At 74.8% G+C, this 57,671-nt stretch carries 51 protein-coding genes (1 of these 51 running past the window's edge); 34 read left to right on the forward strand and 17 right to left on the reverse strand.

Annotated elements, in window-relative coordinates; genetic code table 11:
- From ACI79D_RS11730 to glfT1, 4 genes are all read left to right on the forward strand, one after another.
- A partial coding sequence (locus tag ACI79D_RS11730; protein WP_456918587.1) for an LGFP repeat-containing protein occupies positions 1–823 on the forward strand: 823 nt, incomplete at its 5' end.
- A 75-nt stretch (positions 824–898) separates the two neighbouring features.
- Entirely contained in the window at positions 899–1,735 is an 837-nt protein-coding gene (gene wzm, locus ACI79D_RS11735) for a galactan export ABC transporter permease subunit Wzm/RfbD (protein ID WP_456918588.1), read from the forward strand.
- Complete coding sequence (gene wzt / locus ACI79D_RS11740; RefSeq protein ID WP_456918589.1) at positions 1,732–2,499, forward strand: galactan export ABC transporter ATP-binding subunit Wzt/RfbE; 768 nt, start codon at positions 1,732–1,734, stop codon at positions 2,497–2,499. Before wzm ends, wzt begins: the two co-directional genes overlap by 4 nt.
- A complete protein-coding gene (gene glfT1 / locus ACI79D_RS11745) occupies positions 2,496–3,404 on the forward strand; it encodes a galactofuranosyltransferase GlfT1 (protein WP_456918590.1) in 909 nt (302 codons plus the stop codon). The genes wzt and glfT1 overlap by 4 nt, the downstream gene beginning before the upstream one ends.
- 601 nt (positions 3,405–4,005) lie before the next feature.
- On the opposite strand, the gene ACI79D_RS11750 is transcribed toward glfT1, so the two are convergent.
- Positions 4,006–4,683 carry a maleylpyruvate isomerase N-terminal domain-containing protein gene (locus ACI79D_RS11750; RefSeq protein WP_456918591.1) on the reverse strand — a complete coding sequence of 226 codons (678 nt, stop codon included), beginning with the start codon at positions 4,681–4,683 and terminating at the stop codon, positions 4,006–4,008.
- Positions 4,684–4,953: 270 nt separating this feature from the next.
- A complete protein-coding gene (locus ACI79D_RS11755) occupies positions 4,954–5,619 on the reverse strand; it encodes a GAP family protein (protein WP_456918592.1) in 666 nt (221 codons plus the stop codon).
- A gap of 75 nt (positions 5,620–5,694) precedes the next feature.
- Here ACI79D_RS11755 and ACI79D_RS11760 point away from each other — a divergent pair, with 75 nt between their 5' ends.
- Positions 5,695–6,246 carry a TetR/AcrR family transcriptional regulator gene (locus tag ACI79D_RS11760; RefSeq protein WP_456918593.1) on the forward strand — a complete coding sequence of 184 codons (552 nt, stop codon included), beginning with the start codon at positions 5,695–5,697 and terminating at the stop codon, positions 6,244–6,246.
- Between the two features lie 300 nt (positions 6,247–6,546).
- The gene (locus ACI79D_RS11765) at positions 6,547–6,969 is read left to right on the forward strand and encodes a response regulator (protein WP_456918594.1); all 423 of its coding nucleotides are present in this window, start codon (positions 6,547–6,549) and stop codon (positions 6,967–6,969) included.
- A gap of 180 nt (positions 6,970–7,149) precedes the next feature.
- Here the strand turns inward: ACI79D_RS11765 and ACI79D_RS11770 are convergent, their stop codons facing one another.
- The 4 genes from ACI79D_RS11770 to ACI79D_RS11785 all read right to left on the reverse strand — a co-directional run bounded on the left by ACI79D_RS11770 (position 7,150) and on the right by ACI79D_RS11785 (position 13,093).
- Positions 7,150–7,977 carry a hypothetical protein gene (locus ACI79D_RS11770; RefSeq protein ID WP_456918595.1) on the reverse strand — a complete coding sequence of 276 codons (828 nt, stop codon included), beginning with the start codon at positions 7,975–7,977 and terminating at the stop codon, positions 7,150–7,152.
- 301 nt (positions 7,978–8,278) lie between these two features.
- Positions 8,279–10,246 carry a glycosyltransferase gene (locus tag ACI79D_RS11775; RefSeq protein ID WP_456918596.1) on the reverse strand — a complete coding sequence of 656 codons (1,968 nt, stop codon included), beginning with the start codon at positions 10,244–10,246 and terminating at the stop codon, positions 8,279–8,281.
- Positions 10,247–10,254: 8 nt separating this feature from the next.
- Positions 10,255–11,442 (reverse strand): UDP-galactopyranose mutase, encoded by a 1,188-nt coding sequence (glf, locus tag ACI79D_RS11780; RefSeq protein ID WP_456918597.1) that lies wholly within the window; start codon positions 11,440–11,442, stop codon positions 10,255–10,257.
- Positions 11,443–11,572: 130 nt separating this feature from the next.
- Positions 11,573–13,093, reverse strand: a complete 1,521-nt coding sequence (locus ACI79D_RS11785) for a hypothetical protein (protein ID WP_456918598.1) — start codon at positions 13,091–13,093, stop codon at positions 11,573–11,575.
- A 102-nt stretch (positions 13,094–13,195) separates the two neighbouring features.
- On the opposite strand from ACI79D_RS11785, the gene ACI79D_RS11790 reads away from it, so the two are divergent.
- The 5 genes from ACI79D_RS11790 to ACI79D_RS11810 all read left to right on the forward strand — a co-directional run bounded on the left by ACI79D_RS11790 (position 13,196) and on the right by ACI79D_RS11810 (position 19,591).
- Complete coding sequence (locus tag ACI79D_RS11790) at positions 13,196–14,125, forward strand: glycosyltransferase family 2 protein (protein WP_456918599.1); 930 nt, start codon at positions 13,196–13,198, stop codon at positions 14,123–14,125.
- Positions 14,122–15,219, forward strand: a complete 1,098-nt coding sequence (locus ACI79D_RS11795) for a mannose-1-phosphate guanylyltransferase (protein WP_456918600.1) — start codon at positions 14,122–14,124, stop codon at positions 15,217–15,219. The genes ACI79D_RS11790 and ACI79D_RS11795 overlap by 4 nt, the downstream gene beginning before the upstream one ends.
- Before the next feature lie 23 nt (positions 15,220–15,242).
- Positions 15,243–16,013 carry an SDR family NAD(P)-dependent oxidoreductase gene (locus ACI79D_RS11800; RefSeq protein ID WP_456918601.1) on the forward strand — a complete coding sequence of 257 codons (771 nt, stop codon included), beginning with the start codon at positions 15,243–15,245 and terminating at the stop codon, positions 16,011–16,013.
- A gap of 172 nt (positions 16,014–16,185) precedes the next feature.
- Entirely contained in the window at positions 16,186–16,974 is a 789-nt protein-coding gene (locus ACI79D_RS11805; RefSeq protein WP_456918602.1) for a DNA-3-methyladenine glycosylase family protein, read from the forward strand.
- A gap of 301 nt (positions 16,975–17,275) precedes the next feature.
- Complete coding sequence (locus ACI79D_RS11810) at positions 17,276–19,591, forward strand: hypothetical protein (RefSeq protein ID WP_456918603.1); 2,316 nt, start codon at positions 17,276–17,278, stop codon at positions 19,589–19,591.
- On the opposite strand, the gene rfbA is transcribed toward ACI79D_RS11810, so the two are convergent.
- From rfbA to cofD, 3 genes are all read right to left on the reverse strand, one after another.
- Positions 19,584–20,456, reverse strand: a complete 873-nt coding sequence (gene rfbA / locus ACI79D_RS11815) for a glucose-1-phosphate thymidylyltransferase RfbA (RefSeq protein ID WP_456918604.1) — start codon at positions 20,454–20,456, stop codon at positions 19,584–19,586. The two genes, ACI79D_RS11810 and rfbA, sit on opposite strands and share 8 nt — an antisense overlap.
- A gap of 28 nt (positions 20,457–20,484) precedes the next feature.
- A complete protein-coding gene (locus ACI79D_RS11820) occupies positions 20,485–21,519 on the reverse strand; it encodes a coenzyme F420-0:L-glutamate ligase (RefSeq protein WP_456918713.1) in 1,035 nt (344 codons plus the stop codon).
- Between the two features lie 70 nt (positions 21,520–21,589).
- On the reverse strand, positions 21,590–22,540 hold the full coding sequence (gene cofD, locus ACI79D_RS11825) for a 2-phospho-L-lactate transferase (RefSeq protein WP_456918605.1): 951 nt from the start codon (positions 22,538–22,540) through the stop codon (positions 21,590–21,592).
- A gap of 241 nt (positions 22,541–22,781) precedes the next feature.
- Between cofD and ACI79D_RS11830 the strand changes: the two genes are divergently transcribed.
- Together ACI79D_RS11830 and ACI79D_RS11835 are read left to right on the forward strand one after the other, a co-directional pair.
- Positions 22,782–23,120, forward strand: a complete 339-nt coding sequence (locus ACI79D_RS11830; protein WP_456918606.1) for a WhiB family transcriptional regulator — start codon at positions 22,782–22,784, stop codon at positions 23,118–23,120.
- 177 nt (positions 23,121–23,297) lie between these two features.
- Entirely contained in the window at positions 23,298–24,152 is an 855-nt protein-coding gene (locus ACI79D_RS11835; RefSeq protein ID WP_456918607.1) for a hypothetical protein, read from the forward strand.
- Here ACI79D_RS11835 and ACI79D_RS11840 read toward each other — a convergent pair.
- Positions 24,127–25,140, reverse strand: a complete 1,014-nt coding sequence (locus ACI79D_RS11840; RefSeq protein ID WP_456918608.1) for a hypothetical protein — start codon at positions 25,138–25,140, stop codon at positions 24,127–24,129. The two genes, ACI79D_RS11835 and ACI79D_RS11840, sit on opposite strands and share 26 nt — an antisense overlap.
- A 101-nt stretch (positions 25,141–25,241) precedes the next feature.
- On the opposite strand from ACI79D_RS11840, the gene ACI79D_RS11845 reads away from it, so the two are divergent.
- Positions 25,242–26,132, forward strand: coding sequence for a phosphotransferase (locus tag ACI79D_RS11845; RefSeq protein WP_456918609.1), 891 nt, complete (start codon positions 25,242–25,244; stop codon positions 26,130–26,132).
- Between the two features lie 31 nt (positions 26,133–26,163).
- Here ACI79D_RS11845 and ACI79D_RS11850 read toward each other — a convergent pair whose 3' ends face one another.
- The gene (locus ACI79D_RS11850) at positions 26,164–26,619 is read right to left on the reverse strand and encodes a metallopeptidase family protein (RefSeq protein WP_456918610.1); all 456 of its coding nucleotides are present in this window, start codon (positions 26,617–26,619) and stop codon (positions 26,164–26,166) included.
- 152 nt (positions 26,620–26,771) lie between these two features.
- Here ACI79D_RS11850 and ACI79D_RS11855 point away from each other — a divergent pair, with 152 nt between their 5' ends.
- The 14 genes from ACI79D_RS11855 (at position 26,772) to hpf (ending at position 42,898) form a co-directional block, all read left to right on the forward strand.
- A complete protein-coding gene (locus ACI79D_RS11855; protein WP_456918611.1) occupies positions 26,772–27,173 on the forward strand; it encodes a DUF3499 domain-containing protein in 402 nt (133 codons plus the stop codon).
- A gap of 67 nt (positions 27,174–27,240) precedes the next feature.
- Positions 27,241–28,605 (forward strand): phosphomannomutase/phosphoglucomutase, encoded by a 1,365-nt coding sequence (locus tag ACI79D_RS11860; protein ID WP_456918612.1) that lies wholly within the window; start codon positions 27,241–27,243, stop codon positions 28,603–28,605.
- A complete protein-coding gene (locus ACI79D_RS11865; RefSeq protein ID WP_456918613.1) occupies positions 28,602–28,826 on the forward strand; it encodes a Trm112 family protein in 225 nt (74 codons plus the stop codon). The genes ACI79D_RS11860 and ACI79D_RS11865 overlap by 4 nt, the downstream gene beginning before the upstream one ends.
- Positions 28,823–29,968: an SIS domain-containing protein gene (locus tag ACI79D_RS11870; RefSeq protein ID WP_456918614.1), complete on the forward strand. Its 1,146-nt coding sequence runs from the start codon at positions 28,823–28,825 to the stop codon at positions 29,966–29,968. Before ACI79D_RS11865 ends, ACI79D_RS11870 begins: the two co-directional genes overlap by 4 nt.
- Before the next feature lie 198 nt (positions 29,969–30,166).
- Positions 30,167–31,123, forward strand: coding sequence for a DUF808 domain-containing protein (locus tag ACI79D_RS11875; protein ID WP_456918615.1), 957 nt, complete (start codon positions 30,167–30,169; stop codon positions 31,121–31,123).
- Positions 31,124–31,258: 135 nt separating this feature from the next.
- Positions 31,259–32,998: a glycerol-3-phosphate dehydrogenase/oxidase gene (locus ACI79D_RS11880; RefSeq protein ID WP_456918616.1), complete on the forward strand. Its 1,740-nt coding sequence runs from the start codon at positions 31,259–31,261 to the stop codon at positions 32,996–32,998.
- Between the two features lie 105 nt (positions 32,999–33,103).
- On the forward strand, positions 33,104–34,279 hold the full coding sequence (gene manA / locus ACI79D_RS11885; RefSeq protein WP_456918617.1) for a mannose-6-phosphate isomerase, class I: 1,176 nt from the start codon (positions 33,104–33,106) through the stop codon (positions 34,277–34,279).
- A 60-nt stretch (positions 34,280–34,339) separates the two neighbouring features.
- Entirely contained in the window at positions 34,340–35,230 is an 891-nt protein-coding gene (locus ACI79D_RS11890; RefSeq protein WP_456918618.1) for a GmrSD restriction endonuclease domain-containing protein, read from the forward strand.
- A gap of 139 nt (positions 35,231–35,369) precedes the next feature.
- Complete coding sequence (ahcY, locus tag ACI79D_RS11895; RefSeq protein ID WP_456918619.1) at positions 35,370–36,854, forward strand: adenosylhomocysteinase; 1,485 nt, start codon at positions 35,370–35,372, stop codon at positions 36,852–36,854.
- Between the two features lie 201 nt (positions 36,855–37,055).
- Complete coding sequence (gene mtrA / locus ACI79D_RS11900; protein WP_456918620.1) at positions 37,056–37,772, forward strand: MtrAB system response regulator MtrA; 717 nt, start codon at positions 37,056–37,058, stop codon at positions 37,770–37,772.
- 28 nt (positions 37,773–37,800) lie between these two features.
- Positions 37,801–39,543 (forward strand): MtrAB system histidine kinase MtrB, encoded by a 1,743-nt coding sequence (mtrB, locus tag ACI79D_RS11905; protein WP_456918621.1) that lies wholly within the window; start codon positions 37,801–37,803, stop codon positions 39,541–39,543.
- Positions 39,540–41,255 carry an LpqB family beta-propeller domain-containing protein gene (locus ACI79D_RS11910; RefSeq protein WP_456918622.1) on the forward strand — a complete coding sequence of 572 codons (1,716 nt, stop codon included), beginning with the start codon at positions 39,540–39,542 and terminating at the stop codon, positions 41,253–41,255. The genes mtrB and ACI79D_RS11910 overlap by 4 nt, the downstream gene beginning before the upstream one ends.
- Positions 41,256–41,381: 126 nt before the next feature.
- Complete coding sequence (locus ACI79D_RS11915) at positions 41,382–42,149, forward strand: ComF family protein (RefSeq protein WP_456918623.1); 768 nt, start codon at positions 41,382–41,384, stop codon at positions 42,147–42,149.
- Between the two features lie 38 nt (positions 42,150–42,187).
- Complete coding sequence (gene hpf, locus ACI79D_RS11920) at positions 42,188–42,898, forward strand: ribosome hibernation-promoting factor, HPF/YfiA family (protein WP_456918624.1); 711 nt, start codon at positions 42,188–42,190, stop codon at positions 42,896–42,898.
- A 48-nt stretch (positions 42,899–42,946) separates the two neighbouring features.
- On the opposite strand, the gene ACI79D_RS11925 is transcribed toward hpf, so the two are convergent.
- Together ACI79D_RS11925 and ACI79D_RS11930 are read right to left on the reverse strand one after the other, a co-directional pair.
- On the reverse strand, positions 42,947–43,498 hold the full coding sequence (locus ACI79D_RS11925) for a GNAT family N-acetyltransferase (RefSeq protein WP_456918625.1): 552 nt from the start codon (positions 43,496–43,498) through the stop codon (positions 42,947–42,949).
- Positions 43,499–43,581: 83 nt separating this feature from the next.
- Positions 43,582–43,974: a pyridoxamine 5'-phosphate oxidase family protein gene (locus ACI79D_RS11930; RefSeq protein ID WP_456918626.1), complete on the reverse strand. Its 393-nt coding sequence runs from the start codon at positions 43,972–43,974 to the stop codon at positions 43,582–43,584.
- A 58-nt stretch (positions 43,975–44,032) separates the two neighbouring features.
- On the opposite strand from ACI79D_RS11930, the gene secA reads away from it, so the two are divergent.
- Complete coding sequence (secA, locus tag ACI79D_RS11935) at positions 44,033–47,131, forward strand: preprotein translocase subunit SecA (RefSeq protein ID WP_456918627.1); 3,099 nt, start codon at positions 44,033–44,035, stop codon at positions 47,129–47,131.
- Positions 47,132–47,262: 131 nt separating this feature from the next.
- Here secA and ACI79D_RS11940 read toward each other — a convergent pair whose 3' ends face one another.
- Together ACI79D_RS11940 and ACI79D_RS11945 are read right to left on the reverse strand one after the other, a co-directional pair.
- On the reverse strand, positions 47,263–47,817 hold the full coding sequence (locus ACI79D_RS11940; RefSeq protein WP_456918628.1) for an Rv3235 family protein: 555 nt from the start codon (positions 47,815–47,817) through the stop codon (positions 47,263–47,265).
- 31 nt (positions 47,818–47,848) lie between these two features.
- Positions 47,849–48,691 (reverse strand): hypothetical protein, encoded by an 843-nt coding sequence (locus tag ACI79D_RS11945; protein WP_456918629.1) that lies wholly within the window; start codon positions 48,689–48,691, stop codon positions 47,849–47,851.
- Between the two features lie 98 nt (positions 48,692–48,789).
- Here ACI79D_RS11945 and ACI79D_RS11950 point away from each other — a divergent pair, with 98 nt between their 5' ends.
- Positions 48,790–49,359, forward strand: coding sequence for a hypothetical protein (locus ACI79D_RS11950; RefSeq protein WP_456918630.1), 570 nt, complete (start codon positions 48,790–48,792; stop codon positions 49,357–49,359).
- Positions 49,360–49,389: 30 nt separating this feature from the next.
- Here ACI79D_RS11950 and ACI79D_RS11955 read toward each other — a convergent pair whose 3' ends face one another.
- Entirely contained in the window at positions 49,390–49,677 is a 288-nt protein-coding gene (locus ACI79D_RS11955) for a helix-turn-helix domain-containing protein (protein ID WP_456918631.1), read from the reverse strand.
- 246 nt (positions 49,678–49,923) lie between these two features.
- Here ACI79D_RS11955 and ACI79D_RS11960 point away from each other — a divergent pair, with 246 nt between their 5' ends.
- The 4 genes from ACI79D_RS11960 to ACI79D_RS11975 all read left to right on the forward strand — a co-directional run bounded on the left by ACI79D_RS11960 (position 49,924) and on the right by ACI79D_RS11975 (position 54,126).
- Positions 49,924–50,745 carry an SAF domain-containing protein gene (locus ACI79D_RS11960; RefSeq protein ID WP_456918632.1) on the forward strand — a complete coding sequence of 274 codons (822 nt, stop codon included), beginning with the start codon at positions 49,924–49,926 and terminating at the stop codon, positions 50,743–50,745.
- Positions 50,745–52,037 carry an AAA family ATPase gene (locus ACI79D_RS11965; RefSeq protein WP_456918633.1) on the forward strand — a complete coding sequence of 431 codons (1,293 nt, stop codon included), beginning with the start codon at positions 50,745–50,747 and terminating at the stop codon, positions 52,035–52,037. The genes ACI79D_RS11960 and ACI79D_RS11965 overlap by 1 nt, the downstream gene beginning before the upstream one ends.
- A 124-nt stretch (positions 52,038–52,161) precedes the next feature.
- A complete protein-coding gene (locus tag ACI79D_RS11970; protein ID WP_456918634.1) occupies positions 52,162–53,541 on the forward strand; it encodes a WS/DGAT/MGAT family O-acyltransferase in 1,380 nt (459 codons plus the stop codon).
- Between the two features lie 72 nt (positions 53,542–53,613).
- Positions 53,614–54,126 (forward strand): DUF6912 family protein, encoded by a 513-nt coding sequence (locus ACI79D_RS11975; RefSeq protein WP_456918635.1) that lies wholly within the window; start codon positions 53,614–53,616, stop codon positions 54,124–54,126.
- A 20-nt stretch (positions 54,127–54,146) separates the two neighbouring features.
- Here ACI79D_RS11975 and ACI79D_RS11980 read toward each other — a convergent pair whose 3' ends face one another.
- Positions 54,147–57,671, reverse strand: partial view of an FtsK/SpoIIIE domain-containing protein gene (locus ACI79D_RS11980; RefSeq protein WP_456918636.1) — the 3' portion only. The gene runs 708 nt beyond the window's last position; the window shows 3,525 of its 4,233 coding nt (coding positions 709–4,233); its start codon lies off the right edge, out of view; its stop codon occupies positions 54,147–54,149.

Here is a 57,671-nt window from a genome sequence, read left to right on the forward strand (position 1 = left end):
TCGCTGGCTGGGCACGGCCATCCGCGACGCCTGGGGCGCCACCGGCTGGGAGGGCGGCCGGCTGGGCTACCCGACGTCGAGTCAGCGGTCCACGCCGGACGGCAAGGGCGCCTACGTGCACTTCCAGAAGGGGTCGATCTACTGGTCGAAGGCGGCCGGGGCGCACGCGGTGTTCGGTCCCGTGCGCGACGCCTGGCAGGCCCAGCGATGGGAGAAGGGCGTGCTGGGCTACCCCACCAGTGACGTCCGGAGCACGCCGGACGGGGTGGCGCAGTACGCGCACTTCCAGGGCGGGTCGATCTACTGGACCCGGGCCACCGGGGCGCAGTGGCTGGGCACGGCCATCCGCGATGCGTGGGGCGCCTCGGGCTGGGAGAACGGGCCGCTGGGGTACCCGATCTCCAGCCAGCGGGCGACGCCGGACGGGCTCGGCGCGTACGTCCACTTCCAGGGTGGGTCGATCTACTGGTCGAAGGCGACCGGGGCGCACCTGGTGCGCGGTGCGGTGCGCGACGTGTGGAAGGCGCAGCGCTGGGAGAAGGGCGAGCTGGGCTACCCGACCACCGACGTGCGCACCACGCCGGACGGGGTGGCCGAGTACGCCCACTTCCAGGGCGGGTCGATCTACGCCACCCAGGCCTTCGGCGCGCACGCGCTGTCCCTGGCGGTCCGCCAGGCGTGGGCCGACACCGGCTGGGAGAAGGGCCCGTTGGGCTACCCGATCTCGGACGCCCGCCCGGTCACCGGCGGGTCGCGCACCGACTTCGAGCACGGGTCGATCACCGTGGACGAGGACGGACAGGCCACCGTCAGCACCAGTTGACCCGGCTGTCACGGGAGGGCGCCGGTGCCGCAGACCGCGGCATCGGCGCCCTCGCGCGCAGGTAGCGTGGAGAGCATGACTGCGACGGCTGCGCCCGGCGTCCGCAGCTGGCGCAGAGCGGCTGAGGACCTCGCCGGCGGATGGCGCCAGCGATCCCTGTGGGGACACCTCGGCTGGCAGGACATCCGCCAGCGCTACCGCCGGTCGGTCCTCGGGCCGATCTGGATCAGCATCAGCATGGCGGTCACCGCGGTGGCCCTCGGCGTCCTCTACGCCGGCCTGTTCGGCAACGAGCTGTCGGTGCAGCTGCCCTACATCCTCGTCGGCTTCATCGTCTGGGCGTTCATCAGCGGCTGCATCACCGAGGGCTCCGACGTCTTCATCGCCAACGAGGGGCTGATCAAGCACCTGCCGGCGCCGCTGTCGGTGCACGTGTACCGGCTGATCTGGCGCCAGACACTGTTCTTCGGCCACAACCTGGTCGTCTACGCGGTCATGCTGCTGGTGTTCCCGCAGTCGCTGAGCTGGATGAGCCTGACCGCCATCCCGGCGTTCGCGCTGCTCATGCTCAACGGCGCCTGGGTGGCCCTGCTGTTCGGCATCGTCACCACGCGGTTCCGCGACCTCACGCCGATCATCCAGAGCGTGGTGCAGCTGCTCTTCTTCCTCACGCCCATCGTGTGGATCTACGAGGACCTGGTGAACAGCCCGAACCAGGCGATCGCCGAGCGGGCCCGCCTCGTGGAGTTCAACCCGCTGCTCCACTACATCGAGATCATCCGCCAGCCGATGCTGGGCCACGAGCAACACGTCCGGCACTGGATCGTGGTCCTCGTCCTCACCGTCGTCGGCTGGGCGCTCACCCTGTTCGCCCTGCGCCGCTACCGGGCGCGCGTGCCCTACTGGGTGTGACCGTGTCGGAGGACAGACCCCTGGTCAACATCACCACGAAGGACGCCTGCGTCGACTTCCCGATCTTCGACGCCAAGAGCCGCTCGCTGAAGAAGACCGTCATGGGACTGGTGGGCGGCAACATCACCACCGAGACCAAGGTGCCGGTCATCGAGGCGCTGCGGGACATCACGCTCACCCTCGACCACGGCGCCCGTGTCGGCCTCGTCGGGCACAACGGCGCGGGCAAGTCGACGCTGCTGCGGCTGCTGTCGGGCATCTACGAGCCGACGCGCGGCTTCGCGGAGGTCCGCGGCCGGGTGGCCCCGGTGTTCGACCTGGGCGTCGGCATGGACCCGGAGATCTCGGGGCTGGAGAACATCATCGTCCGGGGCCTGTTCCTCGGGATGACCCGCAAGCAGATGGAGGACCGGGTCGACGACATCGCCGAGTTCACCGAGCTCGGCGACTTCCTCCGCATGCCGCTGCGGACCTACTCGACCGGCATGCGGATCCGGCTGGCCCTCGGGGTCGTCACCAGCATCGACCCGGAGATCCTGCTGCTGGACGAGGGCATCGGCGCCGTCGACGCGGCCTTCCTGGAGAAGTCCAAGAAGCGGCTGTCCGACCTCGTCGAGCGCTCCGGCATGCTCGTGTTCGCCTCGCACTCCGACGAGTTCCTCCGGGAGCTGTGCGACACCGCGATCTGGATGGAGCACGGCCGGATCCGCCAGCAGGGCGAGCTCGAGGACGTGCTGCGGGCCTACAAGGGCCTGCCCGCGTGAGCCTGCCGGCCCCCGTGGACGGCGAGCGGGTCGTCGCCGTCGTCGTCACCCGGCACCGCCGCGAGCAGCTGCAGCAGAGCCTGGCGGCGCTGGCCGCCCAGTCCCGGCCGGTCGACCACCTGGTGGTCGTCGACAACGGCCCGGACCAGCCGGTCGGGGACGTCGTCGGCCAGTGCGGCCTGCCGTCGACCTACCTGCCCAGCGCGCGCAACCTCGGCGGCGCCGGGGGCTTCGCCCTGGGCATGCTGCACGCGCTGGCCCTCGGCGCGGACTGGGTGTGGTGCGCCGACGACGACGGCCGGCCCGCCGACGACGAGGTCCTGGCCACCCTCCTGGACGCCGCCCGCCGGCACGGGCTGGCCGAGGTCTCGCCGCTGGTCACCGACCTGGCCGACCCCGACCGGCTGGCGTTCCCGCTGCGGCGGGGTCTGCGCTGGCGTCGGCACCGGAGCGACTTCGCCGGCGTGGACCTGCTGCCGCGCTACGCCTCGCTGTTCAACGGCGCGCTGTTCCGGGCCGCGGCCCTCGACGTGGTCGGCGTCCCGGACTACCGGCTGTTCTTCCGCGGCGACGAGACCGAGATCCACCGCCGGCTGCTGCGCGCCGGGCTGCCGTTCGGCACCTGCACCGCCGCGGCCTACGTGCACCCCGAGGGGACGACGGAGTTCGAGCCCATCCTCGGCGGCCGGCTGTCGGCGCAGTACCCGGCGAACGAGGTCAAGCGCTTCTTCACCTACCGCAACCGCGGCTACCTGATGGCGCAGCCGGGGATGCGCTGGCTGCTGCCGCTGGAGCTGGTCCGCTTCAGCTGGTTCTTCCTGGTCTCCCGGCGGGACCCGGCGGGCTGGCGGGAGTGGCTGCGGCTGACCCGCGCCGGCCGCCGCGAGCGGTTCACCCGCGCCTGAGCACGTCGGTGTGCCCGGACCCGCAGGGGGAGGGTGGCCTCGCTCGGGGCGGTGATCACGTGCGCCGAGCCGGCAAGAGCGCCAGGCCCTGAGGTCGCTCCCGGCACACAGCGGCCCGACCAGGGCACCTCCTCAGGGACGTTCCCGCGGGAACGTGCAAGGCGTGCGGCTTGACGACGTTCCCGCGGGAACGTCGGGGAGCGGAGGTGCGCGGGGGAGCCCCGCATCTGCCGGGCGGGCACCGAACCGTCCGAGAGCGGCCAGCACTGGGCGCGGCGCTGAGCCCACCTGCGGTCAGGGGCGTCGTCGGTCCCGAGTTGCCGAGAGGCCGATCGACGAACCCATGCGGGCAGCGTCGCGTGGATGCTGCTTGCCGCGGCGGTGGCGTCGGCTCTGTACGCCGCCACCTGCGGAGCGGATCGGCTGAGTTGGACGCTCGTCGCAGGGCAGTTCGTTCGCCCCCGCGCTGTGGATGGCCTGGCGCGACAGGGCGGCCGGAGCGACAGATCGATGCCCGTGCGCGGAACGCCAGCCCAGCGTCCCTGTCGGTCCGAAAGCTGACCCGCGGCGAAGCCGCGAGTCCTCCCCGGTGTCGACGCATTCAAACGATCAACGGAAGTCGTGGGTCGGGGTGAGCAGTTCGACCTGACGCCGCGCGGACCCACATCACGTCGTCCGTGAGATCCGGAGGCCGTCCTGCGACGGTGCGACGGGCCAGCACGTCGTCCAGGATGCCGGCTGTCGTGGCGATTCCCTCGGGTGTCGCCACGCCGGTGCGGTCCAGGGCGTCCGTGAGGTCGATCCCGTGCACCACCGCCTCGACCACGCGAGTGGGCACCCACTCGTCGAGGCGCATGAGGGCGAAGAACCCCGAGCCGATGGTGTCCGGGGGATGTTTGCGGATGCCCGCGAGGCTCGCGTGGAAGGTGGACCGCGTCCGCTCCACCAAGCTGGTGCGGTCGTTCTGAGCAGCGTGCTGCACCGCGTAGGCGTAGACGACCGGGGCGACCGTGCTTCGGTCGGCGATGAAGAAGCTGGCCCGGTCCCGGCCGGGCTGGCCCGTCTGGATGGTGTCGAGCAGTCCGAGGGTCAGGCCGATGGAGATGTCGATGTGGGCGACCAGATCGGCTATCCGCCACGGTTGAATTGCCTCCCCGCCCTCGGGAATCAGGTGGGTCGGTCGCTCCCAGTCCGCATCCGTCAGGTCGTTCAGGACGCCGCTCACCGCGTCGAGCTCTCGGTCGAGGACCTCGATGGCTTGCTCGTGTCCGTGGCTCATGACACACCTCGGCGTCAGTCGGGACGTGGGGCCGCACCGTGCGACCGTCACGCGGCGCATGTCAAGGCACCACCGTCCGGCGAATGTGACGCCTTCGTCGCGCATCCAGCCGACGGTCGCTCGGGACGGTCGTGGTGGCGCCTTTGTGTTCCAGCTCCAGGCGGCCCACTGAGGGACACATCAAGCCATGTTCCTGTGGCGCCCGGAGCTTCCAAGTCCACCATCCCCCGGCCTCTCCTGTCGGGAGGGCTGACCACGGCCAGGGAGCCTTCACACCCGTGCTGCGATGACCGCCACGGCGGCTCCGAGCAGCACCAGGCCCAGGGCGGCGGGGATGCTGCGGGGCACGGTGCGCGGCCGGCCGATGCGGTCGTAGACCCGTTGGAGTCGGCGGCGCACCCGCTCCCCGCGGAGCGTGCCGACGGCGAGCAGCACCAGGCAGGGCAGGCAGTACACGATGGCGTAGCCGGCCAGTACCCACAGGCCGGTTGTCAGGGGCACGGCAGCGGTGACCAGGCGCTCGATGCCAATCAGGTATGGGAAGGCGTTGGGCAGGTCGGCCGCCGTGACGAGCACCCCGACGGGGGCGGCGGTCCACGGGCCGAACCAGCGGGGCAGGACGACTGCAGACCGCTGCTGGGGGCGTAGTCGACGGACGGCCGCGATCAGCAGGAGTAGCGCGGCCAGTCCGAATGCGCCTCGGCGCACCCACGCCAGCCCGCCGGTGACCACGTCGGCGGCCAGGTCGGCGCCGGCGTACACGGCGACCCCGATGGCGAGGACGGTCAGGTATGCCCCGGCCACATAGGCCAGCGCAGTGGCGAGCCGGCGCTGCAGAGGCGCCAACAGGATCAGGGCGACGCCGGCGATCGTGGCCGGGTTCAACGAGTCGAGTGCCGCCAACCCGGCAATGCCGAGCAGCAGCGCTGGAGTCATCGCGTCGCCCAGAGAGCCATGAGACTACAGTATCTCATCAGCGACGGTCATGTTTCACCCCGGTAAGGTGTTGATGTGCCCGAGGATGTGCTCTTGTCTCGCGCGGCCGAAGTCCTGTCGGCGGCGCCGGCAGCGTCCATGGAGGAGATCGCCGCAGCTGCGGGCATCAGCCGGGCCACCTTGTTCCGGCGGTATCCGAACCGGCAGGCGCTGATGTCAGCGGTGGCGCGCGCGGCCGCCGAGGCCTACGTCGCGGCCACGGACGCCGCCCGGCTCGAGGACGGTCCGCCGGATGACGCCCTGCGTCGGCTCATCGCTGCACTGGCCCCCCTCGGAGTCCGCTTCGGGCTGCTGACGTCCCAGCCGCTGGACGGACTGGTGGAGAAGGAACTCCTCACCCTGGTGCGCGACAGCGACGAACAACTGCGCGCACTGGTCCGCCGCGGCCAGGAGGATGGCGTGTTCCGCGTCGACCTCAGTGCCGAGTGGGTCGTCATCATGGTGACGTGGTTGCTCGTCGGCGGTGCCGACGGCGTCCGGCTCGGACAACTCGCCGCACGAGAGGTTGAACGACTCGTGATCGAGACGGTCCTGAGCGCGTTGAGACGGCAACACGGACGGCGCTGACCGGCCGCCCTTCCTCTGTGTCGCACGACCCGACATGGAACGCCGCAGCGGCTCACCCTGGCCGGTGCCAGTTCCCAGGACCGCAGCCGACGGCACCGCCCCGGGCGCGAGCCCAGCCGGCCGGGAAGGGTCCCTGAAGCCGCCCTCTGTCTCACAGCGGCCCACCATGGGACACGCATCGCCGGGGGCGCCCTCGTCCGGCCCGCAGTGGCCGCCCCTGTCTCCCAGCGCCGATACTGATGTCTGGACCTGCCTGACGAGCAATCTCGGCCGGTCCTCGTGCCGACGAGGAGTGCGTGGGTGACCGGAGACTGCTGTGGCGGCGGGGCCTCCGCCCAGATCCGCGTGCTGATCGTCGACGACCATCCAGAGGTGCGCAGGACTTTGGCGGAAGCCCTGTCCGACGAGGACGACCTCGCCGTCGTCGGGGAGTGCGAGGACGGGTCACAGGTCGTGAAGGCCGCTGAGAGGCTACGACCCGACATCGTGTTCATGGACCTGTCCATGCCGGTGATGGGTGGGTTTGCGGCTACGGAAGCGCTGCGTGCCGCCCACTCCACAGCCCGGGTCATCATGTTGACCGGCGACGGCTGCGAGGCGCGCCTCCAGGCCGGGGTTGCCGGTGCTCGCGCCCTGGTGCCGAAGGGCACTCGTCTCGGTCCGCTGCTCCGCTGCCTGCGCACGGTCGCCGCCGACGGCACGGGCTGTCCCTACTGCCTGTGATGCCGTCGGGCACCTTGTCGACCTCTACCGTCGCGGACATCGGCGTTCGGCGACGGAGGCAGCGGCACGCGGCAGCCGGAGGTCTCGGACGCGCTGGCTCTTGCCGCTGTCGCTGAAGCCGCCCTCACGGCGGGCAAGGCCACCTTCTGTCCCACAGCGGCCCACTCAGGGCCCGTCGGCTCAGGGGTCCGTGGGTTCAGCCTCACGAGAATGGTCACGGTCCGCTGCGGCCGCCGCTCGGTCACGGTCGTCCTGCGCACGATCGGCGCGGGCGGCCTCACGGTCCCGAGCCGCCGCGATCCGATCGTGCTCCGCCGCGAGGCGGTCGGCCGCGTCGGCCGCCCGGTCGGCCTGAGCCCGCGCCCGGTCGTCCTCGGCCCATCCTCGGTAGCTCGCCTCGACCTCGACGTCGATGGCCCGCTGCTGCTCAGCCTCCTCGCTCAGCGTCCCGCCGGCCGGGGCGGCCCGGTCCCGCCCCCGCGCCTGCTCGGAACGGCGCTCGTCGGCAGCCGCCTCCCGACCTCCCGCGGCCGCGGCCCGCTCTCCGGCCCGCCGGTCTCGCTCAGCGGCCACCTCGTCGCGCTGGTGCGCCGCCTGCTCGCGTCCCAGAGCCGCCTCGTCCCGCCGAGCGGCCCGCTCGCGACGCCGGGCCGCGTCGTCCAGCGCCCGGTCGGCCGCGATCCGCCGCTGCTCGGCCCGCGCCACGTCCGTGGGATCGGGCGTGGTGTCCACCGGCCAGCGATCGGCTCGCAGGCGCTCGTGCTCGACGGCCTGCAGCGCCGCCGCGGCCTCGCTCAACAGCCCCCACGCATCCGCGAGACGGCCCTCCCGCAGAGCCCGCTCGGCCAGGGTGAGGTTCGTGGCGGCAACGCCGCTCTCGGTGGCGGCCACCGCCTCAGCGCCCTGGCTCAGTCCCTCTTGGAGTCGGCGAACGCGCTGCCGAAGGCGCTCGAAGGCCTCCTCGGCGTGACGGCGCTGCTGCTCCCGGCCTGCCCGCTCGACCGGCACGCGCTCCTCGGCGGCCCGCTCATCGGACCCGTTCATGCGCCGAGGATTCCCCTGACGAAGAACACGGACAAGAGCCTGTGCACGCGCCGTTCCGGACCTCCCGACTCACGGACACAGGCGTCCGTGAAGCCGCCTACAGGGCAGGGTCCAGCGGGGCGCCGAGCCCGTCGTCACAGCCGCGAGCGGGCAGGCGGACTGGCCGCACACCGACGCACTCGGCAGCCGTACTCATGACTACTGAGCGGCAGAACGCAGAGAGCCCCGGACGGCACCGCCGTCCGGGGCTCTCTGTGCGACAGGCTCAGACCCGGGTGGAGCCCCAGGACTCGAAGGCCTCCGACCAGCCGTCGACCGAGGTGAGCCGGCCGGCCGCCTCGCGGTAGCGGCGCTGCAGCTCGGGGAACTCCGCCGACATCTGCCGCAGCAGCCGCACCGACTGGGCGAACAGCCGGCGGAAGGCCTTCGGGTCGCGCTGGCGGAAGGTGACGCCGCGGCCGTCGGCGGTGCCCACGGTGGCGCTGTCGAGCCGGGAGAGCAGGAACCAGCGGGCGTCCTGGAAGGACAGGTTCAGCTGGGGGACCTCCCGGTTGACCGGGTCGACCGGGGTCGCGTTGTGCGCGATGGCCTTGACCAGGGTCGAGCCGATCGAGATCGGGTTGACCGGGATCTTCCGGAAGCGGATCGCCTCGGCGGCGCTCATCGACGGCAGCGGCAGGTCACCGGAGGACTTGAGCACCCGGCCGTCCGAGTGCGTGGCGCGCTTCTCCCGCGCCCGGACGACGGAGCCGGGCATGCCCTCGAAGAGCCCGTCGGCCCCGGCCAGGAAGTCGCGGTAGGCCATCTGGTGCAGCTCGACGGTCGAGTACTGCAGCGTCATGAGGAACCGCAGGTCGTGCTTGAGCATGTCGCGGAACATCGTGCCGCCGTGCTTGTGCGGCGAGTGCAGCGCGGCCGCGATCAGCCGGTTGCGGATGTGGAAGTAGGCCTGCCAGTCGCTGGCGTCGTCCTTGTCGCCCCACGACAGGTGCCAGATGGCCGCGCCCGGCAGCGAGACGGTCGGGAAGCCGGCGGCGAAGGAGCGCAGGCCGTACTCGGCGTCGTCCCACTTGATGAAGACCGGCAGCGGCATGCCGACCTTCTCGAAGACGGTCCGGGGGATGAGGCACATCCACCAGCCGTTGTAGTCGACGTCGATGCGCCGGTGCAGGTCCGGCGACTCGCGCAGCGTCCGCTCGCCGAAGTCGTGGAAGTACTCGGTGTTCGGGGCGTTGCGCCAGAAGAAGTTCGACCGGTCGACGATCTCGCCCATGGTGTGCAGCACCGATCGGTCCTGCAGGGCCAGCATCTGGCCGCCCACGAGCACGGGGTCCTTGGCGTAGGCCGCGAAGGCGCGGGCCCGGAGCAGGCTGTCGGGCTCGAGCTGGATGTCGTCGTCGAGCAGCACGTGGTGGGTGGCGTCGCTGGCGGTGAACGCCTCGTGCATCGTGCGGGCGAACCCGCCGCTGCCGCCGAGGTTGGGCTGCTCGACGATCCGCAGCCGGTCGCCGAGGGCCTCGGCCACGACCGGGTACCGGGCGGCGTCCTTCACGTGCTGGTTGCCCTGGTCGGCGACGACGGCCAGGTGCAGCAGGTCGCGCACGACCTCGTCCTCGACCAGCGCCTCCAGGGCGGCCACCGCGTCCACCGGGCGGTTGTAGGTGCAGATGCCCACCGACAGCCGCGGCTGCTCGGCCGGCGCCTGCGGGGCGTACCAGCCGGCGTCGCGGACCGTCGTCGGCTCGTCGGTGGTGACGTCGAACCAGTACCACCCGCCGTCGATGAACGGCGCGAGGTCGAGCTCGAACTCCAGCGTCCGCTCCTGGCCGCCCTCGTGGATCGCCCCGGTGACGTGCATCGACTCGCCGTCGGCCTTGGAGCGGTACACGTCGATCCGGCAGGTGCCCGACACGGTCACCCGCAGCACGATCGACTCGAGCACGCTCCAGCGGCGCCAGTAGCTGGCCGGGAAGGCGTTGAAGTAGGTGGCGAACGAGGTCTCCCAGCCGGCGCCGAGCTCCGCGGTGAAGCGGTCGCGGGCCTTGGCCCGGCCGGAGTTCGTCTCGTCGAGGTAGAGGCTGCGGACCTTGAGCTGGTCGGCCGGCCGCGGCATGAGCACCCGCTGGACCAGCTGCACCGCCTTGCCGGGCGTGAGCTCCTCCTCGCGCGGCTCGGTGACCACCTCGGGGGAGACCGGCGCGTCGGCCGCTGGGGTGGTGTCGGTCGTCGTCATGAGGTCGATCAGTCCTCCAGGCGGCCGTCGAGCGAGCCGCCCTGGTCGAAGAACGGGCGGATGCGGTTGTCGAACATGGTCAGCGCCGAGCCGATGGCCATGTGCATGTCCAGGTACTTGTACGTACCCAGCCGGCCGCCGAAGAGGACCCGCTTCTCCGCGGCCTCCTTCTTGGCCAGCTCGCGGTAGCGGTCCAGCTTCGCCCGGTCCTCGGGGGTGTTGATCGGGTAGTACGGCTCGTCCCCGGTCTGGGCGAACCGGGAGTACTCGCGGACGACGACGGTCTTGTCCGCGGGGTAGTCCCGCTCCGGGTGGAAGTGCCGGAACTCGTGGATCCGGGTGAAGGGCACGTCCTCGTCGGCGTAGTTCATCACCGACGTCCCCTGGAAGTCGCCGATGGGCAGGACCTCGGTCTCGAAGTCCAGCGTGCGCCAGCCGAGCTCACCGGCCTCGTAGCCGAAGTACTTGTCGATCGGGCCGGTGAACACCGTGGGGACGTCCGCGGGCAGGTCGTCGCGGACGTCGAAGTAGTCGGTGGACAGCCGCACCTCGATGTTCGGGTGGTCGGCCATCCGCGTCAGCCAGGCGGTGTAGCCGTCCTTCGGCAGGCCCTCGTAGGTGTCGTTGAAGTACCGGTTGTCGAACGTGTACCGGACCGGGAGGCGGGCGATGACCGCGGCCGGGAGCTCGGTCGGGTCGGTCTGCCACTGCTTCTTGGTGTACCCGCGGATGAACGCCTCGTAGAGGGGGCGGCCGATCAGCGAGATCGCCTTCTCCTCGAGGTTGGCCGCCTCGGCGGTGTCGATCTCACCGGACTGCTCGGCGACCAGCGACCGGGCCTCGTCGGGGGAGAAGCTGCGGCCGAAGTACTGGCAGATCGTGGCCAGGTTGATCGGCAGCGAGTAGGTCTTGCCGTCGTAGATGCTGAACACCCGGTGCTGGTAGTTCGTGAACTCGGTGAACTGGTTCACGTACTGCCACACGCGCTCGTTCGAGGTGTGGAACAGGTGGGCGCCGTAGACGTGCACCTCGATGCCGGTCTCGGGCTCGGGCGCCGAGTAGGCGTTCCCACCGATGTGGTCGCGCCGGTCGAGCACCAGCACCTTCTTGTCCAGCTGGCTGGCCACCCGCTCGGCGACCGTCAGGCCGAAGAATCCGGAGCCGACGACGACGAGGTCAGGTCTCGCTGAGGTCACAGGAGTCGACGGTACCTGGACACGCTCGGTGAGCCATCTCGGGAACGGCGATCCCTGTGCCCCGCGGGACGGCTGCCACGGGCGTGATCGACGGCCACCGCGGCGTCGCGCGCTGGTCACCTGCCCGTCGTCAGGGCGTGTACAGGACGAAGGCGCCCGGCCCCATCCACGCCGACGTGGACGGCCAGTCGCCGTCGGCGTCCAGGCCGGCGATCCAGCCCAGCGCGAGCTCGGGCCGGGCCGCGGGCACGGAGCGGTCCAGGTTGGTGAAGTTGAGCTCGAGCAGGGTCCGCATCAAGGAGCCAGCCTCGGCCTCGCGCTGGTCGATCTGCGGCAGCAGCGTGCCCCGGTCGGAGAACGGGTCGACGACGTCGCAGCGGCAGTAGTAGGCGATCGTGCCGATCTCGCCGGGACTGCGGATCACCTGGTCGTCCACCCGGGTGGCGAGGTCCCGCCCGATCCCCTCGTACTGCGCGGGCGTGGCCCAGTTGGTGGTAATCGGGACCGTCGTCCACGGCAGGCCCCGTTGCAGCAGGAAGGCCACCTCCGTGGCCACGAGCAACGCGGCGGCGGCGCCGGGGAGGAGCGCCGGGAGCCACCGGCGGGCTGCCGTCGCCCGCGCGGCCACCACCCCGCCGGCGACCGCGGCGACGACGGTCAGCGCGCCCACCGACGGCGCGTAGTACCAGTGGTACGGCGGGGGAGCGAGCAGCGAATAGGCCACGTAGTGGGCCACCCCGCCGGCGCCGAGGACGACGACCCGGCCGAGCCCCGGTCGGCCGGCCCACCGCCGCACCGCGGGCAACGGCCAGGCGAGCAGGGCGACCAGCCCGACCGCCACCGGGGCGGCGGAGAGCAGCACGGCGGCGGGGAAGGGGCCGAGGTAGAGCTCCGGGCCGTTGAGGAAGGTCCAGGGTCCCCACGAGTAGCTCGAGGAGGTCTTGATCACCAGCGTGTCAGGGACCAGCGCGCCCAGGGCCAGCCAGCTGAACAGGTACCAGGGCGCGGCGGCGACCACCGCGGTCAGGACGACGGGCAGCGTGCGCCGCCGCAGGTGCCGGTCGGTCAGCCAGAGCAGCAGCGGGAAGACCAGCAGGTCCATCCGGGTGAGCGTCAGCGCCGCGGTGAGCACCCCGAAGGCCACGGCACGGTGCTCGAGAGCGGCGACGACCGTCCACACCAGCAGCGTCACCCCGAGGGTCATCTCCATGCCGACGGCCGACAGCGTCAGCGGGGAGAACAGCAGCAGGGCGTGCGCCACCGGGGCGGTCGCCCAAGGCAGGTCCAGCCGGCGCGCCAACCGCAGCAGGCCCGCCGCCTGCAGCGCGTTGAGCACCACGAACACCACACCCAGCGCCCACACCGCGTCACGCACCACCACCGTGGCCAGCCCCAGCACCAGCACGTTGAGCGGCGAGGTGGCGCTGTTGGCCGTTCGGGACGGGAGCAGCCCCCAGTGCAGGTCCTCGGCCAGGTTCCGGGCGTAGGACAGGGTGATGTACGTGTCGTCGATCAGGCTGCGGTGGACGACCAGGAAGCACAGCGCTGCCAGCACCCCCGCGAGCGCGGGCACGGCGAGCCGCTCGCGGCCGGAGCCCGCCCTCCGGACGGTGGGGCGCGGCGCGTCGACCGCGGCGTCGGGCATCGGCACGGGACCTGAGCTCCTCCTGTGGGTGTGCCGACCCTAGCGGCGGTCCCGACCCCCCGTCCTGTCCCGGCGGCGCGTGGGAGGACCCCGCTAGGGTCGGCACACGTGAGCGCATCTCCGGGAGGACCGCCGTTGCGGGTCGTGGCGGTCACCTACTCACCCGGAGCGGCCCTCGAGGGCTTCATCGGCTCGCTGGCGCAGGCGACGACGCGCCCGGTCGACGTGGTGCTCGCCGACAACGGATCCACCGACGGCGCGCCGGAGCGGGCGGTGGCCGACCACCCGAGCGTGCGGCTGCTGCGCACCGGGGGGAACGTCGGCTACGGCGCGGCGGTGAACGCGGCCCTCGCCGACCTCCCCGCGGGCCACGCGATCGTGGCCAACCCCGACGTCCGCTTCGCCCCCGGGGCGATCGACGAGCTGCTGGCGGTCGCCGCCCGCTGGCCGCGGGCCGGCACGGTCGGCCCGGCGATCCTCACCCCGGCCGGCGACCTCTACCCGTCGGCCCGGGACCTGCCGCGGCTGTCGACCGGGGCCGGGCACGCGCTGCTCGGCTGGGTCTGGCCGGGCAACCCCTGGACGGCGAGCTACCGGCGCGAGCGGGAGGCGCCGACGGAGCGCCCCGCGGGCTGGCTGTCCGGGTCGTGCCTGCTCGTGGACCTCGAGGCGTTCTGGTCGGTGGGGGGCTTCGACCCCGGCTACTTCATGTACTTCGAGGACGTCGACCTCGCCGAGCGGATGGGCCGGCGAGGGTGGCTGCACGTCTACGCACCCTCCGCCGTCGTCGTCCACGAGGGTGGGCACAGCACCCGGCGTGAACCGGGCCGGATGCTGCGGGTGCACCACGAGAGCGCGCTGCGCTACCTGTCCCGGCAGTACCCGGGCGCGCGGTACGCGCCGCTGCGGCTGCTGCTGCGGACCGGCCTGTCGGCCCGGCTGCTGCTCTCCCACGTCAACGGCCGGATCGCCAGCGGCGCGACCTTCGTCCGCCGGCTCGACCCGCCGCAGCTGCCCGGCCGGGAGGACCGCCCGTGAGGCACGCGGTGGTCATGGCCGGCGGCTCGGGGACCCGGCTGTGGCCGCTGTCCCGCGGGGGCCGGCCCAAGCAGCTGCTCGACGTCGTCGCCGACGAGGGCGGGTCGGCGCACAGCCTGTTGGCCGAGGCTTTCGGCCGGCTGGAGGCGGTGCTCCCCGCCGAGCAGATCTGGGTGTGCACCGCCGCCCGCTACGGCGACCAGGTGCGCGCCGCCCTCCCGCGGCTGCGCCCGGACCGGCTGGTGCTCGAGCCGGTCGCCCGCGACACCGCCAACGCCGTCGGGCTGGCCGCGGCGCTGGTCGCCGAGGTCGACCCGGACGCCGAGCTCGCCGTGGTCAGCGCCGACCACGTCATCCGGCCGGTCGAGCGGTTCGCCGCGGCGCTGGCGACCGCCTACGACGCCCTGGCGGCCCGGCCCCGCGCGCTGGTCACCCTCGGCATCCGGCCCACCGCGCCGGCCACCGGGTTCGGGTACGTCCAGCAGGGCGCGGCCACCGAGGTCCCCGGGGTCGCCGAGGCCGCGGCGTTCCGGGAGAAGCCCGACCGGGCCACCGCCGAGGAGTACCTGGCCTCGGGGCAGTACCTGTGGAACTCGGGCATGTTCGTCTGGCGGGCGCGCACCGTGCTCGACGCCCTGACCGAGCACCTGCCCGAGACCGCCGACGGGCTCGCCCGCGTCGTCGCCGCCCCGGCCGGGCCCGCGCGCGACGCCGTCCTGGCCGAGGTGTTCCCCACGCTGCCGAAGATCAGCGTCGACTACGCCGTCCTCGAGCCCTCGGCCACCGAGCCCGGGCGGGTGCTGGTGGCCGACCTGGACGTCGACTGGCTCGACGTCGGCTCCTGGCCCGCGCTGGCCGCCACCCTGGAGACGGTGGGGGGCAACGCGGTGCGCGGCCTGGCCGTGATACTCGACGGCGCCGGCAACATCGTCTTCAGCGACGACCCCGACCACCTGGTCGCCCTCGTCGGGGTGCGCGACAGCGTCGTCGTCCACACCGCCGACGTCACGATGGTCTGCCCGGTGGCCGACGCCGAGCGGGTGAAGCAGCTGCTGGCCGCCGTGGAGGAGCGGCACGGGTCCCGGTTCAGCTGACGCCCGTGGTTAGCCTGCCGGTCATGAAGGACTTCGACGTCGCCGCTGTCGTCTCCGGTGGGGCCTCCGGCCTCGGGGAGGCCACGGTGCGGGCCCTGACCGCGCGGGGCGCGGCCGTGACCATCCTCGACCTGCAGGAGGACAGGGGCGAGAAGCTCGCCGCCGAGCTGGGCGGGCACACCACCTTCGTCCGCACCGACGTCACCGACCCCGCGTCGGTGGAGGCGGCGGTCGCCGAGGCCACCGGCAAGGACCGGCCGCTGCGGATCGCGGTCAACTGCGCCGGCATCGGCTGGGCGCAGCGCACGGTGGGCAAGGGCAACGTCCCGCACGACTTCGACCCGTTCGTCCGCACCGTGATGGTGAACCTGGTCGGGACCTTCAACGTGCTCCGGCTGGCCGCAGCCGCGATGTCCGCCACCGAGCCGGGGGAGGACGGCGAGCGCGGGGTCGTCGTCAACACCGCCTCGATCGCCGCCTACGACGGGCAGATCGGGCAGATCGCCTACTCCGCGTCCAAGGGCGGCATCGTCGGGATGACGCTGCCGGCCGCGCGCGACCTCGCCGGCGTCGGCGTCCGCGTGTGCACGATCGCCCCCGGGCTGGTCGACACCCCGCTGCTGGGCAGCCTGCCCGAGGAGGCGCGCCAGAGCCTGTCCGCGGGCATACCCTTCCCCAAGCGCCTGGGTCGCCCGTCGGACTTCGCCGAGCTGGCCCTGGACATCGTCGAGCACGGCTACCTGAACGGCGAGGTCATCCGGATGGACGGCGCGCTCCGGATGGCACCGCGCTGAGTCCCTCTTCCCCGGGGAGCACCACCTGAGCACCACCACCCTCGAGGCGCCGGTCTTCGAGGACGTCTGGCGGCCCGACTGGCCGCTGGACGTCCGCCGGACCCTCCACCCGCACCAGCGCAGCGCGAGCGACCCGACGCTGCGGCACACCGACGGCGCGACCTGGCGCACGGTGAGCACCCCCGACGGCCCGGCCACCGTGCGCATCACCGTGTGCTCCGGCGAGGTCCGGGTGACCGCGTGGGGCCAGGGGGCGGAGCGGGCCGGGGCGGCGGTCCCGGAGTGGCTGGGGGCCGCCGACCGGCCGGAGGAGTTCGACCCGGGCGGGCACCCGCTGCTGACCCGGCTGCACCGCACCACGCCGTGGCTGCGGCTGGGCAGCACCGGCCGCACCTGGGACGCGCTGGTGCCCGCCGTCCTGGAGCAGAAGGTCACCGTCGTCGAGGCGCACCGGGTGTGGCGGGCGCTGCTGCGGCTGGCCGGCGAGCCTGCGCCCGGCCCGGCGCCGGAGGGGATGCGGGTGATCCCCTCACCGCGGCGGCTGCTGGACGTCACCGACTGGGAGTGGCACCGGTGCGGCCTCGACGGGGCCCGCCGCCGTGCGCTGCGGGCGGTCGCCGGCGTCGCCTCGCGGCTGGAGCCCGACCACGCCGGCGACTCACCCACGCTGCAGCGCAGGATGCGCACCGTGCCGGGCATCGGCGTCTGGACGGCGGCCGAGGTGGTGCAGCGGGTGTTCGGCTGCCCGGACACCGTCAGCTACGGCGACTACCACCTGAAGAACCAGGTCGGCTTCGCGCTGAGCGGCGCCACCCGGACCGACGACGACGGGATGATGGCGCTGCTCGAGCCGTGGCGCGGACAGCGCCAGCGGGTGGTGCGGCTGCTGCTGGCCGGTGGCGTCGCGCGCGCACCGCGGTTCGGGCCGCGCAACGCCCCGAGCGACCACCGCCGCATCTAGGAGGACCCCCTGCCCCCATGCCTCGCGGGCTCGGCGCGGGGCCCTGCAGGGGGCCGTTCCAGAACGTCACCTGGCTCGCGGCGAGCCTGTGGGCGGGGCCGGCCCGGCGGGCTGCGTTCGGCGCACCCCGGCCGTGGCTGCCCGGGAGCGCGGCCGGCATCGCATAACGTCCTCCCAGCGTCTCGCACACCCGCCGAGACGCGCCGTCCCGCCCCTGCCTCGCCGGCCGGCCGCCGCGCGGCCGGCCGGACGCTGCGCCGGGCGGACACCGCCTTCCTTCGAGCCGAGTGGTGGATGGGCTGTGCACACCGTCCCGCGGACCCCGACGAGGTCCCGCACCGAACCCGCGCCGGCGGCGCTCCGTGCCGGTCGCCTCGCCCGCCTGGCCCTCGCCCTGCGCGCGCCGGCCGCCTACGTGGTCGCCCAGCTGGCCGTCCTGCGACTGCTGGAGACGGCCTCGCCGCGGTTCTTCGTGCACGAGCCGCACCGCCTGGTGTTCTTCTCCGACGTCCAGGCGCAGTTCCTCCCGGTGATGTGGTGGATGGGGCGCCACGCCGATCCGCTGTCGCCGCCGCTGGTCGACCCCGACGTGGGCGGCAACGGCAACTTCACGGCGGACATGCAGTACGGGGCGCTCGACCCGCTGCACTGGGTCGTCCTGCGTGCGCTGGCCGCCGCCGACGACTTCGTGCTGTTCTCGTGGGCCCTGGCTGCCGGCACGCTCACCCTCACCGGTCTCGGCGTGCTGGCGGTGCTGCGCCGGGCCGGCGTCCGCGCCACGGTCGCCGTCCCGACCGCGCTCGGCGCCGTCACGAGCGGGTTCCTGCTGTTCTTCGGCAGCGACTGGTGGCCGGTGCTGTGGACCGCCCCGGCCTTCCCGTGGCTCTGGTACGGGCTGCTGCGCCGGGACCTGATCGGTGCGCTGGTGGCGGGGACCAGCACGTGGGTGCTGCTCAACGGCGGCAACGTGTACCTGGTGCCCTTCGGGGTGGTCCTGGTCGTCACGGTGGTCGTCCTGGAGGTCCGCGCCCGCGGCTCGCTGCCCGCCGCCCTGCGCCAGCGGTGGCTGGGGGGAGCCCTGCTGGCCATGACCGGCGGCGCGGTGGCCGCCGCGCCCACGCTGTTGACCGTCGCGCAGCTGGGGCCCTTCGCCGGCCGGCCGCACGAGCAGAGCCTGCTGGGCAACACCGCCTTCGGGGTCCCCAACGCGCTCGACGTCGTCGTCGGCGGGGCCAGCCTGCACGCCATCGTCAACGACTGGCTGGGCGCCGTGCAGCAGACGCCGGCCTTCGCCACCTTCGTCGTCGCCCTGCCCGCGCTGGCCCTCGTGGACTGGCGTCGCGCCCTCCACCACCCCGTCGTGCTCACCGCCCTCGTGCTCGTCGCGAGCGCGGCGCTGGCGACCCAACTGCCCGCCGTCGTGGGCGTGCTGCGCATCCCGTTCCGCTACGTCCTGGTCGTCCACCTGGTGCTGCCGGTGCTCGCCGCCGTGGGGGTCACGGTCGCCCCGCAGCTGACCAGACGGCGGCTGACCGTGGCCGGGCTGCTCGTCGCCGGGCAGGCCGCCCTCGCGCTCTCCCGGGCGCCGGCCCTCGTGCGCTGGCACGCCATCGCCCTGGTCGTCGCCGCCGCCGCGCTGGCCGCCTTCGTGGTCGTCCTGCGGCCGGGGACACCGGCCCGCCGCCGGCTCGTGGCGGGCGCGGTGGTCTGCCTCGCGGCGGGCAGCCAGGTGTTCGTCGGCCTGGGCCAGCTCGTGGACATCCACGCGGCGGTCCAGGCCCGGTTCCCCGAGCAGATCCGCTTCCAGGGCAGCGGGTACGACCTGGGCACCACCGTGGCCGACGTCCGGGACCACGCCCTCGAGGTGGACGCCGCGGTGACCGTCCTGCAGTACGACAGCCTCGACCTGCCGCCGGCGGTCCGGCAGACGGGCGGGGTGCTCTACGGGGAGGCCAACCTGCTGGCCGGCCTGCGGACGGGCTTCGGGTACTCGGCGGTGAAGCACACCGGCACGGTCGACCTCGAGTGCGGCGGGAAGCCCACCTGCGTCCGCCTCCTGGAGCCGGCCCCGGTGCAGGGCGGCGTCCCCTGGCTGGACCTGGTCGCCGCCGACCGGGTCTACGTGTCGATGGCGGCTCCGCGGGAGGTCGTCGACCACCTCGAGTCCAGCCCGCTGTTCGAGTCCCGCGGGACGGTGCGGGGCTACGCGCTCTACGCCCGGGTCCAGCCGCTGACCGGCCGCGTGACCTGGACCGAGGGCGTCGACGTCGATCCGGGGGAGTGGACGTCGACGTTCGCCGCGCTCGGTCGCGACCAGGAGCGCTACCGCGTCACCACCGGCGACGACGCCGGCCGGGTCGTGCTGCGGGTGCCGTACTGGCCGGGGTACGCCGCCGCCGTCGACGGCGAGCGCGTCCCGGTCACCGCGCTGGGGGACTCGCTGCTCGCGGTGGAGCTGCCCGCCGGGCTGACCGACGCCGCTCTCACCGTGCGCTACGAGCCGCTCGGCGTGCGCCTGTTCTGGCCGCTGCAGGCCGCCGGGCTGGTGCTGCTTGCCGGCGGCGCCGTGCTCGCCGGGCGCCGCTCCGCGACGGACCGTCCGCTGGGGACTACCTGAGCCGGTCGTCGAGCAGGCGCAGCAGGTAGTCGCCGTAGCCGCTCTTGCCCAGCGGCTCGGCGGCGCGGCGCAGGCCGTCGTCGTCCAGCCAGCCCTGCCGCCAGGCGACCTCCTCGATGCAGCCGATCTTGAGGCCCTGCCGCTCCTCGACCACGGAGACGAACTCGGTGGCCTGGCGCAGCGAGGCGAACGTCCCGGTGTCGAGCCAGGCGGTGCCGCGGTCGAGAGCCGTGACGGTCAGCCGGCCCTCACGCAGGTAGTGCTCGTTGACGGCGGTGATCTCCAGCTCGCCGCGGGCGCTGGGGGTGATGCCCTTGGCGACCTCGACGACGTCGCCGGCGTAGAAGTACAGGCCCGGGACGGCGTAGGCACTCTTCGGGCTCGCCGGCTTCTCCTCGATCGACAGCACCCGGCCGGCGGCGTCGAACTCCACCACGCCGTAGTCCTGCGGGTTGGCCACGTGGTAGGCGAAGACGTGCCCGCCCTCGGGCTCGGGCAGCCGGGACAGGGCGGTGCCCAGCCCGGCGCCGTAGAAGATGTTGTCGCCCAGCACCAGCGCGGCGGCCTCGCCGGCGAGGAAGTCCGCGCCGATGAGGAAGGCCTGCGCCAGCCCCTCGGGCTGGGGCTGGACGGCGTACTCGATGCGCATGCCCAGCCGGCCGCCGTCGCCGAGCAGGTGCCGGAAGGCCTCCTGGTCGCCCGGGGTGGTGATGACCAGCACCTCGCGGACGCCGGCCATCATCAGCGTCGAGAGCGGGTAGTAGACCATCGGCTTGTCGTAGACCGGCATCAGCTGCTTGCTGACCGCCTGGGTGATCGGGAACAGGCGACTGCCGGTGCCCCCGGCCAGGATGATCCCGCGCATGATCACCGACGCTACCGGCGGCGGCCGGTCAGGGAGCCGGGGAACCCAGCCACAACCTCCCGACGAGTGAGGTGCCGCCGGCGGTCGCGACCGGCTCCCAGCGCGTCGTCCAGCCCTCGGCGTGCAGCTGCACGATCACCGCGCCGACCAGCGCGCCCAGGTTCAGCGCGTGCGTCGTCGTCGCCCGGTCGGGCAGGTGGACGTCGACCACGCCGTCGCCCTCCCCGCCGTAGCGCAGGACCACGGGGAACTCCGGCAGCGCCGCGACCGCGACCCGGAACGCCTCCGCGACGGCGTCCAGCTCGCCCGGACGCGGCACCAGGTCGTCGGCCGGGGCGCGGCTGGGCACCAGGTCCCGGCTGCCGTACGGGAAGAGGTCGCCGGGGCCGAGCCGGACCAGCGGGCGGGTGCCGGGGTCGTCCTCCGGTGGCGAGAAGCGCAGCCCGCGGACGACGGCGACCGGGATCCCGCCCAGCTTGCCCTTCACCAGGTCGGCCGCGGCGGCCAGCTCGTCGACGACGGCCACCTGCGTGGTCTCCAGCCGGTTGCCGTGCGGGTCGACGTCGCCGCGGTGGTCGAGCAGGGCGGGGATGCCCGCCGACCCGACCGCGACGTCGGTCAGCCCCTCCCGCCAGGTGCGGCCGAAGGTGTCGCTGACGACCACCGCCACCTCCACGCCGAGCAGCTCGCCCAGCCGGGCTCGCAGGGACCGCGCCGAGGCGTCGGCGTCCTCCGGCAGCAGCACCAGCGCGTCGCCGGGCACGTTGGAGGCGTCGATGCCGGCGGCGGCCACCACCCAGCCCTGCGGCGTCTCCACGATCCTCAGCGGCCCTCGCCGGGCGACCACCCGCACGGTCTGCGCGTCGATGGCCCGCTGCCTCGCGGCCTCTCGGTCGGTGCCCGGCTCCACGGGCACCAGGCGGCCCTCCACCTTGGAGACCACCTTGGAGGTCACGACGACGACGTCGCCGTCGGCCAGCCACGGCGCGGCGCCGGCGATCGCCGCGGCCAGGTCGTCGCCGGGGGAGAACTCCGGCAGCCCGCGCACCGGCAGGACGGTCAGGGCGTCTGCAGGCCCGCCCGCAGGGGCATGCCGCGAGCTCGCGAGGGGCGGGGAGCAGGGGGGTCCTTGTTCAGACACCAGCGGCATCCAGGGCGGCCCGGGCCAGCGCGGCGGTGGCCTGCGGGTCGGTCATGAGCAGCGGCACGGCCCGGACGTCGACGCCGGGCACCTCGGCCACGTCGCCGGTGTGCACGAGCCACGCGTCGAGCAGCCCGCCGTCGGCGCGGGCCCCGTAGTGCCGGCCGACGCCCTCGGCGCTGACCTCGACGCCGACCACCGGCAGGCAGCGGTCGGCCATCCCGCGGACCGCGGCCCCCGAGACGATCGGCGAGACCCCGACGACCCGGCCCGGCGTGGCCAGCAGCGCCTCCCGCAGCCCGGGCACGCCCAGGACCGTGCCGATCGACACCACCGGGTTGGACGGCGCCAGCAGCACCGCGTCGGCCGCGGCGAACGCCTCGGCCACCCCCGGCGCCGGCCGGGCGGAGTCCGCGCCCACCTGGACGAAGGCCGAGGCGTCGAGCGCGGCGCGGTGGCGCACCCACCACTCCTGGAAGTGGATCGCCTGCTGCCGGCCGCTGTCCGGGTCGGTCACGACGACGTGGGTCTCCACCCGCTGGTCGCTCATCGGCAGCAGCGCCACGCCCGGCTGCCAGCGGTCGCACAGCGCGGCGGTCACCTGGGACAGCGGGTAGCCGGCGTCGAGCATGCGGGTGCGGACCAGGTGGGTGGCGAGGTCCCGGTCGCCGAGGCCGAACCAGGTCGGCTCCGCGCCGTAGGCGGCCAGCTCCTCCTTGACCGTCCAGGTCTCGCCGGCCCGTCCCCAGCCGCGCTCGGCGTCGATGCCGCCGCCGAGGGTGTACATGACCGTGTCCAGGTCGGGGCAGATCCGCAGCCCGTGCATCGTCACGTCGTCGCCGGTGTTGACGACGGCGGTGATGCGGGCCTCGGGCGCGGCGGCCCGGACACCGGACAGGAACCGGGCCCCGCCGACCCCTCCGGCGAGCACGACGATCTGCACGAAAGTCATCGTGCCCGATGGGCAGTTGTCGACTGTTTGGCGGGCGTGTCGAGGGGTGGGACGAGAAGTGACGAACAGGGCGTGACGGGTGGGGCAGGTGTGGCGAGTCGCTTACACCGAGCGAAGTTGACGCCTACGCAACGACACGCGTGTAATTCCGGCGGTGTCATCGAGTGCTGAGCGGCCCGGGAACGTCCCGAGGAGCGCACTTCGGGACGAGAGCGAGAGGGGACGCATCGTCATGGCAGAGGTCTCGTGGCTTCGCGACTACGTCAGCGCTTCGGAGCGCAACGCCGACCGGGGGCCGGCCGGCCCGGGCCAGGCGTTCGCCGGCCTGTGGAGCCTGGGCCTCGAGGCCGATGCCCAGTCGTGGCAGGAGCGGGCCCTCTGCGCGGAGACCGACCCGGAGGCGTTCTTCCCCGAGAAGGGCGGTTCCACGCGCGAGGCCAAGAAGATCTGCACCGGCTGCGAGGTCAAGGCCGAGTGCCTCGAGTACGCGCTGGCCAACGACGAGCGCTTCGGCATCTGGGGCGGGCTGTCCGAGCGTGAGCGCCGCCGCCTGCGCCGCCGCGCCGTCTGAAGGACCTCGTCCTCCGCCCGACACTCACGCGGCGTGTTCGCCGACCCGGCCCCCTGCAGGGACCCGACGCGAGCGTGCGAGCGGTGGGGGGCAGGGGGTCCTTTCACTGACACCAGCGCCGAGCAGTTCCACAGCCGCCGACGGATCGCCGTCGGCGGCTGTGGTGCCATTCGGGGTGTGACGGGGACACGGGTGGCCGCCGGCCGGGCCGAGGTCGTGCGGGAGCTGCGCGCGGCCGGCCCCCTGCTGGCCCGCGTCCGCGCCCCCGTCCCGGCGCGGCCGCCGTGGCTCACCGCCGTGCTCAACGCGCAGTCCCCGCGCCGCTGGGCCGGCGTCCGGCCGCTGGCCGTCGCCGTGGACCGGCCCGGCTCCGGCGCGACGGCGGAGACGGCGGCCCTGGCCGCGCTCGTCCTGCACGGCCGCGGCCCGCGGGTGCTGGTCACGCTCCTCGGCGACGGCGTCGGCCCGGTGCCCCCGGGCTCGGCGCCGGCCCGGGTGCCGGTGCGTGACGACGCGGCCGCGGCGCAGCTGGCCACCGGCGTCCTGGACCTGGTCGAGAGCCTGCGCCGGCCCTGGACCCTGCGGCTGACCGGCCTGCCGCTCGGCGACCCCACGACCCGCGAGCTCGGCCGGCTGCGCCCGGAGACCGCCTTCGCCAACGCCCGCAGCGCGACGCTCGTCGACGCCCTCGACGAGGTCGGCCCCGTGGACCGCAGCCGCGACCCGCGCGAGCTGGAGCGGTGGCTGCCGCAGCTGCTGGCCCGCGAGCCCGACCCGCGGGCCCGGTCCTTCCTGCGGGCGTCGGCGCGGCTGCACGCGGCGATCGGCCAGCTGGAGGTCGCCGTCCTCTCCGACGGCGGGCGGCTGCGCGCGGGGCTGCTGGTCCTCGACGACGGCATCGACCGCCGTCCGTGGTGGGGCTTCTCCGACGTCGGCGGGCTCCGGCGGGAGATGGGCGCGCCGCTGGTGACGGTGAGCCTGGACGGCGGCCGGCCGGCCGAGCTGCTCAGTCGCCGTACCGGACGACATTGACCCCCGGTGCGTCGACCGTCGTCGCCCGGTCGGTGCCCAGGAAGAGGGTCCCCTCGGCGGCCGCGCGGCCGTCGCGCACCTCGGCGGCGGGCGTGACGGTCACCGTCAGCTCGTAGACCCGCCCCGTGTACGCCGGTGCGGTCCCGATCGGCCGGGTGTAGGTGGGGAACCGGCCGGTCAGCCGGACGTCGTCCCCCTCGCGGGTCACGGTCAGCGCGGGGGAGGGCAGGTCGGCGTACTCCGTCCTCGACCGCACGCACCCGGCGGCCTCCGGGTCGGCCGGCGCGGTGTCGGTCAGGCAGTTCCAGGTCGGGAACCGGACGTGCGCCAGCGCCACGTCGTGCTCGGCCGGGCCACCGGCGGCCGTCACGCTCACCGTGGGGTAGGCGACGGTGACGCCGACGGCGTGCTCCTCGACGACGACGCCGCCGAAGCCCAGGGTCGCGGTCACGCCGTCCGCACCGAGGGGGATCGACCGGCTGGCCAGCGCGCCCGCGCCGGACTCGCCGGGCAGCGGGTCCGACGGGACGCCGGGCAGCGCCGGCAGCGGGGCGGCCGTCGTCGGCCCGACCGTGGGCCGGGGGACCGACGACGGCGCGGGCGGCGCCGCCGCGGAGGGGTCCCCGCCCACGAGCGCGGCCACCAGCGCGACGGTGGCGACGAGCACCAGGGCCGCCGCGGCCATGCCCGCCACCGCCCGACCGGCGCCGGGCGCGTCGTCGGCCGGGGGAGTCGGGGCGGACGACGGGGGCTCGGCGGCCGCGGGCGCGGTCGCCGGTGTGCCCGGGGGTGCCTCGAGGAAGCCGGGCAGGTCGTCGTGCGGATAGCGGCTCCGCGGCCGCTCGGGGGGCGGCGGCGCGGCCGGGGCGACCGGCGCCCGCGACCGTCCTCGGCGGTTGCGCAGCCCCACCGCGACCAGCCCGGCCAGCGCGAGCAGCGCCACGCCCAGCACGACCCAGGGCACGGCGGCCGGCGCGGAGGAGTCCATCCCGGCAAGCATCGCAGGGGGCGTCCGCGACCCCGGGCAGGCGACCGGCCGGGGGCGCGCGCTCCGTGCGCGGCCCGGGAGGGGCTGGGACGATCCCTCCGGTGAACACCAGCAGCGGGGCGACGGCGGCCGAGGCCGCGGTGCGGGAGAGGGTGGGCGCGCTGCTCACCGAGCTCGGCGTCGACCAGCCGCTCACCGCGGCCACCGACCTGTCCGCCTCGCTGGGCGTGCTGCAGGGCGTGCTGGCCGACCGGGTGGTCGACCTCGCGGTCACCGAGAGCGGGCGCCGTCGGCTGAGGGCGGAGCTGCGCGGACGGCGCTGGGCCGAGGAGCGGCAGATCGGCGTCCCCGAGGTCCTGGCCGCCGCCGACGACGGCCGGTGGCTGCTGTCGCGCCGGGTGCACCCGGGACCGACCGGCGGTCCGCAGTGGACCGAGGCCGCGGTCGACGCCGCGGTGCGCATCGCCCCGCTGCCGGGGCCGTCGGGCAGTCCCTGGCAGCCGCCGGCCCGCCCGGCGTTGCGCCGCGCGCGGGCCACGGTGGGCGACACGGGCCGGCTGGTGCGCGCGGGGATCCGGCTGGGAGAGCTGCGCGCGGTGCGGGCCGCGGCGGCCCAGCTGCCGCTGTCGGAGGTCACGCACGGGGACCTGCGCGCCGCCAACGCCCTCCTCGACGACGAGGGCCGGATGGTGGTGCTGGAGTGGACCGGCGTGCGCCCGGGCCCGCGGCACCGCGACCTGCTGACCCTGTGGGCGAGCACCGTCGGCGACGAGGACCGGGCGCAGATCGCCCGGGTGGTCCTCGACCGGACCGCGGGGTGGGAGGAGCCCGACGTGGGGCTGCTGTGGCACGCGGTGGCCCTCGAGCAGCTGGTCGCCCGGATCACGCGGGCCGACCGCGGTGACGGGCTCGACCTCGCCTTCTGCCGGGCGCGGCTGGCCGACGCGCGGGGCATCGCCGCCGAGCTCGGCAGTCCGGTCCAGACCCGCTGACCCCGCCGCGAACCCGCGCGGCCGTCTTCGTTCAGCCGGTGGGGTCGATCTCCTCGGGGTCCCGGCCCAGCAGCACGGCGACCTGGTCGACGACGACGTCGCGCACGAGGTCGGCGAGGTCGTCGCGGTCGTGCGCCCGCAGTTCCAGCGGCCGCCGGTAGACCACGATCCGCGGGGCGACCTCGCGGCCGTCCTCGCGGTGGGCCGGCAGCACCCGGGCCAGCGGGACGCTGCCGTCGTCGAGCACGTCGGCGTCCAGGACGACCTCGTCGGGGCTGGTGTGCTCGACCCACGGGACGTCCTCGACGGCGAACTCCACGCCGGCCAGTTCCTTCTCCCACCGGCGCTCGAGGTCCTCGACCGCGTCGAGCACGAGGTCGTCGAACTGCTCGGCGCGGCTGCGGGCCAGCGGCACCCCGTCGGGGACCAGACGCCCGCGCAGGCCGCGGCCGTGCCGGTCGCGGCGGGAACGGGCGGGTCGGGTCATGGCGTGTGCGAGCGTACGGCCGGTGCGGACGGGTGTGCGCTCCGGAGGCCCCTCCGCCGGTCCCCGCGGCGTCGTCCCGGGCCGGGGCGTCCGTGACCGTCGTGGAGGATGTGGCTGCTGCTCCACCGGGGCCGAGAAACCCGGTGTGCCTGATGCCAACCGGCCGGGTACGCGTCTACTGTGCCCTGCGTGAGGAACCGGTGGTGAGGCAGTCACGTCGCTGCTCGCGCAGCGGCTGCGCGCAACCGGCGGCAGCGACCTTGACCTACGTGTACGCGGAGTCGACCGCTGTCGTCGGCCCGTTGGCGACGTTCTCGGAGCCGCACAGCTACGACCTGTGCGAGTTCCACGCCGAGCGGCTGACCGTGCCGCGCGGGTGGGAGGTCGTGCGCCACGAGATCGACGTCGAGGACTCCGGCCCGACCGGGGACGACCTGCTGGCCCTGGCCGACGCCGTCCGTGAGGCGGCCCGGCCCGAGCCCCCGCGCAACCCGGCGGACGACGGCAGCGGCACCCGCCGCGGCCACCTGCGGGTGCTCCCCGACATCACCTGAGGACCCTCGCCGGCCCCAGCGGGGCGCCGCTGCGCCGGGGACCGGGCGCGCCGTTAGGGTCGCTCGCGTGGCGGACCTCTCCTCGATCATCAAGGCCTACGACGTCCGGGGCGTCGTCCCCGACGAGTGGGACGAGGACGTCGCCCGCCGCATCGGCGCCGCCTTCGCGGAGTTCGTGGCCCGGGAGAGCGGCGCGACGGCGATCGTCACCGCCCACGACATGCGCGACTCGTCCGTGCCGCTGTCGCGGGCCTTCGCCGAGGGCGCGCTGAGCCGCGGCGTCGACGTGGTGGAGGCCGGTCTCGGCTCCACCGACATGCTGTACTTCGCCGCCGGGTCGCTCGGCGTCCCCGGCGCGATGTTCACCGCCAGCCACAACCCGGCCCGCTACAACGGCATCAAGCTCTGCCGTGCCGGCGCCGCCCCGGTTGGGCAGGAGTCCGGGCTGGCCACGGTCCGGGAGTGGGCGGAGCGCGACTCCTACGACCGCGTCCCCGACCGGGCGGCGTCCATCGCGCAACGCGACGTCCTCGCCGAGTACGCCGCCCACCTCCGCTCGCTGGTCGACCTCTCCGGCATCCGGCACCTGCGGGTGGTCGTCGACGCCGGCAACGGGATGGGCGGGCACACCGTCCCGGTGGTCCTCGCCGACCTGCCGGTCGAGGTCCTGCCGCTGTACTTCGAGCTCGACGGGTCCTTCCCCAATCACGAGGCCAACCCGCTCGACCCGGCCAACCTCGTCGACCTGCAGGCCGAGGTCCGCCGCACCGGCGCCGACATCGGCCTGGCCTTCGACGGCGACGCCGACCGCGTGTTCGTCGTCGACGAGCGGGGGGAGCCGGTCAGCCCCTCGGCGATCACCGCGCTGGTCGCCGTCCGGGAGCTGGCCAAGGGCCGGGGGACGACGATCATCCACAACCTGATCACCTCGCGGGCGGTGCCCGAGATCGTCCGGGAGCACGGCGGCGAGCCGGTGCGCACCCGCGTCGGGCACTCGTTCATCAAGGCGGAGATGGCCCGCACCGACGCCGTCTTCGGCGGCGAGCACTCCGCCCACTACTACTTCCGCGACTTCTGGCGGGCCGACACCGGCATGCTCGCCGCCATGCACGTGCTCGCCGCGCTCGGTGAGCAGAGCCGGCCCCTCTCGGAGCTGACCGCCGCCTACAGCCGGTACGCGGCCTCGGGCGAGATCAACTCGACCGTCGAGGACGCGGCCGGGCGTACGAAGGCCGTGCGCGACGCGTTCGGGGACGAGGACGGCGTGACCGTCGACGAGCTCGACGGGCTGACCGTCGGCCTCCCCGACGGGTCGTGGTTCAACCTGCGGGCGAGCAACACCGAGCCGCTGCTGCGGCTGAACGTGGAGGCGCCCGACGAGGCGCGGATGGCCGAGTTGCGGGACCGAGTGCTGGAGATGGTGCGCGCATGACCAGTTCGTCACCCGACACGAGCGGCCCGCTGGGGCTGGACCCGCTGCTGCTGGAGATCCTCGCCTGCCCCGACACCCACCACACCCCGCTGACGGTGGACGAGGCCGCGGGCGAGCTGGTGTGCCCGACGTGCGACCGGGCCTTCCCGGTGCGCGACGGCATCCCGGTGCTGCTGCTCGACGAGGCACGCCACCGCGGCAGCGGGGACCGGACGCCGTGACCTCGCCCGAGCTCGCCGAAGAGGTCCTCGACGACCTCGACGTGCTGCGGGCCCGCGACCCGCGCGGACTGCTCCCGGCGGTCGCCGGCGCCGGCGCGCAGGTCCGCGAGACCGCCCGGCTGACCGAGGAGGCCGGCCTGGAGCGGGTCACCACGGGAGGCCGGCCGCGCGGCCTGGTCATCGTCGCCCGCCGCGAGGGCGCGGTCGCCGCGCAGGTGCTGCGCGCGCTGCTCGGACCGTCGAGCCCGGTCACCGTGGACGTCGTCCCCGGCCCGGACCTGCCCGTGTGGACCGGGCCCAGCGACATCGCCGTCGTCGCCACCCGGACCGGCGCCGGCCGGTACGCGGTCACCCCCGCCTACGAGGCCGCCCGCCGCGGGGTGACGCTGCTGGGGATCGGGGCGGACGACGCGCCGCTGCGCGCGGCCTGCTCCACCGCCCGCGCCCCCTACGTCCCGCTGCCGTCCTCGCGGGTCCGGCACACGACACTGTGGTCGCTGCTCACGCCGCTGCTGCAGCTCGCCACCGGCCTCGAGCTGCTCTCACCCGGCGTGGCGGACCTCACCGCCGTCGCCGACGCGCTCGACGAGGTCGCCTCCGAGTGCGGTCCGGCGCAGGAGTCGTTCGTCAACCCGGCCAAGACCCTCGCGCTGGAGCTGCTCGACGCGCTGCCGGTCATCGTCGCCGAGGGGCCGCTGGCCGGGACGGCGGGCGCGCGGATCGCCGACCAGCTGGCCACCCTGGCCGGGCTGCCGGTCACCACCTTCCGCATGCCCGACCAGCGGGTCGCCGCGTGCGCCGTGCTCGGTGGTCCGCTGGCCCCGCAGGGCGGCGAGGACGACTTCTTCCGCGACCGGGCCGAGGACACCGGCCGCCGGTTGCGGCTGCTCACCGTCCGCGACACCCACGCCGGCGAGCACGACGGGGCGGGGGAGCGGGAGCCCCGCTCGGCCGCGGAGGCGCTGCAGGAGGCGCTGCGCACGGCCGCGTCGGCCAACGTCCCGGTCAGTGGACTGGCCGAGCACGGGGAACCGGAGCGCTACGGCCGGTTGCCGCACCTCGCCCGGCAGTTGGCCGTCGCCGACTTCACCGCCGTCTACCTGGCGCTGGCGCTGGACTCCGAGCGGGGCACCCGCCCGTGACGGCGCTGCGGCAGGCGCCCGGCGAGCCCGCGTAGGTGCGCCATCCGCCGGACGCCCCGTCCGCCGGTCGGGGCGTTCGACGTGTCCGGCCGGGTACCACCGTCGGGGACGTCGAGCCGGTGACCGCGCGTGGTACGGCCCGACAGGTCACCATCACGGTGACAGGACGACAGCGCTGACCGACCGGAAGGACTTCCCTTGGCGGGTGGACTCGTAGCCCTGTTCGACGACGTGGCGACGCTGGCGCGCGCCGCCGCGGCCTCCGTCGACGACATCGGCGCCGCCGCCGGGCGGGCCAGCGCGAAGGCCGCGGGCGTCGTCGTCGACGACACCGCCGTCACGCCGCAGTACGTGCACGGCCTGGCCGCCGAGCGCGAGATCCCGATCATCAAGCGCATCGCCAAGGGGTCGATGCGCAACAAGCTGCTCATCCTGCTGCCCCTGGTCCTGCTGCTCAGCCAGTTCCTGCCGTGGCTGCTCACCCCGATCCTCATGATCGGCGGCGCCTATCTCTGCTACGAGGGTGCGGAGAAGGTCTGGCACAAGATCCGCGGCCACGACGAGGGCCACGGCGACGGCGAGGCGGCGCCCCCGGACGAGGACAGCATCGTGTCCGGCGCCGTGCGCACCGACTTCATCCTGTCCGCCGAGATCATGGTGATCTCGCTGAACGAGGTGGTCGACGAGGGGTTCTGGGCGCGGGCGGCGATCCTCGCGGTCGTCGCGATCGCGATCACCGTCCTCGTGTACGGCGTCGTCGGCCTCATCGTGAAGATGGACGACGTCGGGCTGAACCTGTCGCAGCGCCCGTCGAAGGCCGTGTCCCGGCTCGGTCACGGGCTGGTGAAGGCGATGCCGCGGCTGCTCGCCGTCATCACCGTGGTCGGGACCGCCGCGATGCTGTGGGTCGGCGGGCACATCCTGCTGGTGGGCACCGACGAGTTGGGCCTGCACTTCCTGTACGAGACCGTGCACCACTGGGAGGAGGCGGCGCACGAGGCCACCGGGGCGCTCGGCGGCGTCGTCGGCTGGCTGACCAACACGCTGGCCAGCGCCGTCCTCGGGCTGGTCGTCGGCGCGGTGATCGTCGCCGTCATGAACCTCACCGTGCACCGCTTCAAGGCCCAGCGCGCCGGCAAGGCGGAGTCGCACTGAGCGTCTCCCCGGCTCCCCGCCGGTAGCAGGACGCCCTGCCCCGCCGCCTGCACGCCCGCGGGGCCGGGGCGGGACCCGTACCGGGCGGAGCCGTGTCTGCCGCGATCGGTCACCGCGGCGGGGGAGAGTGGAGCCATGGACCGCACGCACCTGTCGCCGGCGCGCCGACGGGCCGACCGTGCCCGGCTGGCCGACGAGGTCGTCGACGTGCTGGTGATCGGCGGCGGGGTGACCGGCGCGGGCGCGGCGCTGGACGCGGCCAGCCGGGGGCTGTCGGTCGGGCTGCTCGAGGCGCGGGACTGGGCGGCGGGCACCTCCAGCCGGTCGAGCAAGCTGGTCCACGGCGGGCTGCGCTACCTGGAGCAACTGGCGTTCCCGCTGGTCCGCGAGGCGCTGCACGAGCGGACCCGGCTGCTGCAGACGATCGCGCCGCACCTGGTGCGCCCCCTGCCGTTCCTGCTCCCGCTGCCCGCCCGCTGGCAGCGGGCCTACTACGGCGCCGGCGTGGCCCTCTACGACGTCCTCGGCGCCGCGCTGGACGCCGACCGTGCGCTGCCCGCGCACCGGCACCTGTCCCGCCGGGCCACGCTGGCCGCGTTCCCGGGCCTGCGCCCCGACGCCGTGTCCGGCGCCATCCGCTACTGGGACGCCCAGGTCGACGACGCCCGGCACACCCTCGCCGTCGTCCGGACGGCGGCCGGCTACGGCGCCCGCGTGCTCTCCAGCGCCCGCGTGACCGGGTTGCTCCGGGACGGTGAGGGGAGCGGGGCGCCGGTGGTCGGCGTGCGCGTCTCCGACCTCACCGACGGCACGTCCTTCGCCGTCCGGGCGCGCAGCGTCGTGGCCGCCACCGGCGTCTGGAGTGACGACGTCGGCGCGATGCTGGGCACGTCCGCGCCGAGCCTGCGGGTCCGCGCCTCCAAGGGGGTGCACCTGGTGGTGCCGCGCGCGGCGATCGACGGCGGCGACCTCCCGGACGGCGAGCGGTCCGGGTTGATCCTGCGGACGCCGACCAGCGTGCTGTTCGTCATCCCCTGGGGCGACCAGTGGATCATCGGCACCACCGACACGCCGTGGAAGCTCGACCGCGACCACCCCGCGGCCAGCAGCGCCGACATCTCCTACCTGCTCGACCAGGTCAACCGGGTGCTGGCCGAACCGGTCACCGCCGACCAGGTCGTCGGCGTCTACGCAGGCCTGCGCCCGTTGCTCGCCGGGGAGGCCGACCAGACCAGCCGGCTCTCCCGCGAGCACGCCGTGGTGACGCCGGTCCCCGGGCTGGTGCTCGTCGCCGGCGGCAAGTACACGACCTACCGGGTGATGGCCGCCGACGCCGTCGATGCCGCCACCGCCGCGCTCCCCGGCGTGCCGCCCTCGCGCACCGCGCACCTGCCGCTGGTCGGCGCGCACCGCTGGGCCGCCGTCCGCGACCGCGCCCCCGAGCTGGCCGCCGCCGCCGGCCTGCCCGTCGACGTCGTCGACCGGCTGCTGCACCGGCACGGCGACGAGGTGGGGGAGGTGCTCGACCTGGTGCGCGCCGACCCGGGGCTGGGCCGGCCGCTCCCCGGGGCGCCGGCGCACCTGGCCGCCGAGGTGGTGCACGCGGTGCAGGTGGAGGGGGCGCTGCACCTCGACGACGTCCTCACCCGGCGCACGCGGATCTCGATCACCACGCCGCACCGGGGGACGGAGTCCGCGGCCGCGGTCGCCGCGCTGATGGCCGGGCCGCTGGGCTGGGACCGGGAGCGGACCGAGCGGGAGGTCGCGCACTACGCGGCCCGGGTCGCCGCCGAGCGGGAGTCCCAGCGGATGCCCGACGACCGCACCGCGGACGCCGCGCGGCTCGGCTCCCCGGACGTGCGATCGGCCGTGTGAGCGGGCCTCACCCCGAAGGGGGAGCGTCCCAGGCGGCGGCTCCACCCGGCACGGAACGGTTCCGACATGACCGGTGTGCTCGACTCACCAGTAGCCTCGTCAGTGATGTGGCAGCTCACCAGCGCGGTCCGCTTCTACCCATGGGGCAGCCGCACCGTCATCCCCGAGCTGCTCGGGCAGCCCAGCCCCGCTGAGCGTCCGCACGCGGAGCTGTGGATGGGGGCGCACCCCGACGAGCCGAGCCTGCTGGCCGACGGCCGCCCCCTCGACAAGGCCATCGCCGAGGAGCCCGAGCGGCTGCTCGGTCCGGGCGTCGTCGAGCGGTTCGGTCCCCGGCTGCCGTTCCTGATGAAGGTCCTGGCCGCCGACCAGCCGCTGTCGCTGCAGGCGCACCCCACGATGGAGCAGGCCGCGGCCGGCTTCGCCGCTGAGGAGGCCGCCGGTGTCCCGCACGACGACCCCACCCGGACGTTCAAGGACCCGTGGCACAAGCCCGAGCTGCTGCTGGCGCTGACCACCTTCGAGGCGCTGTGCGGCTTCCGGCCGGTCGAGGAGTCGCTGCACTGCCTGGCCAAGCTGCAGCTGCCCGAGCTCAAGCCGACCATCGCGGCGCTGGCCCGCGGCGGCCTGCGGGCGGCGATCCCGCAGTTGCTGGCGCTGTCCGAGCGGCGCCGGACCTCCCTGGTGGAGGCCGTGGCCGAGGCCGGGGCGCGCTTCGTCGCCGCCCACGACCCGGAGTTCATCAACACCTACCGGTGGGCGGCCACGCTCGCCGAGGCCTACCCCGGCGACCCGGGCGTGGTCATCTCGCTGATGTGCAACCACCTGAAGCTGGCGCCCGGTGAGGCGGTCTTCCTGCCCGCCGGCAACCTGCACGCCTACCTCAGCGGCGCCGGCGTCGAGGTGATGGCCAGCTCCGACAACGTGCTGCGCGGCGGCCTGACCAGCAAGCACGTCGACCTGGCCGCGCTGATCGAGGTGCTCGACTTCAGCGACGGCAGGGTGCCGGTCATCCACCCCGTCCTCGGGCCCGGCGGCCTGCGCTACCCCGTGCCGGTCGAGGACTTCGACCTCACCCGCGTCCAGCTGGGCATCGAGCCGGGCAGCCTCACCACGCGCGGCCCGCAGGTGCTGCTGTGCACCGAGGGACGCGCCGTGCTGAGCGCGGGCGACGGCGAGCTGGTCCTGGACAAGGGCGAGTCGGCCTTCGTCCCGGCGGGCGAGCCGATCACCGCCCGCGGCCCCGCGCTGCTCTACCGGACGACCACCAACCTGGCGTGACGGCCGGGCAGGGCGTGTCAGCCCCCTGACGCCGGCGTCGCGGCCTAGCGTCAGGAGGCCGTGTCCGTCCGCTCCCGCTCCCCGCTGCGCCGGCTCGCCGCCGGCGCGGTCGCGCTCGCCCTCGCCGGGGCCCTTCCCGGCTGCGAGCTGCTCACCGGCACCGGGGTCGACGGCGGTCCGCTCACCGGCGTCCTCTCCGACGACGCCGCCGACCAGGCCATCGCCACGGCGCCGGCGGGGAGCGCGCTGGCCACCCTCGGCGAGATCGACGTCAAGGGCCGGGCGCCGCGCACCGGGTACGAGCGGGCGCGGTTCGGCGACGGCTGGGTCGACACCGACCGCAACGGCTGCGACACCCGCAACGACGTCCTGGCCCGGGACCTGACCGGTGAGACGTTCCGGCGGGGCAGCGACTGCGTCGTCCTCACCGGCACCCTGGCCGACCCCTACTCGGGACGGACCATCGCCTTCCGGCGCGGCGAGGACACCAGCGACGACGTGCAGATCGACCACGTCGTCGCGCTGTCCGACGCCTGGCAGAAGGGCGCCCAGCAGTGGACCGCGGAGAAGCGCACCGCCTTCGCCAACGACCCGCTGAACCTGCTGGCCGTCGACGGCCCGCTCAACCAGCAGAAGAGCGACGGCGACGCGGCCACCTGGCTGCCGCCCAACACCGCCTACCGCTGCACCTACGTCGCCCGGCAGGTCGCGGTGAAGGCCGGCTACGGCCTGTGGACGACCCGGGCCGAGCGCAACGCCGCCGCGACGGTGCTCTCCGGCTGCCCCGGCCAGCCCCTGCCCGGCGCGACCCCCGCCGCGCCGGGGTCGGCCGAGGTCACCTATGTCGACTGCGCCGCCGTCCGGGCCGCCGGGGCCGCCCCCATCCGGCGGGGTGAACCGGGCTGGCGGGACACCTTCGACGGCGACGGGGACGGCGTCGGCTGCGAGTGACCCGCGCGGCGCCCGCGTATCGTGGACGCCGGCACGAGCCCCGCCGAAGCCTCGGCATGCTCGCTCTCCTCGCCGTGCGCGGGGATCGAAGCGACCACGCATGGCCTGGCCGGGTGGCCGGGCCGGAACCTGGAGCGACATGACTGCCTCGACCGGCACCCGCGTCCTGACCGACGGCGACTTCAAGGTCGCCGACCTCTCCCTCGCCGGCTTCGGCCGCAAGGAGATCACCCTCGCCGAGCACGAGATGCCCGGCCTCATGGCGCTGCGCGCCGAGTACGGCGACGCGCAGCCGCTGGCCGGCGCGCGGATCGCCGGCTCGCTGCACATGACCGTGCAGACCGCCGTCCTCATCGAGACGCTGCGCGCGCTCGGCGCCGACGTCCGGTGGGTGAGCTGCAACATCTTCTCCACCCAGGACCACGCCGCCGCGGCCATCGTCGTCGGCGACGGCACCGCCGAGGAGCCCACCGGCGTCCCGGTGTTCGCCTGGAAGGGCGAGACGCTGCCCGAGTACTGGTGGTGCACCCAGCGGCTGTTCGAGTTCCGCGACGAGAACGGCGACGTCGTCGGCCCGAACATGCTGCTCGACGACGGCGGTGACGCCACCCTGCTGGTGCACCTCGGCACCCGCTTCGAGGCCGAGGGCGCCGTCCCGGAGACGACGGAGGTGGACTCCGAGGAGTACGGGGTCATCCTCGACGTCCTCCGCGGCACCCTGGCGGAGGACGAGCAGTACTGGACCCGCATCGGCCAGGCCATCAAGGGCGTGACCGAGGAGACCACCACCGGCGTCATGCGCCTGTACGAGCTCGCCCGCGAGGGCCGGCTGCTGTTCCCGGCGATCAACGTCAACGACTCGGTCACCAAGAGCAAGTTCGACAACCTCTACGGCTGCCGGCACTCGCTCATCGACGGCATCAACCGCGCGACCGACGTCATGATCGGTGGCAAGGTGGCCGTGGTCTGCGGCTACGGCGACGTCGGCAAGGGCTGCGCGGAGTCGCTGCGCGGCCAGGGTGCCCGCGTCATCGTCACCGAGATCGACCCTATCTGCGCGCTGCAGGCGGCGATGCACGGCTACGAGGTGGCCACCCTCGACGAGGTGATCGGCAAGGCCGACATCATCATCACGGCCACCGGGAACAAGGACATCATCACCGCCGAGCAGCTCGGCCGGACCAAGCACCAGGCGATCGTGGGCAACATCGGCCACTTCGACAACGAGATCGACATGGCCGGCCTGGCCCGCACCCCGGGCATCGAGCGGACCACCATCAAGCCGCAGGTCGACGAGTGGCGGTTCGCCGACGGCCACACGATCATCGTGCTCTCCGAGGGCCGGCTGCTGAACCTGGGCAACGCCACCGGGCACCCCAGCTTCGTGATGAGCGCGTCGTTCTCCAACCAGGTGCTCGCCCAGATCGAGCTGTGGAGCAACCGCGCCGCCTACGAGGGCAAGGCGCCGGAGGTGACCGTCCTGCCGAAGAAGCTCGACGAGCACGTGGCCCGGCTGCACCTCGACGCGCTCGGCGTCAAGCTCACCGAGCTGACCAAGGTGCAGGCCGACTACATCGGCGTGCCGGTCGAGGGTCCGTTCAAGAGCGACCACTACCGCTACTGAAAGGACCACCCTTCCCCCCACGCCTCGCACGCTCGGCGCGGGGCCCTGAAGGGTGGCCGTTCCAGCACGTCACCAGGCCCTGTGAGGGGCCTCTCCCGAGTTCGTGGGGGGCGTACTCCTGCGACTGGGGACACGTGTGGGGCACCCGTCCGGTCGACCGACCGGGCGGGTGCCCCCGCTTTCGTCCGGGACCAGCGCAGAATGGTCGCCGTGCCACCCACCGCTCCCCAGAACGGGTCCAGCCGCGGCCGAGTCCTGGTCGTCGACGACGACGCCGCCCTCGCCGAGATGCTCGGCATCGTGCTCCGGCGCGAGGGCTACGAGCCGGCGTTCGTCTCCGACGGCAACCGCGCGGTGGGCGTGTTCCAGCAGACCCGCCCCGACATCGTGCTGCTCGACCTGATGCTGCCCGGCCGCAACGGCCTGCAGATCTGCCAGGACATCCGGCAGCAGTCCACCGTCCCGATCGTCATGCTCACCGCCAAGGGCGACACGATCGACGTCGTCCAGGGCCTCGAGGCTGGTGCCGACGACTACGTCACCAAGCCGTTCAAGCCCGTCGAGCTCGTCGCCCGGGTGCGCGCGCAGCTGCGCCGCGGGGAGACCGGGCAGGCGGAGAACCTGGCCATCGGCGACGTGCAGATCGACGTCCCGGCCCACCAGGTCACCCGGGACGGCGTCCCGATCGCGCTGACCCCGCTGGAGTTCGACCTGCTGGTGGCGCTGGCCCGCAAGCCGCGGCAGGTGTTCACCCGCGAGCTGCTGCTCGAGCAGGTGTGGGGCTACCGGCACGCGGCCGACACCCGGCTGGTCAACGTCCACGTGCAGCGGCTGCGCGCCAAGATCGAGCGTGACCCGGAGAAGCCGGAGATCGTGCTGACGGTGCGCGGGGTGGGCTACAAGGCGGGGCCGCCGTGAGCGAGGTCGTGGGCACCCCGGGTCGACCGTGAGCACCACCCGGCCGGCGGTCCCGGAGGTCGAGTCCGTCCCCGAGCAGGCGGCGGCGCCGCCGTCGTCCTCGGCCGGCGTGGTGGTGCCGGGCGGCGGACGGCTGCCGGGGGACCTGGTGGCGCTGCGCCGGCAGCTGCGCCGCCGCGCGGGCCGGGCCCGCCGGGTCACCCGGCGACTGGCCGCGCGGGCGCTGCACGCGTGGCGGTCGTCGCTGCACGTGCGCGTCGGCGCGATCACGATGGTCGTCGCCGGCACCGTCGTGGTGATCGTCAGCATGGTGCTGTTCAGCCAGATCCGCGACCAGCTGCTGTCGGTGAAGCGGCAGGCCGCGGTCGACCAGGCGCAGGCCGGGGTGCTGTACGCGCAGACCGAGGTCGCCGGCATCGCCACCGGGGACGCCGCGAGCGTGCGCTCCACCCTCGACCGCACGGTCAAGAGCCTCCTGGAGCGGGGCAGCCCGGCCGGTGACTTCGACGTCGTCATGGTGCACCGCAGCGGCGACACCGAGCGCACCGCCACCAGCCGCCGCTACGTCTACCCGGCCATCCCCGACGAGCTGCGCTCCGACGTCGCCTCCGGTGGCCAGTTCTCCCAGTACGCCATGGTCCCCGACGCCTCCGGCGAGCCGCGACCGACGCTGCTCATCGGCGCCCCGGTGCCCTCGGACGCGTCGTCGGCCGAGCGGATCGAGCTGTACTACGCCTTCCCGCTCGACCAGGAGCAGGAGAGCCTGTCGCTGATCCGCAGCACCGTGGCGATCAGCGGCATCGCGCTCACCCTGTTCGTCGTCGGTATCGGCGTGCTGGTGACCCGGCTCGTCGTCGACCCGGTGCGGCAGGCGGCCGGCACCGCCCAGCGGCTGGCGGAGGGCCAGCTCGAGGAGCGGATGGAGGTGCGCGGCGAGGACGACCTCGCCCGGCTGGCCACCAGCTTCAACGCGATGGCCGACAGCCTGCAGCGGCAGATCACGCAGCTGGAGGGGCTGTCCCAGCTGCAGCAGCGGTTCACCTCGGACGTGTCGCACGAGCTGCGGACGCCGCTGACGACCGTTCAGATGGCCGCCGAGATCCTCTACGAGTCGCGCGGTGACTTCCCGGCGTCGGTGGCCCGCTCGGCGGAGCTGCTGCACACCGAGCTGGACCGGTTCGAGGCGCTGCTGACCGACCTGCTGGAGATCAGCCGCTACGACGCCGGCGCCGCCGTCCTCGACGCGGCGCCCACCGACCTCGGCGCCCTGGTGGGGCGGGTGGCCGCGGGGATGTCGACGCTGGCCGAGCGGCACGGCTGCGCGCTGTCGGTCACCGGCCCCGACCACGAGGTCATCGCCGAGGTCGACGCCCGGCGGGTCGAGCGGATCCTGCGCAACCTGGTGGGCAACGCCATCGAACACGGCTCGGGCAGGCCGGTGGAGATTACCTGGGCGGCGAACCGGACGGCGGCGGCGGTGACCGTCCGGGACCACGGGGTGGGGCTCTCCTCGGCGGAGGCCCAGCACGTGTTCGACCGGTTCTGGCGGGCCGACCCGTCGCGGGTGCGCACCGTCGGCGGCAGCGGCCTCGGGCTGTCGATCAGCCTGGAGGACGCCCGGCTGCACGGCGGCTGGCTGCAGGTCTGGGGCCGGCCCGGCGCCGGCGCCCAGTTCCGCCTGACCGTGCCGCTGACCGCCGGCGCGGAGCTCACCAGCTCGCCGCTGCCGCTGCGGCCCGCGGTGGCCCGCCGTCCGGGGGTTGCGGGATGAGGGGCCGGGCAGGCGTGCTGGCCGCCGTCCTCCTCGTCCTGCTGGGCGCCTGCTCCACGGTGCCGACGTCCTCGCCGACGGTGCAGATCACGCAGGCGCCGAGCCGTCCCGACGGGGACGTCGGGATCGAGCCGCTGTCGCCGGAGCCGGGGGCGACCCCGGAGGAGGTCGTGCGGGGGTTCGTCGAGGCCGCGGCCAGCGCCGTCCGCACGCACCCGGTGGCCCGCGAGCACCTCGTCCCGGACGCGGCGGGGACGTGGTCGGACGAGGCGGGCATCACCGTCCTGGGCCAGGACTACACGACGGTCACCACCGACGCGGGCACCGTCGTCCTCACCGCCAACCAGCTGGGCACGATCGACCAGCGCGGCGTGTTCACCGTCGCCCCGCAGGAGGTCTACACCCGGGAGTTCACGCTCCAGCAGGTGGCCGGCGAGTGGCGGATCACCGACCCGCCGGACGGGCTGCTCATGCTGGAGCCCGACTTCGAGCGCCTCTACGAGCGGCGCGACCTCTACTTCGTCGACCAGACCGGACAGCGCGTGGTGCCCGACCCCCGGTACCTCATCAGCGGGGAGTCCCAGCCGACGGTGCTGGTCGAGCGGCTGCTCGACGGGCCGTCGTCGATGCTGTCGGCGGGGGTGCGCAACGAGCTGGCCGGGGCCGGGTTGCGCAGCACGGTGACCGCCTCGACCCAGACGCTCACCGTCGACCTGACCGGCCTGGCCGACGCCGAGCCGGCACGCCTGGCCGCCGTGTGCGCCCAGCTGGTCTGGACGCTGGAGCCGCTCACGGTGCAGTCGGTGGAGATCCGCCTCGACGGGGACCCGGTCCGGCTCGACGGCGTCCCGGCCGATCAGACGGTGGACACCTGGGCGGCGTTCGACCCCGACGCGGTCCCCGTGGACGCCGTCGGCCACTACCTCGACGCCGGCGTCCTGCGCACCGTGGACGCCGCCCCGGCGCCCGGCCCGGCCGGGACCGGCGCCTACCGGCTCACCAGCGCGGCGGTCTCCAGCGGGAGCACCGGGGAGCTCGACCAGATGGTCGGCGTCACCGAGGCCGACGGGCAGGCGACGCTGCTCGCCGGGCCCTACGGCGGCGACCTGGTCCCGGTCCTGTCCGGCAGCACCCTCAGCGTGCCGACGGTCGCCGCCACCCGGGCGGAGTTCTGGGTGGTCCGGGACGGCGGGGCGGTGGTGCGCGTGCCCGCGGGCGGCACCGCGCAGCCGGTCAACGCGCCGACGCTGCCGGGCCTCGGGCGGACCACCGTGCTGCAGCTGTCCCCGGACGGGGCGCGCGCCGCCGTCGTGGCGGAGAACGGGCAGGGGCAGAGCCTCTATGTCGGCACCGTGGTGCGGTCCGAGGAGGGGCCGGTGGCCCTGCGCGACCTGCGGGCGGTGGCCCCGACCCTGTCGTCGGTCGTCGACGTGGCCTGGCGGACCGCGGGCAGCCTGCTCGTGCTGGCCGGCGACGCCGGGCAGGACCGCATCGACCCCTACGTGGTGGGCGTGGACGGCTGGGGGCTCAGCGAGGTGCCCACGGCCGGGCTGCCCAGCCAGCCGACCCGCGTGGCGGCCGCGCCGGGCCGGGTGCCGCTGGTCAGTGCCGGCGGCACCATCTGGCAGTGGCAGGTGGCCGGCGGGACGTGGGTGACCCTCGTCCGCGGTGCCCAGCCGCAGCCCGGCAACGAGCCGTTCTACCCGCTCTAGGAAAGGACCCCGTCCTCCCGACCCTTCGCAGGCTCAGGGCGGGACCCGGGACGGGGCCGGGGCAGGGCCGTCCACAGATCGCCGGAGCCCCTGGGCGGCTGAGGGGTGAGGCGCGAGGCTGGGGGAGTGGACGGCGGGCTGCTCTCGGCGCTGGCCGACCTGCTCCTGCCGCGCACCTGCGCCGGCTGCGAGCTGCCCGGGGCGGTGCTGTGCCGCCGGTGCGCGGCGCTGCTCGCCGCTCCACGGCTGGCCCAGCCGCGTCGCTTCCCGGCCGGGTTCCCGCCCACCGTGGCCGCCGGTGCGTACACCGGCCCGGTCCGCCCGGCGGTCAACGCGTTCAAGGAGCGCGGCCGCGCCGAGCTGGCCCGCCCGCTGGGGACCGCGCTGGCGCTGGCGGTCGCCGGGGTGCTGGCCGGGCTGCCCGCGGTCCCGGCGGCGGTGCGCCTGGTCCCCGTGCCCAGTTCCCGGGCGGCGCTGCGCTCCCGCGGCCGCGACCACGTCCGCGAGCTGACCGGCCGCGCGGTCGCCGAGCTGCGCGCCGCCGGACTGCCCGCGGCCGAGGTGCGGCTGCTGCGCCGCACCGGCCGGGCCCGGGACTCCGCGGGTCTGTCGGCGGCGCAGCGGCGGGCCAACCTGACGGGCACCTTCGCCCTGGCCGACGGCGTCCCCCCGCTTCCCGCGGGCACGGCCCTGGTCGTCGTCGACGACGTCGTGACCAGCGGCGCGACGCTCACCGAGGCCGCCGCCGTGCTGGGGCCGGCGGTCGCTCCAGGGAGCCCGCCCGTGCTCGCCGCGGTGGTCGCGGCGACGCCCCGGCGGGCCGCTCCCGGCGGGCCGGTTCCGGTCCCGCCGGGTCCGCACCGTCGACTGTCGGGACCCGGCAACGGCGACTAGCGTGGAACCGATCACAGCCCGAACAACCGGGAGGTCTCATGGAGATCGTGGTCCGTGGCCGGAACGTCGAAGTCCCCGAGCACTACCGAACGCACGTCGAGGACAAGGTCGGCCAGCTCGAACGCTTCGACGGCAAGCTGAAGATCCTCCGCGTCGACGTGGAGCTCTTCCACGAGAAGAACCCCCGCCAGTCCGCACAGTGCCAGCGTGTGGAGATCACCCTCCGGGGCAAGGGTCCCGTCGTCCGGGCCGAGGCGAGCGCGCCGGACTTCTACGCCGCGCTCGACCTGGCCTGCGGCAAGCTCGACCACCGGCTGCGGAAGGCAGCCGACCGCCGCCGTGTGCACCACGGTCGCCGCACTCCCGCCTCCGTCCGCGTGAGCGGGGGCGCCGACACCGACGTCCTGGAGGCCCTGGACCGCGAACGCCAACTCTCGGAGGGGCCGCACGTCACCGACCTCGACGAACTCTCGGAGGGCCCGCACGTCACCGACCTCGACGAGCACCTGCCCGGGCGGGTCGTCCGGGAGAAGCACCACCCCGCGACCCCGATGACCGTCGACCAGGCCCTCCACGAGATGGAACTGGTCGGCCACGACTTCTACCTGTTCCAGTGCGCCGACACCGGCCGGCCGACGGTCGTCTACCGCCGGCACGCCTACGACTACGGCCTCATCCGGCTCGTCGACGCACCCCTCGACGGCCAGGCCGTCCAGCAGCCCGCCCAGCCCTCGGCGGCCCCTCTCTAGACCCCTCCCACGGAGGCGGGGCGCGCGGCGCCCCGCCTCCGTGCGCCTTCAGTCGCCGGCCACCCGCCCGAAGAGGACCGCGTCGGCCCGGGTGCCGTCCCGGCGGTCGAGGCAGGAGCGCACCACGCCCTCCCGCGTGAAGCCCGCTCGCACCGCCACCGCCTGCGAGGCCAGGTTCTCGACGTCGGCCACCAGGTGCACCCGCGGTGCTCCCCGTCGCAGCGCCCACTCGGCGAGGGCGTGCGCGGCCTCGGCGGCGTACCCCCGCCCGCGGGCCCACGGCGCGATCCAGTAGCCGACCTCGGGACCGAGCCGGCCCTCGCGCACGTGGACCCCCGCCGATCCGACGAACTCCCCATCGGCCTCCACCGCCACGGGCAGGCCCCGGCGCTCGGCCCGCTCGCGCGGCGCCACCTCGGCCACCCAGCCGTGCGCGTCGGCGCGTGTGTAGGGCACGGGGACGGAGGTGTTCCAGCGCTGGATCTCGGCATCCTGGCAGGCCCGGAAGACGGCGTCCTCGTCGTCGGGGCGGTGCGGGCGCAGCACCAGCCGCTCGGTGCGCACCACCTCGGTGGTCAGGTCGACGGCGGAGAGGTCCACCCGGGAATGGTCACGCAAGTCCGTCGGCCTGTCTCGGTCCCGTGCTGGGCACCGCCGCGAGCTGGGGAGGGCGGGGTCCTTCGTCACGCCGTGCCGAGGACCCGGTCGACCGAGATCTCCAGCACCACCCGTGCCGGGTTCTCCCGGGGGGTCCGGTACCGGCGGGCGTAGCGCTGCTCGGCGTCGGCCACGGCGGCGGGGTCGTCGCGCACCACCGCCGTCCCCTCGAGGGTCACCCACCGGCGGCCGTCGACCTGGCAGACCGCCACCCGTCCCTGGCCCGCGCGCACGTGCCGGGCCTTCGCGGAGGTGCCGGAGGTGATCACCCGGGCGGTGCGGGTGGCGGCGTCGTAGGTCATCCCGACCGGGACGACGTGCGGCGTCCCGTCGGGCCGCAGCGTGGTGAGCGTGGCCAGGTGCCGCTCGGTGAGGAAGGTGAGGAGGCCGGGGCCGAGGTCGTCCAGGTCGTGCGCCACCCGGGGATTGTGAGCGATCTGACGGGGTCTCGCGCACGGGCCGCCTACGCTGGTGCCCGTGGTGTTCTCGAAGATCCTCCGCGCCGGCGAGGGCAAGATCCTCCGGCGACTGAACAAGATCGCGGACGCGGTCGAGTCGCTGGCGGACGACGTCGCCGACCTCACCGACGCGGAACTGCGGGCCAAGACCGACGAGTTCAGGGAGCGTCTGGAGGAGGGGGAGACCCTCGACCAGCTCCTGCCGGAGGCCTTCGCCGTCGTCCGGGAGGCCGCCACGCGCACCCTCGGCCAGCGGCACTTCCGGGTCCAGATCATGGGCGGCGCGGCGCTGCACCTGGGCAACATCGCCGAGATGAAGACCGGTGAGGGCAAGACGCTGACCGGAGTCCTCCCGGCCTACCTCAACGCGCTGACCGGCGAGGGCGTGCACGTCGTCACGGTCAACGACTACCTGGCCAAGCGTGACGCCGAGTGGATGGGCCGGGTGCACCGGTTCCTCGGCCTGAGCGTGGGCACGATCCTCTCCGGGGAGCGGCCGGCGCACCGCCGGGAGCAGTACGCCTGCGACATCACCTACGGCACGAACAACGAGTTCGGCTTCGACTACCTGCGCGACAACATGGCCTGGAACAAGGCCGACCTGGTGCAGCGCGGGCACCACTACGCGATCGTCGACGAGGTCGACTCGATCCTCATCGACGAGGCCCGCACGCCGCTGATCATCAGCGGCCCGGCCGAGTCGGCCGGCAAGTGGTACGTCGAGTTCGCGCGGATCGTGCCGCTGATGAAGCGCGACGTGCACTACGAGGTGGAGGAGGCCAAGCGCACGGTCGCCGTCACCGAGGAGGGCGTCGAGTTCGTCGAGGACCAGCTCGGCATCGAGAACCTCTACGAGGCGGTCAACTCCCCGCTGATCAGCTACCTGAACAACGCGCTGAAGGCCAAGGAGCTCTACCACCGCGACCAGCAGTACATCGTCACCAACGGCGAGGTGCTCATCGTCGACGAGTTCACCGGCCGCGTGCTGGCCGGACGGCGCTACAACGAGGGCATGCACCAGGCCATCGAGGCCAAGGAGAGGGTGCAGATCAAGGACGAGAACCAGACCCTCGCCACGATCACGCTGCAGAACTACTTCCGGCTCTACCGGAAGCTCTCCGGGATGACCGGCACGGCCCAGACCGAGGCGGCCGAGCTCTCCCAGACCTACAAGCTGGGCGTCGTCCCCATCCCGACGAACCGGCCGATGGTCCGCGAGGACCGCTCCGACGTCATCTACAAGACGGAGAAGGCGAAGTTCGACGCCGTCATCGACGACATCGCCGAGCGGCACGAGCAGGGCCAGCCGGTGCTGGTCGGCACGGCCAGCGTGGAGAAGTCCGAGGTCCTCTCCAAGCTGCTGGTGCGCCGCGGCATCCCGCACGAGGTGCTCAACGCGAAGAACCACGCGCGGGAGGCGCACATCGTCGCCCAGGCCGGGCGGCTGGGGGCGGTCACCGTGGCGACCAACATGGCCGGCCGCGGCACCGACATCCAGCTCGGCGGCAACACCGAGTTCATCGCCGACGAGGAGCTGCGCGCCCGCGGCCTGTCGCCGGCGGAGACGCCGGAGGAGTACGAGGCCGCCTGGGACGACGCGCTGGCCAAGGCCAAGGAGCAGGTGGAGGCCGAGCACCAGGAGGTCACCGACGCCGGCGGCCTGTACGTGCTGGGCACCGAGCGGCACGAGAGCCGGCGGATCGACAACCAGCTGCGCGGCCGGTCGGGCCGGCAGGGCGACCCGGGCGAGTCGCGGTTCTACCTCTCCCTCGGCGACGACCTGATGCGCCGGTTCAACGGGCCGATGCTCGAGTCGATGATGACCACGCTGCGCGTCCCCGACGACCAGCCGATCGAGTCGAAGATGGTCACCCGGGCGATCCGCTCGGCGCAGACCCAGGTCGAGCAGCAGAACTTCGAGGTCCGCAAGGACGTCCTCAAGTACGACGAGGTGCTCAACCGCCAGCGCACCGTCATCTACGACGAGCGCCGCAAGATCCTCGACGGCGAGGACCTCGCCGACCAGGTCCAGGCCATGGTGGACGACGTCATCAGCGCCTACGTCGACGGCGCGACCGAGACCGGCTACGCCGAGGACTGGGACCTCGACCAGCTGTGGAGCGGCCTCAAGGCGCTCTACCCGGTCGGCTTCCCCGTCGACAACCTGCTCGAGCGCGTCGCCGACGGCGAGCAGGCCGCGCTCACGGCCGACGTCCTGAAGAAGGAGCTGCTGGCCGACGTCCACCGCGCCTACGAGGAGCGGGAGACGGCGCTGGGCTCGGGGGTCATGCGGGAGCTGGAGCGGCGGGTGCTGCTCTCCGTGCTCGACCGCAAGTGGCGCGAGCACCTCTACGAGATGGACTACCTGCGGGCCGGCATCCACCTGCGCGCGATGGCCAACCGCGACCCGGTCGTGGAGTACCAGCGCGAGGGCTACGACATGTTCAACGTGATGCTCGACGGCATCAAGGAGGAGTCGGTCGGCTTCCTGTTCAACCTGGAGGTCAAGACCAAGGAGCAGCAGGCGGCCGAGGCCCAGGCCAAGCAGGCGCAAGCCGAGGCCGCCGCGCTGGCCGCCGCCCAGGAGGGCACCCGGCGGGTGCTGGCCCGCCAGGCGGCCGTCCAGGCCGCCCCGGCGCCGACCGCTGTGGACGGTGACGGCGCTCCGGCCCCGGCGGCTGCGGCGGCCCCGGCGCCCGCGGCTCCTCCGGCTCCGGCGCCCGCTGCTCCCTCCGCGCCCGCTCCCGCGGCGGAGGCTCCCTCCGCCGCGGCTCCCGCTCCGGCCCCGTCCGCGGCTCCGGCGCCGTCCGCCCGCCGGTCGGGTGCGGCCAAGGCCGAGCCCGCGGCGGCGCAGACCGCTCCGGCGGCGCCCGAGGCCGCGCCGTCGGACACCGGCCCGGAGCTGGCGGTCAAGGGGCTGGACGAGCCGCGGCGCAGCCCGGAGGACCTCACCTACTCCGCGCCGAGCCTGGACGCGTCGGCCAAGGACGCCGGCCGGGCGAAGGCCGCGAAGTCGGCCACGGTGACCGGCACCAAGGAGCCGGCGCGCAACGCGCCCTGCCCCTGCGGTTCGGGCAAGAAGTACAAGGTCTGCCACGGGGCGCCGTCCCGCTCCTGAGTGGAGGAACCCCGTCCTCCCTGGACGGGGCCGTTCCCGACGACGCCCCCGCCGGTTCGCCGGCGGGGGCGTCGTCGTCTCGTCAGGCACCGTCCCGGGTCCCGCGCGGGAGGGTCCTCCCGGGGTCCTGCTCAGCCGATCTGCAGAGCGGTGCAGCGCCACCGGCCGTCGATGCCCTCCAGCCTTGCGGCGACCGCGTGCGCCCGACCGGAGCGGCGCGCCACCGCGCTGACCTCGGCGACGCCGTCGACCGGCTCGCAGACGTGCACCCGCCCGAGCAGCAGCGGCGCGGTGCCGCCCGAGCACCAGCGGGGGCGGCGCCCGCTGCTCAGTGCGGCGTAGACACCGACCGACGTCAGCGGCTGCACCTGGGTGAGCGGTCGCCGGCCGGCCAGCGCCTCCAGGGTCAACGTGAGCAGCCGCCGTCCGGCCAGGTGCGGGTCGGGGAGGTCGGCGCGCCCCGACCAGGTCGGCTCGAACCCCGCAGGGTAGGAGCCGGGCTGGAGCTCAGGACGCGGCCGGGGACCGGGCCGGTGCACCGGCCGCGGCACCGGCACACCGGGGAGGACGAGCCTGAGGGCCGGTCCCTCCTCCAGCGGCGGCTGCGGCGTCGGGACGACGGTCAGCCGCAGGGTGGCGGCGCTGAGGACCTGCCGCTCGGTGTCGGCGGGGGAGGGTGCGGTCATCGGGGGCTCCAGGGCTCGGGAGTCGGCGGGGTCATCGCGCGGGTGGGTGCAGGACCTGGCCGGGGAGGAGCAGGTCGGGGTCGGGGCCGATCACCGCGGCGTTGGCCTGCCACCAGGCGCGCACCGAGGCGGCGATCTCCGCGTCGCTCGGCTCGCGCGCCAGCGATGTGCGCAGGTCGCCGGCGGCGATCTGCCAGAGGCACTCGCCGCGGAGGACGACGCGGTCGCCGGGACCGGGCAGCGGCCAGTCCGGGGCGGGGTCGGAGGCGGTCGGCGCCGGGGCGGACGAAGCCGGCGCGTCCGGCGCGGACTGCGGGGATGGCGGGGACTGCGAGGGAGACGGCGACGGACTGGGCGCCGACGTGGACGGCGCCGGGGTCGGGGAGGCCGTCGGCCAGTCGGCCACCGGACCGGCGGAGGGCGCCGCCGGTGCTGCCCCCGTGGTCGGCCAGTCCGGTACCGGGCCCGCGGTGGCCGCAGCGAGCGCCAGCCCGGTACCGGGATGCGCGGGCGCGGTGGTGCAGCCGGCGACCAGCGGCCCGGTCACCAGCCCGACCCCCAGGGCGAGCGCGGCCGCCCGGCGCAGGCCGGCCGGGAGCAGTCCGCGGGTCAGCGCCCGGGCGACGGAGCCGGCGAGCCCCGGGAGGCCGGAGAGCGCAGTGAGCAGCAGGCCGAGCACACCCCAGGCCCAGATGCTCCAGGCGAGCACGGCGACCCCGGACAGCAGCACGTGCTCCGGGCCGTGGGCGTCCACGACCCGCTGCAGGTCCAGGCCGCTCGCGAACAGCCGGGAGAGGTCCGGGGTGAGCGCGCGCAGGGCCGTGGCCACTGCCGCCATCCCCGCGGCGGTCGCCAGCAGGCGGCGGATCGACATGTCTCCTCCTCGACTCGGTCGGCGGAGACTAAATCAAGCAAACACAATCAAACGCAAGAGTCAGCATGGATCTAGGCTGTGGACAGGGGGTGGCGGTCATGCGCTGGCAGCAGTTGTTCGCCGATCTGCAGGCGGAGTTCGACGCGGCGGAGGTGGCGGCCGAGCGCGCCGAGGACGGCTCGCGTCGGCGCGCGGAGGCGGGTGCGGTCCGGCTGGCCGATCGGCTCACCGGTGCCCGAGGGCGGTCGGTGGTCCTGCGCTGCCGCGGTGCGGGGGACGTAGCCGGCGTGCTCGCCGAGGTCGGCAGCGACTGGCTGCTCCTGGTGGACGACCGGCGCCGCGACGTCCTCGTCGCGCTCCCCGTGGTGCGGACGGTGACCGGCCTGGTGCGGACGACGGCGCCCGCGGACCCCGCGGGATCGGTGCGTGCCCGGCTGGACCTGCGGCGGGCCCTGCGCGGGCTGGCCCGCGACCGCAGCGTCGTCCAGGTGGTCCTCGACGACGGGTCGACCCACGTCGGGACGGTGGACGCCGTGGGCGCGGACTTCGTGGAGTTGGCCGAGCACGCGGCCGACGAGCCGCGGCGGGCGGCGGCGGTGCGCGGGGTCCGGGCGCTCGCGCTGCCGGCGGTCGCGGTGGTGCGGACCCTCCCTCCGGGTCTGGACTGAGCCGGCCTCAGCGCCGGCGGGCGCGTCGGCTCAGCGCCGGCGGCGGCCTCCGCCGGCGGGGGCGGTGCTGTCGGCGTCCTGGGCGGTCTCGTCGTGCTCGGCGGCTGCCGGCTCCTCCGGGACGGTGCCGCCGCGGGCCTCGGCGTACTTCTGCTGGATGAACCGCTCGAGCTCGTCGACCTCGACGCGCCACTGGCCCCGGCCACCGATCTGGATGGCGATGATCTCCTTGCGGCGGACCAGCGCATACGCCTGCGCCCACGAGACGTTGAGGATCTCGGCGACGTCGTCGAGGGTCAGGAAGCGCGGTGTGGGCATCGGGGTCTCCGTCCGGTCCCGCACAGTCTGGCAGCCCCGTCCGGGTGGCATGGGCGCCGTCCACACCCGATCGTGTGGACGGCGACTGCGCGCATCAGCGTTCATATCGCATGATCTGCGTCCGACCGTGGCCCACCGAGCTCGTCCACGGTTCGTCGCAGATCGGAGGAACCGCTGGCCGTGACTCCTGCGCGCCCCACCCCGTCCGCGCCGTCGACGGCGGATCCCGTTCCCGTTCCCGGGCCCGTGCCGCGCCGCGTCCGCCCGCCGCGCTGGCTGGACCTGCGGCTGGTCCTCGGCGTGCTCCTCGTGCTGGGGTCGGTGCTGCTGGGTGCCCGGATCGTCACCGCCGCGGACGCCACGGTGCCGGTCTGGTCGGCCGCGGGCGACCTCGCCGCCGGCACGGTGCTCGCCGAGGCCGACCTCGTCCCCGTCGACGTCCGGCTCGACGAGGCCGCCGGGTCCTACCTCGCGACCTCGACCCGCCCGGAGGGGCGCACCCTCGCCCGCACCGTGCGCAGCGGGGAACTGCTCCCGCGGTCGGCGCTGGAGGAGCCGGCCGAGCTCGTCCAGCTCGCGCTGCCGGTGCAGGCGGGCTACGTGCCGCCGGGGCTGGTCCGCGGTCAGGTCGTCGACGTCTACGCCGTGAGCGACCCGGTCGCCGCGGCGCGGGACGACGAGGCCGGGGTCGCGCTGGTCGTCGAGGCGGCGCCGGTGCAGGCGGTGTCCGGTCGCAGCGAGGGCGTGCTGTCCTCCGCGACCACCACGGTGCAGGTCGTGGTGTCGGTGCCCACGGACACGGCGCCGGAGGTCCTCGAGGCGATCGGAGGGCGTCCGCTCGTCGTCGTCGTCCACGAGTCCGTGGATGACGGTGGCGCGGCGGTCGCCGGGACGGACGACGAGGTGTCCGCGTCGGCGGATGCCGACCCGACGGAGGCCTCGCCGTCGCGGTCGTCCCGGACGTCGGGCTCCTCCGCGCCGAGTGCCGCCGGGGACAGCCGGTCGTCGGAGCCGCGCGAGGCCGCTGCCGCGACGGGTCGGGGCAGCGCCGCGGAGCCGACGGACTGATGGCGCTGCAGGTCTTCACCGCCGTCACCGGAGCCGACTGGGAGTCGACGCTGGTCGGCGCCCTCGACCGGACCGACCACGGCGTCACCGTCGTCCGTCGCTGCGTCGACGTCTCCGAGTTGCTGGCCGCGGCGGCCACCGGGACGGGCCAGGCCGCACTGCTGTCGGCGGACCTCCGGCGGCTGGACGGCGACACGGTCGCCCGGCTGGCCGCGGCCGGTGTCGCGGTCGTGGGGCTGGTCGAGCCCGGCGACGACCGGGCGGCCGACCGGCTGCGCGCGCTCGGGGTCACCCACGTGCTGCCCGCCGACACGGAGCCCGACGCGATCGCCCGCGCGCTGCGCGAGGCGGTGACCGGGGGGCTCCCGGCCGGCCGCGACATCGCCGATCCCCGGGCCGCCCTGCCGGCGACGAGCCGGCCCGAGGAACCGGAGGGCCGGGCGCCGGGCCGGGGACGGGTCGTCGCGGTCTGGGGCCCCACCGGCGCCCCGGGCCGGACGACGGTCGCGGTGGGCCTCGCCGACGAGGCGGCCCGGCTCGACGTCCCGACGCTCCTCGTCGACGCCGACGTGTACGGCGGCGTGGTCGCCCAGGTGCTCGGGCTGCTCGACGAGTCGCCCGGCCTCGCCGGTGCCGCGCGCCACGCGGTCGCCGGCACTCTCGACGAGGCAGCCCTGGCCCGCCTGTCCTGGGCGGTGCGCCCGCGACTGGGGGTGCTGACCGGCCTGGCCCGCGCCGACCGCTGGCCGGAGCTGCGCCCGCAGGGCGTCGCGGCCGTGCTCGAGGAGGCGCGCCGGGCGGCCGACCTGACCGTCGTGGACTGCGCGTTCAGCCTGGAGGAGGACGAGGAGCTCTCGTTCGACACCGCCGCGCCGCGCCGCAACGGCGTGACGCTGACCGTGCTCGAGACCGCCGACACCGTGCTGTGCGTGAGCGGGGCCGACCCGGTGGCGCTGCAGCGCAGCATCCGGGCGCTGAGCGACCTGCGTGACGTCCTCCCCGACGTCGAACCGGTGATCGTGGTCAACCAGGTCCGGCGCGGCCCGGTGCCGGGCGACCCGCGCCGGGAGATCGCCGATGCCCTCGAGCGGTTCGCCGGACACGACGTGGCGTTCTTCCTGCCCGCCGATCGCCGGGCGACCGACGCGGCGCTGGCGGCCGGCCGCACGCTCGCCGAGGTCGCCCCCGCCTCGAACCTGCGCCATGAGCTGCGGGCCCTCGCCGCGGCGGTCACCGGCGTGCCGGCGCCGCTCGACGCCCGGCGCTCCCGGCTCCGTCGCCGGGCCGGCTGACGTGGCCGACACGCGTGGCGAGCGCCGGCCGGGCGACCGGGGGCCCGGGCCGGAGGGCGTGCGCCGGTGGCCGGTCGACCGCGGCGCGTCGTAGCGTGACCTCCCGACCAGGAGGAGACCGATCGTGGAGCGCCTGACCACCCTGGACGCCTCGTTCCTCTACCTGGAGAGACCGGACAGCCCCATGCACGTCGCAGGCGTGCTGGTGCTCGAGCCTCCGCAGGGTGGGCTGGAGGCCATAGCCGCCCTGGTCGAGGCGCGCCTGCCGCTGGTGCCGCGGTACCGGCAGCGGGTCCTGGAGGTCCCGGGTCACCTGGCCAACCCGGTGTGGGCCGACGATCCCGACTTCGACGTCGACTACCACGTGCGCCGCTCGGCGGTGCCCCGTCCGGGAACCGAGTCGCAGCTGCTGGACCTGGTGTCCCGGGTGACCGCGCGGCCGCTGGACCGGGGCCGCCCCCTGTGGGAGGTCTACCTCGTGGAGGGGCTGGCCGGCGGCCGGGTCGCGGTCATCACCAAGACCCATCCGGCGCTGGTCGACGGGCTGGGCACGGTCGACATCGGTCAGGTGCTCCTGGACTCCTCCCCGGACGCCGCGCTGCCGGAGCCCGAACCGTGGCGGCCGCGGCGGTTGCCGAGCGGGGTCCGGCTGGTCCGCGAGGCGGTCGGCGAGTACGTGCAGCAGCCCACGGCGGTGGTCGACACCGCGCGCCAGGCGGTCGCCGACGCGCGCTCCACCGGCGTGCGCCTGACCAGTGCGGCGCGCGGCGTGGCCCGCACAGCCCGCTCGGCGTTGTTCCCGGCCCCGCACAGCCCGCTCAACGCCGCGAACGGCAGCCAGCGCCGGGTCGCGGTGGCCCGGGCGGCGCTCGACGACGTGAAACAGGTCCGCAAGGTCCACGGCGGCACGGTCAACGACGTCCTGCTGACGGTGGTCGCCGGCGCGCTGCGGGACTGGCTGCTCTCCCGCGGCCAGGCGGTCGTCGGCTCGACCTCGGTGCGGGCGCTGGTCCCGGTGTCCGTGCAGGGTGAGGGGGAGGAGGCGCCGGGCAGCCGGGTGTCGAGCTACCTCGTCGACCTCCCCGTCGGCGAGCCGAACCCGCGCGTCCGGCTCGCCCGGATCAGCTACGCCATGCGCGGGGTGAGCCAGCACAGCCGCTCGGTCGGCGCGGAGACGCTGATCGCTCTCACCGGCTTCGCCCCGCCGACCCTGCACGCCCTGGGCGCCCGGGCGGCCCGCGGCCTGACCCGGCGGATGTCCAACCTGGTGATCACCAACGTGCCGGGCCCGCAGATGCCGCTGTACGCGGCCGGCGGCCGGATGCGCGAGGTCTTCCCCGTCATCCCGCTCGCTCCCGGCCAGGGGTTGTCCGTGGGCATCACCAGCTACGACGGTCAGCTGTTCTTCGGCCTGAACGCCGACCGCGACAGCGTCGGGGACGTCGACGTCCTCGCCGACCTCCTCGAGCAGGAGATCGGCGTGCTGGTGGAGACCGCCGGCTGACCCTCGGGCGAACGGCCGCGGTCGGCGCCGGGATACCGTCGCGCAGTCCACCAGCGAGGAGGAGCCTGCCCGGTGCGCGTGTACCTGCCTGCGACGACGAGCGCCCTGAAGACCCTGGTGGACGACGGTCGCCTCGCCGGTCCGCACACCGCCTTCGCGGTCACCCCGCGGCTGCGCGCGTTCTACGCACTCAGCGACGCCGAGGCCGATGTCGAGGAGCTGGAGTACGCCGCCCTCCTGGGGGCGGCCCGTGCGAGCCTGCGGCTGATCGACGTCGATCCGACCGCGGCTCGGCGCCGGGTCGTGGTCGCTGCCGACGTCCCCGACGCTGCGGTCTCCGAGGTCGAGGACCCCGACGCCGACCCCGGCGCGGTCCGGGTGACCGGGGACATCGCACTCCGCGACGTCGCCAGCGCGCACATCGACGGCGCCGACGCCGAGGACGACGTGCGCGCCGCGGTCAACGTCGTCCTCGAGGCGGACCTGGGCAGCGAGAGCGCGCAGTTCGTCGTCGACCAGGCCGAGGGGCACGAGCTGGCCTGGTACGCCAGCCAGGAGATCGGCACGGTGCTGGAGCTGCTCTGACCCGCCCGCGGGCGCCGGTCTCACGCCGCCGCTCCGACCCCTGCGAGGCCCGGCGTCCCGGCCGGTGACGCCGGACGCCGCCGAGCCACCTGTACCCGCTGCGGCACCCCGCCCGTCACCAGCCATCCCGATCCCGGGCGCCGGGGGACCGGTGTCCGGGGGAGCCGGATGCCCAGCAGGTCGGCGTCCCCGGGGGCGGGGCAGAGCAGCAGGCCGCCCCGTCCCCGGCGCAGCGCCGGCACCGGCCCCCGGTAGACCGACGAGAGCTCCGCCGCCGTTCCTGCGACGAGGACGAGGAGCCGGTCGGCTCCGGTGTCCGCGGCGATGGCCGTCAGCACCGGGGACTCGGCGACCATGCCGAGGTCGTCGACCACGACCGCCCCGCGCGCTCCGTCCAGAGAGGTGAGCCAGGACCGCCACCCCGCCACGTCCGAGTCGGCGATGCGGGTGCCGCCGCGATCCCCGGCGCCAGGCACCGCGGCTGCGCCTCGGACCACTCGGAGCACCGGCACCCCGGCGGTCGAGAGGTGGAGGGCGAAGGCATCGAGCGCGCTGCTGCGGCCGCTCCCCGGCGGGCCGGCCACGAGCAGCCCGCCCGTGGTGGCGAGGTCGACCCGGAGCACGGCGCCCTCGTCCCCGCCCGGTCCCACCGGGAGGGGCAAGCCCGGACCGACGGACGTGCGGGGCGTCGGCGGCAGCACCGGATCGGCCGGTAGTTCTGGTACCGACAGCGGGCGGCGTGCGCCCGCGGGAACCCGGTACGCCGCCGGCGGCGGCAGCTCGCGGGGGAGTGCGAGCTGGCACTCGACGGCGTCCTCGCCCAGCAGAGCGCGGCCCGGGGGCCGTCGGTCGGGGACGGCGCGGGCGGGGATGCCGGCGACGGCGTAGTCGGCGCGGTCGGGGAGGGGCAGCACCAGCCGGGTGCCGACGGCGCCGGCCAGCCGCCCGCCGGGCACGGCCCGGTCGGCCGTGAGCAGGCAGGTCAGCCCCACAGCCGCGCCGTCGCGCAGCAGCCGGAGCAGTGCTGCGGCACCGCGGCCGGGCTCCGCCTCGTCCAGCTGGGCGCTGAGCGCCTCCACGCCGTCGACGAGCAGCACCAGGTGCGGCCACGGCGCCGGCGACGCCCCGGCGCGCCGCACGGCCACCTCCTGACCCAGCCGGTCGAGCAGCCGGACGGTCCGCAGCGGGTCCTCGCCGCCGACCGCCGTCCCCGTGTGCGGCAGGCCCGCGACGCCGGCCGCCAGCGCTCCACCGCCGTGGTCGAGGACGTGGACGTGCAGCTCGTCGGGCGGGAGCGCCGCGACCGCCTCGGCGAGCACCGTGCGGAGGAACGTCGTACGGCCGCTGCGCGCGCCGCCCACCGCCAGCCAGCTCCCGCCGCGGTCCAGGTCCAGGACCAGCGGTTCCTGCACCTGCCGGTCGGGACGGTCCAGGAGCCCGATCCGCAGCCGCGACGGGGCGTCCGCCTCCTCGGCGGGTGGACCGGCCGGCAGGTCCTCGGCGCGCAGGACCTCGGGCAGCGCGGGACACCACGGCCGGTGCGGACGCGGGGTGCCGGTCTCCGCCGCGTGCCGGGACAGCGCCGTGGCCAGCCGGACCAGCTCCGACGGTCCGCCGTGCGGCTGTTCGACCGGTTCGGCTCCCGGGGACGGCCAGCGCAGCGTCCGCACCCGAGGGCCCTGCGACCGGGGGTCCGCGGCCGATGCCGGGGTCTGCGCGGCCTGGAACAGGACCGGGGCACCCGCACCGGCGCGCAGGAGCCCCCGCCCCGGGACGTCGACCGGCAGGCGGGCCGCCGCGGGCGTGCCGAGCACGTCCCTGGAGTCGGCCTCGTCCGTCGTCCGCAGGCAGATGCGGAGCGTGGAGTTGGCCTTGATCTCCGGGGACACCACGCCTGCCGGGCGTTGGGTGGCCAGCACGAGGTGGACGCCGAGGGAGCGGCCGCGTTGGGCGATGCCGACGAGTCCGGACACGAAGGAGGGCAGCTCCTCGGCGAGCCCGGCGAACTCGTCCACGACGATGAGCAGCCGCGCCAACGGCACCGAGCCGGACAGGGCGGTGAGGTCCGTGGCGCCGTGCGCGGCCAGGAGGGTCTCCCGGCGGGTCAGCTCGGCGCTCAGCGACCGCAGCGCCCGGGCCGTCGACGATCCGTCGAGGTCGGTCAGCAGCCCCACGGTGTGCGGAAGCGAGGCGGCGTCGGCGAAGGCGGCGCCGCCCTTGTAGTCGATCAGGAGGAACGAGCAGCGGTCCGGCGGGTGGGCGAGGGCCAGGCTGGCGATCAGGGTCTGCAGCAGCTCCGACTTCCCCGACCCGGTGGTGCCGGCGACCAGCGCGTGCGGGCCGACCCGGCACAGGTCGACCGTGGCGAGCCCGGTGGCCGTGCGGCCCAGCGTGGCGACGAGGGTGTCCCGGGACCGCGACCACTCGCCGTGCACGCAGCCGTCCTCGACCCGCAGGCCGGGGCGCGGCAGGTCGGGCAGCGACACCTCTCGGGGGAGCTCGTCCTCGGCGGCCGCCGGGGTGAGCCCGGCGAGGTCGCGGGCCAGCGCGGCGGCGACCCGCAGCGGCAGGTGGTCGACGGTCACCTCCACCGGACCGACGCTGCCGGCCCGGTGGAGCAGCGCGCCGGTGCCCGTCTCCCCGGCCGACTCCAGAACGGCGTCGGCCGCGACCGGCAGCTGCTGCCTCGATGGCCCAGCAGCCAGGACGACGACCCCGGCCTGGCGGGCGGCGCGCAGCGCCGTGGCCAGCCGGGGACCCACCGGACGGTCGACGACGACCACCGTCCACCGCGAGGCCGTGGCGTGCGCTCCCGGGCCGGTGGTGCCGCCTGCGGGCCCGCCGCGGGCGACCAGGCCGGCCAACCACCGCAGCAGCGGGTCGTCGTCGGCAGCTGACGAGGCGCCGACCTGCACGTCGTCGTCCGCGAGGTGGGGCAGCCAGCGTGCCCACCTCCAGTCCCGGAGCCGGTCGTCGGAGGTGAGCAGGGCCAGGGCCAGGTCGCCCGGGGAGTGCAGCGCCGCCAGCTGCGCGACCACGCCGGCCACCACGCCCAGGACGCGGGCGCGCGGACCGGTGACGCCCAGCCCGCCGGTCGCGGCGAGAGCGACGACCGCGGGGAGGTGCTCGGCGGGCACGGGTTCCCGGGTGCCGTCGGCGAGCACCCGCGTCACGGCGGTGGCGCCCGGGCCGGTGCCGACGCGGACGGTCAGCGCGTCGGCGTCGTCCCGTGACCGCCGCCAGAGCGCGGTCGTGCGGCGCCGTGCCGCGGTGGCGAGGGTGGCGAGGTCCGGGTGAGCCGACCCGATCGCGAGCACGTCGGCGCGGACGGCCTCGGCCACCCGTTCCTCCGCCGCCGTCAATGCCGCGGCGTGCTCGGCCGCCGCCCGTCGTCCGCCCCGCCGTCCGGTCCACCGGTCGGAGAGCCAGGTGCCGACCGCGACGACGGGACCGAGCGCGGTGAACACCAGGAATTGAGGAGTGCCGAGCACCCAGGCGAGGACGATGCCGGCCACCACCGGCAGGGCGACGGCGGCCCAGGCCAG

It is taken from the genome of Geodermatophilus sp. SYSU D00708, assembly GCF_054050115.1.

Excerpts from the sequence above, each read along its gene's own strand:
- wzm (WP_456918588.1), top strand. The coding sequence starts at position 899 with ATGACTGCGACGGCTGCGCCCGGCGTCCGCAGCTGGCGCAGAGCGGCT.
- ACI79D_RS11750 (WP_456918591.1), bottom strand. The coding sequence starts at position 4,683 with ATGAGCCACGGACACGAGCAAGCCATCGAGGTCCTCGACCGAGAGCTC.
- ACI79D_RS11755 (WP_456918592.1), bottom strand. The coding sequence starts at position 5,619 with ATGACTCCAGCGCTGCTGCTCGGCATTGCCGGGTTGGCGGCACTCGAC.
- ACI79D_RS11775 (WP_456918596.1), bottom strand. The coding sequence starts at position 10,246 with ATGACGACGACCGACACCACCCCAGCGGCCGACGCGCCGGTCTCCCCC.
- ACI79D_RS11800 (WP_456918601.1), top strand. The coding sequence starts at position 15,243 with ATGAAGGACTTCGACGTCGCCGCTGTCGTCTCCGGTGGGGCCTCCGGC.
- rfbA (WP_456918604.1), bottom strand. The coding sequence starts at position 20,456 with ATGCGCGGGATCATCCTGGCCGGGGGCACCGGCAGTCGCCTGTTCCCG.
- ACI79D_RS11830 (WP_456918606.1), top strand. The coding sequence starts at position 22,782 with ATGGCAGAGGTCTCGTGGCTTCGCGACTACGTCAGCGCTTCGGAGCGC.
- ACI79D_RS11840 (WP_456918608.1), bottom strand. The coding sequence starts at position 25,140 with ATGGACTCCTCCGCGCCGGCCGCCGTGCCCTGGGTCGTGCTGGGCGTG.
- ACI79D_RS11850 (WP_456918610.1), bottom strand. The coding sequence starts at position 26,619 with ATGACCCGACCCGCCCGTTCCCGCCGCGACCGGCACGGCCGCGGCCTG.
- ACI79D_RS11855 (WP_456918611.1), top strand. The coding sequence starts at position 26,772 with ATGCCAACCGGCCGGGTACGCGTCTACTGTGCCCTGCGTGAGGAACCG.
- ACI79D_RS11865 (WP_456918613.1), top strand. The coding sequence starts at position 28,602 with ATGACCAGTTCGTCACCCGACACGAGCGGCCCGCTGGGGCTGGACCCG.
- ACI79D_RS11880 (WP_456918616.1), top strand. The coding sequence starts at position 31,259 with ATGGACCGCACGCACCTGTCGCCGGCGCGCCGACGGGCCGACCGTGCC.
- manA (WP_456918617.1), top strand. The coding sequence starts at position 33,104 with ATGTGGCAGCTCACCAGCGCGGTCCGCTTCTACCCATGGGGCAGCCGC.
- ahcY (WP_456918619.1), top strand. The coding sequence starts at position 35,370 with ATGACTGCCTCGACCGGCACCCGCGTCCTGACCGACGGCGACTTCAAG.
- mtrA (WP_456918620.1), top strand. The coding sequence starts at position 37,056 with ATGGTCGCCGTGCCACCCACCGCTCCCCAGAACGGGTCCAGCCGCGGC.
- ACI79D_RS11910 (WP_456918622.1), top strand. The coding sequence starts at position 39,540 with ATGAGGGGCCGGGCAGGCGTGCTGGCCGCCGTCCTCCTCGTCCTGCTG.
- hpf (WP_456918624.1), top strand. The coding sequence starts at position 42,188 with ATGGAGATCGTGGTCCGTGGCCGGAACGTCGAAGTCCCCGAGCACTAC.
- ACI79D_RS11940 (WP_456918628.1), bottom strand. The coding sequence starts at position 47,817 with ATGACCGCACCCTCCCCCGCCGACACCGAGCGGCAGGTCCTCAGCGCC.
- ACI79D_RS11945 (WP_456918629.1), bottom strand. The coding sequence starts at position 48,691 with ATGTCGATCCGCCGCCTGCTGGCGACCGCCGCGGGGATGGCGGCAGTG.
- ACI79D_RS11950 (WP_456918630.1), top strand. The coding sequence starts at position 48,790 with ATGCGCTGGCAGCAGTTGTTCGCCGATCTGCAGGCGGAGTTCGACGCG.
- ACI79D_RS11955 (WP_456918631.1), bottom strand. The coding sequence starts at position 49,677 with ATGCCCACACCGCGCTTCCTGACCCTCGACGACGTCGCCGAGATCCTC.
- ACI79D_RS11965 (WP_456918633.1), top strand. The coding sequence starts at position 50,745 with ATGGCGCTGCAGGTCTTCACCGCCGTCACCGGAGCCGACTGGGAGTCG.